Source organism: Dyella sp., from assembly GCF_035503745.1.
Taxonomy (GTDB): Bacteria; Pseudomonadota; Gammaproteobacteria; order Xanthomonadales; family Rhodanobacteraceae; genus Dyella_B.
Window position 1 is genome coordinate 1 of sequence record NZ_DATJTC010000009.1, and the last position, 57671, is coordinate 57671.

A 57671-nucleotide genomic window follows, 5' to 3' on the forward strand; every position below is an offset into this window, starting at 1 on the left:
GCCCAGCGAGCTGCTGGATAGCCTGCTGGCCAATTACAGCAAGCCGGAAGACCTGATTGGCGAGAACGGCCTGCTCAAGCAGCTGACCAAACTGCTAGTCGAGAAGGCCCTCGATGCTGAGATGACTGAGCATCTTGGTCAGAGAGTTGCTCTCGCGGACTTCTTAGTGGAACGCTTGCAATGAAAAAGATCAAACACAAAAACCTAATTTTACTATCATTTTTGGCTAATTTTTTTACCTGGATAGCTTGGTTAGTTGTTTTGGAATACTTCAAGCCGCTGCAATTGACAACATTTCTAAACTACTCATCTATTGCATTCTTAGTCGGCACCGCATTCAGATGGGCAAAATACTACGTCTATCCCCTGCCGCAGGGCCTTCATGAAATCCAGTGGCCAATAATTTCAATTCTCCTCCATCTCATTCCGCTACTTAATCTCGTAGCATATGCGCTCTACTTCGTTTTGGGAGGCCGAAGCGATGTGGCATGGACGCTAATGTTTCTCGCGCCATTTGTCGCAGGAACGGGAATTGTCTACGGCGCGGAGCTTATAAAAGCTAAATTAAGGAAATAGGCTTATTTGATTTAGAAAAGGCCTGAGCGCTGAAAAATTGATCAGCCCGATAGACTGATTTCCTACTCAATGAGGCGACGATAATCGCCGTAGTAGCGGCGAACCAATGCACGCAGTAACACTCATATCAAATGCCGTAGTCAGGAAGACGGATCCCCGGCAAATGATGGAGTAAGCAACATGCGTAACTTGGAAACAAGTTGAAGTCGAATCCGTGAGCGGTGGCATGCCGAAACCCGGCGAATGTTCGGCCGCCACGCTGTTAGGCGCGGGGGCAGGTGGTGCGATCGCAGGTGCACTTTTTGGTGCTTTCAGCGGCCCGCTTTCGACTGCCGGCGGATTTGACCTGGGCGGTGCCTGCGGCATGGCTGGTGCGGCGATTGGTTGCGCCATGGCCATCGACGTTGAGAATAACTGAGGCTGTACGTCCGTAATTTTAATGTCGTCCTTCCATTAGTGAAGGACGACATCATCATCAGGCGTCGACGGGTGTTTATGGTACAGGCTCTTATTCAAAAGGATTTCATTTTCTACGTTACCACTAGCGGTCTAGGATTTTTCTGTCCGTCAATGTTCGCCGTCTACTGTTTTGTATACGCTCATCAAGGCGTTGAGTTGAGCGCTAGCAAGCTGTCAAGAGTATTGTTGATGTCGGTTATCGCAAGTTTGTTTTGGGGTTGCGCAAGCTGGCTCCAGTTTTCGCTTCAGACGCCGCGCAACACCTGAATTGCGCGCAAAATCATTCATTTTTGAAGAGATAGATGTTAGTCACCGCGACGTCTACGCAATCGGTTGCCATTGTGAATACGCATGAAGCACCTAGAAGGTGTGTGCTTTATTCATAATGTCTGTTGCCGTTACTCGGCTGCGTTAGATTCGAGCCTTTACACACTCATGGAGCGCGTGCGGCGAGCTTGCGCGCGGCGGCAACCACTTCCGCATCGCCCGGCAGCACCAGGAATGCCGCGCCTGCAAGCGGGGTGTAGGTATCGGCGCCCACCACGCGTTCCAGTGGCGTGCTGCCCAGGCCCGCTTCGACAATGGCGGTGATGATGCCCTCGCCCACGCCGGCGCTTTTGCGTCCTTCGTCCAGCACGATGATGCGCTTGGCGTTTTTCGCCTGCGCGGCGATGAAGGCATCGTTGAGCGGCGCGAGCCAGCGCAGGTCGACCACGCGCGTCCTCCAGCCCAGTTCTTGCTCGATGCTGCGCGCGGAGCGCAGCGCCATCGGCACGCCGTTGCCGAAGGTGAAGATCACCAGATCCTCGGCCTCGGCTTCGTAGACGCGACCTTCGCCCAGTGTCATCGCTTCGCCTGGTGCGGGATAGGCGAACTGCCATTGACCGTCACCGGCTTCGTGGAGATCCTTGGTCATGTACAGCGCGATCGGTTCCAGATACGCGCAAACGCGGCCATCCACGTGGGCCAGCGCCAGCAACGTGCGCAACATGGTGGCGGCATCGTCGCCGCGGCTGGGGCAACCCACGACGAGACCCGGAATGTCGCGCAGCGCGGCAATGGAGTTGTCGTTATGGAAATGGCCGCCGAAACCGCGCTGGTAGCCCAGCGACGCCACGCGCATCACCATCGGATTGCGGTACTGGTTGTTGGAGAAGAATTGCAGCGATGCCGCCTCGCCGCGAATCTGGTCGCAGGCGTTGTGGAAATACGCCAGGTACTGGATCTCCGGCAGCGGCAGCATGCCCATGTTGGCGTAGCCCTGCGCCAGGCCCAGGATCACCGTTTCATCCAGCAGCGTATTGAATACGCGGGTGCTCTTGAAGGTTTTGAACAGGCCCTTGGTGACGGTATACACGCCGCCTTTCTGCGCCACGTCCTCGCCGAACAGCAGCGTTTGAGGGTACTTGGCCATGACATCGTGCAGGGCCTGGTTGATCTGGATCGCCAGATGGCGCGGGGGTTGTTTCTCCGGCAGCTTGTCTTCGCCGCCGAACACCGCCACGCGCTTGTCGTGGTAATCGGTGCGCTCGGCTTCGGCCTTTACTTTTTCCGGCGTGTAGGGCGCCAGCGGCGCCATCACGTCGTCCAGGCGCTCAAGCCGGGGGCGGCGATCGGCTTCTTCGGCCGCGGCGAAGCAGCGCTTGCGCGTGGTCTGGTTGAGTTCCAGCAGCGCGTCCTTGGTGAGCAGCCCTGACTCCAGCGCAATGGCGGCCGAACGCAGCAAGGGATCGGAAGCTTCGACGGCAACCAGTTCCTCGATGCTGCGCCACTCGATTTCGAAATCGGTGCCCGCGTGACCCATGATGCGGGTGGTCTTCAGATGCAGGAAGGTGGGGCGGCGCGTGTTGCGGCAATGATCGACCGCGCGCTGCACTTGCGCGTAGCCGTGGGCCAGGTCCAGGCCATCGGCAAAGAAGTAATCCAGGTCGGGGCGATGCTGGAAGTTGTTGGCGACCCAGCCGCCGGGGGTCTTCACCGAAATGCCGATGCCGTTGTCTTCGCACACGAACAGTACCGGCGCCGGCAGTTTCTGGTACGCGGTCCAGGCAGCCGCGTTGAACGCGGTTTGCGCGGTGGCGTGATTGCTGGAAGCATCGCCGAACGAACAGATGGCGATGGAATCGTCCGGAATCGGCAGCGTGTGGCCGATACGGCGCGCCTGCTCGATCGCGACGGCGGTGCCGAACGCCTTGGGCAGATGCGAGGCGATGGTGGAGGTTTGCGGCAACACCCATAGCGGCTTGCTGCCCCACACTTTGTGGCGGCCGCCGGATGCGGGATCTTCTTTGCTGGCGGCGAAGGACAGCGCCGAATCCATGACCGGATCCATGCCCGGCAGCTTGCGGAAACGCTCGGCCATGAAGCCGCCGGAGCGGTAATGCAGGAACGCCGGATCGGTGTGGCGCGTAAGGCGCGCCACCATCGCGTTGCCTTCGTGGCCGGAACTGCCGATGGTGTAGAACACCTTGTTCTGCACGCGCAGCACGCGTGCCATCAGGTCCAGATGGCGCGAAATCAGCTGCGACTGGAACAGCTCGCGAAAACCCTGCGCATCGAGCGCGCTGCCCGGCAGGATCGGATCGTGCTCGCGCGGCCTGGCGCGCACCTCGCCCTGCCATTGCTGCACGAACTCGACGAAATTCTGATCGACGATTTCGGCGCGGTTGAAGCCTTTGTGGCGGGCGGCGATGGGAGTGGCGGACATGGCGATGAGGTTTCTCGTGAGTGCCGTCATGCGGCAAGAAAGGGAGAGAATCGGTGCGCGTTCGACAGGGTCATAACGCGCGCAACAATTGGGCGCGCAGCAAGTCCTTGGGCCGCGCGAAGTTTTCCAGCATGCGTATCTGTTCGGCGATAGCGGGAATCGGCGCCGATACACCCGCGCAGTAGACCTGTACGATCTCAGTCACCTGCACCGGCTGCCACCCTTCGAAGCCATGCAGCTCCAGGTCACCCATCACTTCCAACGGCATGCCGTCTGCGAAGCGAAAACGAGCGAAGCGCGAACGGAAGCGATCGTCGCCTTCGGGGCAGTACGCAGTGTCCAGCCAGTCGTTCCACATATCGATCAGACGGGTGGCATCGTCGGTCGAGGTCAGCACGTCGAGGTCGGCGACCGTGACATCCGCCCCGGCCAACGCGGCGGCGGTGCTGCCAATCACCACCCACGGATCGCGGCAATGCTGGCGCAGCAGCGTAATGTTTACCGCGACGGCCTCGCGCCATGGCGAATGCGTCCGAGTCATGAGCGCCGCAACCATTCTTCCCGCGACTGGCCCCAGATCTGGGCGACGGTGCTCTGGTACGGCGGCGGCATGCTGCGGATGTCGCGCAGCCGCGAACCCAGGCGCCGGGCCAGTGCGATGGAGGCGAGGTTGTCGGCATCGATGGAGTGGATGATCTCGCGCCAGCCGAGCTTCTCGAACGCCCAGTCGATGGCGGCGACCGAACCCTCGTAGGCATAGCCCTTGCCCCACGCTTCGCGCGCCAGGCCCCAGCCGACTTCGGTGCCGGGCCAGCCTTCCGGATGCCAGGGCCCAAGACGGCCGACCCAGCGGCCGCTGGCCTTCTCGATCACCGAAAACATCGCAAAGCCCTGGATCGCCCACGCGCCGGCCAGCGTAAGAAAGCCGCGCCACGCCAGTTCGCGCGGCTGCTGGCCGCCGATGAAGCGCGCAGCCTCCACGTCGGCCATGTTTTGCGCATAGGCGTCGAAGTCCTCCGCCAACGGCGGACGCAGGACAAGGCGCTCGGTTTCAATGCGGATATCGGGAATCGACAAGGCCCGGCTCCTTCAGTTGCCGCGCGATGGGGATCAGAACGCGTTGATACCCGTCAATTCGCGCCCCACCACCAGCTGATGCACGGTCTCGGTGCCTTCGTAGGTGATGACCGATTCCAGGTTCAGCGCATGGCGGATCGCCGAATGCTCGACGGTGATGCCGGCGCCGCCGAGGATGTCGCGGCATTCGCGCGCGATATCGATGGCCATGCGGCAGTTGTTCCACTTGGCCAGCGACACCTGCGTGGGTTCCATCTTGCCGGCGTCCTTCAGGCGGCCCAGCTGCAGCGACAACAGCTGCGCGGTGGTGATGCGGCGGGCCATGTCGGCCATCTTCAGCTGGATGGCCTGGTTGGAGGCGAGCGGACGACCGAACAGGATGCGCTCCTGCGTGTAATCCATCACTTCCTTCAGGCACGCCTGCGCAGCGCCGATCGGGCCCCAGGTGATGCCGTAGCGCGCCTGCGTGAGACAACCCAGCGGCCCCTTCAAGCCCTTTACGTTCGGCAGGCGGTTGGCTTCCGGCACGCGCACGTTGTCGAAGAACAGCGCGGAGGTGACCGACGCGCGCAGGCTCATCTTCTTGTGCACTTCCTGCGCGGTGAAGCCCTTGCTGTCGGTGGGCACGATGAAGCCCTGGATGCCGTCTTCGGTCTGCGCCCAGACGATGGCGATGTGCGCGATGTTGCCGTTGGTGATCCACATCTTGGCGCCGTTGATGACCCAGTCGCCGCCGTCCTTTTTGGCGTTGGTCTTCATGTTGGCAGGATCCGAGCCGCCGTGCGGTTCGGTCAGGCCGAAGCAGCCGATGACCTCGCCCGCCGCCATTTTCGGCAGGTAATGCATTTTTTGCTCTTCATTGCCGTAGGCGTAGATCGGGTACATGCACAGCGAACTCTGCACGGAGGCAAAGCTGCGCAGGCCCGAATCGCCGCGCTCAAGCTCCTGGCAGATCAGGCCGTAGCTGACGCCGTTCATGCCGGCACAGCCGTATTTCTCGGGAATGGTGGCGCCCAGCAGCCCCAGACCGGCGATATCCGGAATCAGTTCCTTCGGAAAACGGCCCTGGTCGAAGCAATCGCCGATGATCGGGATAACCTTCTCGTCAACGAAACGGCCGACGGTGTCCTGCACCATGCGCTCTTCGTCGCTGAGCAGGGAACGGACGTCGTACAGGTCCAGGGGATTCAAGCGGGCTGCCATAAAGGTTCCGGAAGCGGTCGGGGAAGCCCTACATTGTAGCCGGGGCCCGCCTCGGCGGTCATGCCGGGGTGCAGCAGCCGTCAGGCTGGCGCCAGCCTCGCCTCCCTGGGCGGCGTGCGGGTGAAGGCTTCCTGCGGCCCCCCACCCCATGGGATCGAGGAGGCGTCCGGGCGCCCCAGTGCCTTAGAAATACCAGCCGATGTTCACGGACAGCTGTCCCCGCCACCGGTCGATGCCTCCGGCCGCGAGGCTCTGGGCGTAGCTGCTGCCGCCGATATAAGGATCATTGCGTCCTTGCGCCCATTCCATGTAGACCGAAAGAAATTTGAGCGAAAACGAAGTACCCGCGATCCACCGCTGCGTGTTGTGGAAGTGTGGATCGGCTTTGTCGTAAAGGCTGTAACTGAAATAGGGCTTCACATCGGTGACCCATCCCCCCAGATAGCTGCCGGGAACGGCATAACTGACGTTGGCCAGATAAAGATTGCCCCGCGTGGCCATGTTGTAGGTGCCGTCGTAGCCGCCGATGGTGATCGTACGGTTGGCGCCATCGGGGTTTTGGGGTGACATGACTTGGCGGGTGTACTGCAGCTTTACGCCCCACGGGCCGCGCTGCCCCATGTAGTGCACCGCAAATGCGTTGCGCCGGCCGTCACGGCGGGTATCGCGGTTGTATAGCGTGGCGGTGAGCAGCGAAACGCCCGCTTCGCCCTTCCAGCCGGCAGCCTCGACCTTTTTGGCCAGGCGCCCGACGAACAGGTTTCGCTCGACATTGTCGCTGCCCCCCGCGACAGAAGGATCGGCCGGCGTGACCACGCTTGAATAAGTGCTGCCGCGGCTGGTGCCATGGCCTGGCCAGGCGGGGCGCGTGTAATAGCCAGCCTGGATATTCCAACTGCCGATGTCCTTGATGTACTTCGCACCGAGTTCGTCGAGATCTTCCACGCCCATGGTAAAGGCCAGAGTTTCCATGAACGTGTCGCTGTAAAGGCGCAACAATCCGAACGGCACCTGGTTCAAGCCGACCTGCAGTTGCTGCGAGGGGTCCAAGCGGTAGCCGATCCAGGCGTATTCGGCGAAGTTGATGTCGCCGAAATGACGCGTGTATTGATACGGGTAATCCTTGCCGTAGAAGCGATAGCGCGCGGCGCCTATCCAGCTGTCGGAGTCATAGTTGGCACCCAGCATCAGCGTGTCGATGCCGACCTTGTGGATGCCGCGGGAGGGGTCTTGATCCACGCGGGCGCGCAACGCGCCGCCAAGGTCCAGGTTGTCGGCCACCTTTACCGCCAAAGCCGGCGTGCTGCACACCATCAGCACACCCCATAACACACCGGCAAAGCGCGCCGGAAAATACTTGCAAGCTTGCACCGCCGCGTCCTTGCATCGACTCAGTCATGGCGGCCGTCGATCCGCTGCGCGGCCGCCTCCGTGGCTGCGCATTTGCGCCGACGGCAGGGAATCGCAGGAAGCGCGCCGCGGAGAAATGTGCATGGATAAGAACACTACCGCGTCGAACACCCCACTCATATAAGACATCCCCCAAAATGACACGCGACAAACACCTTCAATTTGGTCATCCTGATAGCTAGTACTTGCTTTGGCTCGTACTCCTCGCTAATCGTTAGTCCGTTGCAGAACTATTTCTTTGCAGAGCATGGTGGCCATCACGCACGGATGGCGCCGCCGTGCCCAAGACGCTCATTGCCCCCGGAACCCGCATGATCAAAGGTGTACTTCTCGGCTTCGCCAGCTTTGCGGCCTATGCGATCAGCGATGCCTTCGTAAAATCCCTGCACGGCACCGTGCCGCCGTACGAGTCGGTGTTTTTCGGCGCGGTATTCGGGCTGGCCGCACTACCTTTCATGATGTCGCGCGGCGATCGCTGGCAGGATGCGCTGACCGCGCGCCGTCCATGGTTATGGTGGGTCAGGTCCGTGGCCGGCGCGGTGGGCAATATCACTTCGGTGACGGCCTTTACCTTGTTGCCGATGGCCGAGGTGTTCACGCTTATTTTTCTGATGCCGATCTTCGTCACGCTGCTGTCGGTGCTCTTTTTGAAGGAGCACGTCGGCTGGCGTCGATGGTCTGCGGTTTTCGTCGGCTTCGCCGGGGTCCTGGTGGTATTGCGGCCGGGCTTTCGTGCGCTGGGCGTGGGTCATCTGGCGGCGCTGATCTGCGGCCTGTTTGCGGCGTGCTCGGTGATCGCATTGCGCATGGCAGGCCCCCATGAGAAACGCATCAGCCTCTACGGCGCAGGCGTGGTGGGGCCGCTGGTGGCCGGCGGCGTGCTGATGATCCCCCGCTTCATCTGGCCGGATCTGCACCAGTGGCTGCTGCTGGCCGGTTATGGCCTGCTGGCTGCGCTGGCCGGCGTGCTGCTGATGTACGCCACGCTGATCGCCCATGCCAATCGTGTGGCGCCTACGCAGTACAGCCAGATGCTGTGGGCCATCGGCTTTGGTTACTGGCTGTTCGGCGACCGCCTGGATTGGCCGATGCTGGTGGGTATTGTGCTGATTCTAGGTGCGGGCCTGTTCACGCTGGTGCGCGAGGAGAAGGTCACCCCGTGGTGGCGACGGGCCAAGATGCTGTGAATACCCGACATAATCGCCGTTTCGTCACCCGGTATAGGCGATGCCCCGGCGCGTCAACGTATTAATATGAAATGCGTTTACATGACTCCTGCACCACGCCTCCCCCTGGCGAGAGACCTAACATGCAGTGTCCATGGACCAAGACATCCCCTTTAAGGCATCGAAAAGCGTGACGCGGCAAGATCGACGCTGCGGGTCGCCAAGGGCCTGATATTCCCCGGGTTCATATCGCACCTCCCCCGGTGCTCCCGAATCCACTGACCGCTCGCCCGCGCATGGCCTGGCCGTGCACCAGCGAGCGGTGCCATGTGAATGCAAAACGTGAGTCATTCCTCCACGAAAAATCGAACGATGGCCCGGCCTGCGCCTGGCGCGCGAAAACCACTTTACGGACAGCGGTTTGTGCCGGGTCATCAATGCTTTTTCGAGATGAAATCGCTCTTGATAAACTGTAGGACGAGCAACCGGAGATGGTTATGAGTGCCAATACCCCGCGAGCAACTGGACATGTTCGCAACAAGCGCGGCAAGTGGATTGCCGCGGCGGTCATCGTGGCGGTCATCGTCCTCATCGTGGTTCACCTTTTCAATGCCAAACCCGCCAAGATGGGCAACCCGCCGCAAGTGGTGAGCGCCCAGGCCGCCACGCTGGGCAGCATGCCGGTGATCTTGAACGAACTGGGCACGGTTACGCCCATCGCCACCGTCACGGTACTGCCGCAGTTGAGCGGCTATCTCACGGAGGTGGGCTATCAGGAAGGCCAGGATGTGAAGAAGGGTCAGTTCCTGGCCCAGATCGATCCGCGCCAGTACGAGATCAACAAGCAACAGGCCCAGGCCCAGTTGGCCAAGGACCAGGCCAGCCTGGACCAGGCGCGCGCCGACCTCGCCCGCTACACCCAGTTGCACCAGCAAAAGTCGATCGCCGAGCAGACCTACGCCGACCAGCAATTCACCGTGGCGCAAGACGCGGCCGCCGTGCAGGCGGACAAGGCTGCCATCGCGCAGGACGAACTGGACCTGGTCTATTGCCACATCACCGCGCCGGTGGACGGGCGCGTGGGCCTGCGCCTGGTCGATCCGGGCAATTACGTCACGCAGTCCAGTTCGCCCGGCATCGTGGTGATTACCAGCATGAAACCGACCACGGTGCAGTTCACCGTGCCGCAGAATTCGCTCAGCCAGGTCCTGGAGCGCGTCAACGCCGGCGCCAAGCTGCCCGTGACGGCCTACAACAGCGACAACACCAAGCAGATCGCCACCGGTACGCTCTACGCGATAAGCAACCAGATGGCCACCAGCACCGGCACCGTCACGCTGCGCGCCACCTTCCCCAACGATGACGAAGCGCTGTACCCGAACGAGTTCGTCAATGTGCGCCTGCTGGTGAACACGCTGCAGAACGCGGTGCTGGTGCCCACGCCCGCCGTGCAGACGGGTGCGCCGGGCGATTATGTGTATCTGGTCAATGCCGACGACACCGTCTCGGTGCACAAGGTGACGCCCGGTCCGAGCGATGGCAAGAACACCGTCATCCTCGCGGGCCTTTCCGCAGGCCAGACGGTGGTGACCGACGGCATGGATCGCTTGAGCGATGGTGCAAAGATCAAGATCGCGCACGCCATGCCGGCCACGGCGAGCAGCGCGTCGGCGCCGGCCTCGTCGTCTTCGTCCTCCGCGCCGCATAAACGCGGAAAGCGCAGTTCGGGCGCCTCCACCTCGCAGTCGTGACCGGCGGACATACGATCCGATGAATATTTCCCGCCTGTTCGTACTCAGGCCGGTGGCCACATCGCTGCTGATGATCGCCCTTGTGCTGGTGGGCCTGGTCGCGATGCGCTTCCTGCCGGTGTCCTCGCTGCCCGACGTGGATTATCCGACGATCCAGATTCGCACCTTCTATCCGGGTGCCAGTCCATCGGTGATGGCCACCACCGTCACCGCACCGCTGGAAGTGCAGTTGGGTGAAATTCCCGGCCTGCAGCAGATGACGTCCAACAGTTCCGCGGGCGCGTCGATCATCACGCTGCAGTTCGATCTGTCGCTCAATCTGGACGTGGCCGAGCAGAACGTGCAGGAGGCGATCAACGCGGCCAACAGTCTGCTGCCCAGCGGCCTGCCCGCGCCGCCCACCTATGCCAAGGTCAATCCGGCCGACCAGCCGATCCTGACCCTCGCCGTGACGTCCAAGTCGATGTCGCTGCCGCAGCTGCAGGACGTGGCCAACAACCGCCTCGGCACCAAGATTTCCGAAGTGCCGGGCGTAGGCCTGGTGACGCCCGCGGGCGGCAACGTACCGGCGGTGCGCATAGAAGCCGATCCGCAGAAGCTCGCCTCCTACGGGCTGAACATCGACGACCTGCGCTCGCTGATCAACAACGTCAACGTCAGCCAGCCCAAGGGCAACTTCGACGGTCCGGACCTGGACTACACCATCAACGGCAACGACCAGATCCAGGATCCGAAGGATTACCTCAACACGGTGATCTCCTACCAGAACGGCGCGCCGGTGTTCCTGCGCGATGTCGCGCGCGTGACGCAGGCGGCCGAGGATACCGAACAGGGCGCGTGGTACGACAAGACGCCCTCGATCGTACTTAACGTGCAGCGCCAGCCGGGCGCGAACGTGATCGCCACCGTTGACCAGATCAAGCGCGAACTGCCGCAGCTGGAATCGACGCTGCCGGCCGGCATGCACGTGGCGGTGGTCTCCGACAGCACCGGCGTGATCCGCTCATCCGTCTCCGACGCCGCGTTCGAGCTGGTGCTGGCGGTGGTGCTGGTGGTGCTGGTGATCTTCGTGTTTCTGCGCAACTTGCCTGCCACGATCATTCCCAGCATTTCCGTGCCGGTGTCGCTGATCGGTACGCTGGCGATGATGTACGAGCTCAACTACTCGATCGACAACCTGTCGCTGATGGCTTTGATCATCGCCACCGGCTTCGTGGTCGACGACTCGATCGTGATGATCGAGAACATCGTGCGTTATCTGGAGGAAGGCGAAACGCCTTTGAATGCCGCGCTGATCGGCGCCGGCCAGATCGGCTTCACCATTCTGTCGCTGACCGTGTCGCTGATCGCGGTGCTGATCCCGCTGTTGTTCATGGGCGGCGTGATCGGCCGGCTGTTCAGCGAATTCGCGGTCACGCTGGCCGTGACGATCGTGATTTCCGGCGTGGTCTCGCTGACCCTGGTGCCGATGCTGTGCGCACGCATCCTGCGCGCGCAGTCCGAGCGCCACCCGAGCCGCTTCGAGCAAATCAGCGAGGGCCTGTTCGACAAGACGCTGGCCGCCTACGAGCGCGGCCTGCGTTTCATCATGGATCACCAGCTGGCGACGCTGGTCACGTTCTTCGTGACGCTGGTCATTACCATCCTGCTCTACATCACCATACCCAAGGGCCTGTTCCCGGTGCAGGACGTGGGCGTGATCGAAGGTATCAGTATCGCCGACAATTCGGTGTCCTACAGCACCATGGTGAACCGGCAGTCGGCGCTGGCCGATGCGATTCTCAAGGACAAGGACGTGGTCAACCTCACGTCCTACGTCGGCATCGACGGCACCAACACCACGCTCAACAACGGCCGCTTCCTGATCGACCTGAAAGCGCGCGACGACCGCTCGGAAACGGCGGCGGAAATCGCCCGCCGCATCCAGGGCGAAGTGGCCGGCGTACCCGGCATCAAGCTATACCTGCAGCCGGAGCAGGATCTCACCCTCGACACCACCGTATCGCCGAACCAGTACCAGTTCGTCCTGCGCGGACCGAGTCAGCAGGAGTTCCAGAAGTACGTGCCGGCGCTGCTGGACCGGATGAAGCAGATCAAGTCGATCACCGATGTGACCAGCGATCTGAACAACGATGGCCTGAGCGTCAACGTCGAGGTCAATCGCCAGCTGGCCGCGCGCTTTGGCATCACCGCGGCGACTATCGACAACGCGCTTTACGACGCGCTGGGACAGCGCATCGTCTCGACCATCTTCGACCAGTCCAGCCAGTACCGCGTGATCCTGGTGGCCAAGCCGGAAAAGCTGCCCACCCTGCAATCGCTGGGCGAGCTGTACCTGCCCAGCCAGACCAGCAGCAGCGGCCAGGTGCCGTTGAGCGCCATCGCCAAGATCCAGGTGACCAAGTCGCCGCTGGTGATCAGCCATCTGGCTCAGTTCCCGTCGGTGACGATCTCCTTCAACCTGGCCAAGGATGCATCGCTGAGCAAGGCGGTGGAGGAGATCAACCGGGCCGAGCAGGCGGTGAAGCTGCCCTCCTCGATCACCTCCTCGTTCCAGGGTGCGGCGCAGGCGTTCCAGGATTCGCTATCGAGCGAGGTGTATTTGCTGATCGCCGCGCTGGTGGCCGTCTATATCGTGTTGGGCGTGCTGTATGAAAGTTTCATCCATCCGGTGACCATTCTCTCGACCCTGCCTTCGGCCGGCATCGGTGCGCTGCTTGCGTTGATGATCGCCGGCAGCGACCTGGACGTGATCGGCATCATCGGCATCGTGCTCCTGATCGGCATCGTAAAGAAAAACGCGATCATGATCGTGGACTTCGCGCTGGAAGCCGAACGCGACCACGGCAAGCCGCCGGCGGAAGCGATCTTCGAAGCCTCGCTGTTGCGTTTCCGCCCGATCCTGATGACGACGCTGGCGGCAATGCTCGGCGCACTGCCGATGCTGCTGGGCACCGGCACCGGTTCGGAACTGCGCCGTCCGCTGGGCCTGGCGATCATCGGCGGCCTCACCTTGAGCCAGCTGCTGACGCTGTTCACCACGCCGGTGATCTATCTGTACTTCGACCGGCTGGCGCAGCGCTTCCAACGCAAGCCCTCGCTCGCGGCGGGAGATAGTGCGCCGTGATCAGCATGTTGACGATCTCGCCGCATCGCCCTTCCCCCTGCTTGCAGGGGCGGGCTGGGAGGGGGTCGCTGTTGCCGGCTTTGCCGCAAGGTTGTTTTGTCCCGCTCCAACTCTCCCCTGCACGCAGGGGAGACAGCCAGGTCATCGCAACGGGTGAAGCACGATGAACATCTCGGCGCTCTTCATCCGCCGACCGGTGGCGACCACCCTGCTGGCGATCGCCATCCTGCTTTCTGGTGCGCTGGCGTATTTCCGTCTACCGGTCGCGCCGCTGCCGAACGTCACCTATCCGGTGATCGTGGTGCAGGCAAACATGGCCGGCGCCAGCCCCAGCATCATGGCGTCCACCGTCGCCGAACCGTTGGAAAAGCGCCTGGGCGCCATCGCCAACGTCATCGAACTGACCTCCACCAGCTATGTCGGTTCGGCGCAAATCGTGGTCCAGTTCGGCCTCAACCGCGATATCAACGGCGCCGCGCGCGACGTGCAGGCTGCGATCCAGGCCGCGCGCGCGGATCTTCCGACCACGTTGCGCAACAACCCGACCTACCGCGAATACAACCCGGCCGATTCGCCGATCATGGTGCTTGCACTGACCTCGCACACGCTCACGCGCGCGCAGCTTTACGACTCGGCCGATTCGGTGATCCAGCAGCAGCTGTCGCAGGTCGATGGCGTGGGCCAAATCACGCTGGGCGGCAGCGCGCTGCCGTCGGTGCGCGTGGAGCTGGAGCCGGATCAGCTCAACAGCTACGGCATCGGGCTGGAAGACGTGCGCGCAGCGATCAGCGCCGCCAACGCCGACAGCGCCAAGGGCCATATCGATCAGAACGGACAGCGCTACGAAGTGACGTCCAACGACCAGATCAGCAAGGCCGCGCCCTACCGCGACCTTGTCGTCGCCTACCGCAACGGCGCGCCGGTGCTGCTGCGCGATGTGGCCAGCGTGCAGGATTCGGCGGAAAACATCCGCAACATGGGCCTGTACAACAACCAGCCGGCGGTGCTGGTAATCGTGTATCCGCTGCCCGGCGGAAATATCGTCAAGACCGTTGCGCAAATCCGCAAGGTACTGCCGTCGATCGAGGCCACCTTGCCGCGCAATGTACACATCGGCATCGCACTGGACCGTTCGCAGTCGGTGAATGCCGCAGTGGGCGATACCGAGCGTTCGCTGTTCCTGGCCGTGCTGCTGGTGATCGGCGTGGTCTATATCTTCCTGCAGTCGCCGCGCGCGATCCTGGTGCCGGCGGTGGCGTTGCCGCTGTCGATCGTCGGCACGTTCGGGCCGATGTACCTGCTCGGCTACAGCCTGGACAACCTCTCGCTGATGGCGCTGACCATCGGCACCGGCTTCGTCGTCGATGACGCGGTGGTGGTGCTGGAAAACATCGTGCGCCACGTCGAAGCCGGCATGGATCCGCGCGAGGCGGCGTTGCGCGGCAGCGGCGAAGTCTGCTTTACGGTGATCTCGATGAGCCTGTCGCTGATCGCCGTGTTCCTGCCGATCCTGCTGATGCCGGGCATCATCGGATTGTTGTTCCACGAATTTGCGGTGACGCTATCGATCGCGATCCTGCTTTCGCTGGTGATTTCGCTCACCGTCACGCCAACCATGGCGGCCTATGTGCTCAGCCGCGGCAAGGCGCTGCATTCGAAGGCGCGCTGGGCGGTGTGGTACGAGCAGCAGTTCGATCGCTTCAAGAACGCCTATTCCCACTCGCTTGCCGCCGTGCTCGACCACGCGCTGCTGGTGGGGCTGATGCTGGTGGGGCTGATCGTGCTCAACGTGTTCCTGATCAAGCTGGTGCCCTCCACCTTCTTTCCCGAACAGGACAACGGCATCCTGATCGGCCAGATCATCGCCGACCAGAGCATCTCGTTCCAGGCGATGGAAAAGAAGCTCGCACAGCTGCAATCGATCGTGCAGAAAGACCCGGCGGTGGATTCGGTCGCGGGGTTTACCGGCGGCCGTGCGCTCAACACCGCCAACGTGTTCATCGAACTCAAACCGCTGTCCCAGCGCAAAATTTCGGCGGCACAAGTGGTGGATCGCCTGCGACCGAAACTCAATGCGGTGTCGGGCGCCAAGCTGTTCTTGCAGGCCGCGCAGGATCTGCATATCGGCGGTAGATCCTCGGCCGCCGAATACCAGTACACGCTCACTAGCGATGATCCCGATGCGCTGTATACCTGGGTGCCCAAGCTGGTCCAGGCGCTGGGCAAATACAGAAACCAGCTGCAGGACGTCAATTCCGACCTGCAGCAAAACGGTCTGCAGGTCTACGTCAATTTCGATCGCGCCACCGAAGCGCGCTACGGCTTCGCGCCCAACCAGCTCGACAATGTGCTGTACGACGCCTTCGGGCAACGCACCGTGTCCACCGTGTACAACCAGCTCAACCAGTACTACGTGGTGATGGAAGTGGCGCCGCAATACTGGCAGTACCCGCAGATGCTCGAACGCATGCGCTTTAGCACGGCCGCCGGCAACGCCTCCGGCACCCAGCAGACGCAGATGCCGGGCGGCACGGTGAGCGGCGTAACGGCGGCGGCGGTGACGGCCTCGCGCGGTTCCGCCTCAAGCACCAATGCGTTGAATTCGAATGCCGAAGCCAACCAGCTCACCAATGCCATCTCCAACTCCAAGGGCGGCAGTTCCAGCGGCAGCGCGGACAGCACCTCGGCCGAAACCCTGGTGCCGTTTCCGGCGATGACCTCCTTCATCACCAACCACACCGCCACCCAGGTCAGCCACCAGGGCGGATTGGTGGCCGCCACCATTTCCTTCAACCTGCCTCCGGGCGGCTCCCTGAGCAAGGCACTGGCGGCCATCGGCCAGGCGGAGCAGCAACTGGGCGTGCCCGCGTCCATCCACGGCGCCACGGCAGGCGCGGCGCAGGTCTATTCGCAATCGATGTCAACCATGCCGCTGCTGATCCTGGCGGCGCTGGCGGCGGTGTACATCGTGCTCGGCGTTCTCTACGAGAACACCGTGCATCCATTGACCATTCTCTCCACGCTGCCCTCGGCCGGCATCGGCGCCACGCTGGCGCTGCTGATCTTCGGCACGCCGTTCTCGGTGATCGCGATGATCGGCATCATCCTGCTGATCGGTATCGTGAAGAAGAACGCGATCATGATGATCGACGTTGCCATCCGCCTGCAGCGCGATGAAGGCTACCAACCGCAGAAAGCCATCCACGATGCGGCGGTGATTCGCCTGCGGCCGATCATGATGACCACCGCGGCGGCCGTGCTTGGCGCGGTGCCGCTGGCCATCGGCCTGGGCCAGGGCTCCTCGCTGCGCCAGCCGCTGGGCATTACCGTGATGGGCGGCCTCATCCTGAGCCAGGTGTTTACGCTATACACCACGCCGGTGATCTACCTCTACCTCGACCGCCTGCGCGCCAAGCTCGCCGGGTGGTCCGCCACGTTGCCGTGGAACCGATCGGACGCAAGCGCATGAACATGAACATTCCTCATACCGCATTGGCCGCGACGCTGGCACTGCTGCTTGGCGGCTGCATGGTCGGCCCCGATTACCATCGGCCGCAGGTGCCTGTGCCCGCGCAATTCAAGCCGCTGCCGGGCTGGAGCGAAGCCGCGCCCGCGGCGCAAGCGCCCAAGGGCGACTGGTGGCTGGTGTTCAACGATCCGCTGCTCAACCAGCTTGAACCGATGGTGGCCATTTCCAACCAGACCGTGCGCGCGGACTACGCCAACTATCAACAGGCCCTGGCTGAAGTACAGGTGGCACGCAGCGCGCTGTTTCCCACCATCGGCGTCGAAGGCGCGGCTACCAAGCAGCGCTCGGCAAAAAGCGCCATCACTGGCACCGGTACCGGCTTTCGCCCCATCAGCACCAGCGGTTCGCTGGAAGGCAACGTGAGCTGGGCACCCGACTTGTGGGGCAAGGTTCGCCGCACGCTCGAGGAAAACAAGGCCAACGCGCAGGCCAGCCAGGCGACGCTTGCCAATGCCACCTTGTCCGAACAGGTAGCCCTGGCCACTGCCGTGATCGAACTGCGCGTCACCGATGCCGACACTGACCTGCTGCAGAAAACGGTCGATCAGGACCAGCAATACCTGCGCGTGGTCGCCAACCAGGGCAGCGCCGGCACCACGCCGCCTTCGACGGTCATCACCGCGCGCACGCAGTTGGAAAGCGCGCAATCGAGCCTGATTGCGTTAGGCGTGGCGCGTGCGCAGTACGCCCACGCGATAGCGGTGCTGGTGGGCAAGAATCCGCAAGACCTGGATATCCCGCACAGCACGGGCCTGCCGGAGCTGCCGACGGTACCGGTCGGCGTGCCTTCCAGCCTGTTGCAGCGCCGTCCCGATATCGCCGTTGCCGAGCGCCAGATGGCCGCGCAAAACGCGGCGGTGGGCGTCGCCATCGCCGCTTACTATCCCAACATCACGCTTTCGGGCACCGATGGCTTCTCACAATCGCCGCTGGCCGGCCTGCTGCATGTGGCCAACCATGTCTGGTCGCTGGGTGCGGATGTCAATGAAACCGTATTCGACTTCGGCCAGCGCCACGGCGAAGTCGCTGCGGCAAAAGCGTCCTACGAAGCCTCGGTGGCCAACTATCGCGGCACGGTGCTGACCGCGTTCCAGAACGTGGAGGACGATCTTTCCGGCATCGACATCCTGGCCAAGCAGGCACAGATGCAGGATGCCCTGGTGCGCGACGCCACGCAGGGCGCGCAAATCGCCTTCAACGAGTATCAGGCCGGCACCGTCGACTACACCACCGCCGCCAGCGCGCAAACCACGCAATTGAGTGCACAGCAGACGGCGCTGGGCGTGCAGCAGCAGCGTTTGCTGGACACGGTCTCGCTGATCGGCGATCTGGGCGGCGGCTGGTCCGCCGACCGGCTCGACGACACCAAGAAGACCGCCACCACGCAGTAAGCGCAAACACACACCATGGCAAATACAACGGCCGTCCACGGCTTCGAACTTTCGCCCATCGTCGCGGGCCTCTGGCGCATCGCCGACTGGAACCTCGACGTGCGGCAGCGCGTGCGCTGGATCGAGCAGGCGCTTGAACTTGGCATTACCAGCTTCGACCACGCCGATATCTATGGCGGCTACCGCGCCGAAGCGCTGTTCGGCGAGGCGCTGAAAGCCGCGCCGGGCCTGCGCGATCGCATGCAGCTGGTGACCAAGTGCGGCATCCGCCTGCGCGCGGCGGAAAAACCGTATCGCATCAATCACTACGACAGCAGCGCGGCGTACGTACGCGCACAGGTCGAACAATCGCTGCGAAACCTGCACGCCGAGCAGTTGGACCTGGTGTTGATCCACCGCCCCGATTACCTGATGGACGCCGCCGCCCTGGCCGATACCTTCACCACTTTGACGCGCGAAGGGAAAGTCGCGCATTGGGGCGTGTCCAACCACAGCAGCAGCCAGTTCGCCCTGCTCCACCAGCACCACCCGTTAGTCACCAACCAGCTGGAACTGTCACCCTTGCAGATGAGCGCACTGGACGACGGCACGCTGGATCAGGCGCAACAGCTTCGTGCGCGCCCGATGATCTGGTCGCCGTTGGCCGGCGGCCGTCTATTTACCAGCGACGACGCGCAGGCGCTGCGCGTGCGGGCGGAAATGTCCGCCGTGGCCTCGCGCCTGGGCATCAGCCTTACCACGCTCGCTTTCGCCTGGGTGCTGCGCCACCCTTCGCGCCCGCACCCGATCACCGGAAGCGGCCGCATCGAAAGCCTGCGCGAAGCGATGGCCGCGCTGGAGGTTCAACTCGATGCGCAAGATTGGTACGCGATCTGGGTGGCCAGCAAAGGGCACGGCGTGCCCTGAGCCCTAAAGGTTCAGCCGTTGCTGACACCGTGCGGCACGTGTCCGGTTGCCACGTGCTTGCGGGCCGATTCCACGTTGGCCGGCGAGTCGTCGAAAAAGATATCCGCGCCAAAAGCATCCAGAAATGGGCCCTTGTCGCGCCCGCCCAGAAACAAGGCCTCGTCGATACGCACGCCCCAGCGCCGCAAGGTGAGGATCACGCGCTTGTGCGCGGGTGCGGAACGCGCGGTGACCAGTGCAGTGCGAATCGGCGAATTCTCTGCCGGAAACGCCGCTTGCAACCGATGCACCGCCGAAAGAAAACCACGGAACGGACCGACCGACAAAGGCTCGTCGGCAAGCTCGGTCTCGCTGCGATGAAAGGCTTCCAGGCCCTCCTCGCGCGAAACGCGCTCGCCTTCGTCGCCAAAGATCACCGCATCGCCGTCGAAGGCGATGCGCAACTGTTCGCTCGCGCGCGGCGGCGCATTGGACGGAAGAATGGTCGCTGCGGCCACGCCGGCCTTCAGCGCACGGCCCACGTCCTGGGCATTGGCCGACAGGAACAGATCCGCCTTGAACGGCCCGACATAATCGGAGGTGGGCGCACCGCTGGTGAATGCCGCCCGGCTGATTTCCAGGCCGTAGTGCTGGATGGCGTTGAAGATGCGCAATCCGGTGTCGCCGGAGTTGCGCGACAGCAGGATCACCTCGACCGGCGGCACATCGCCGGCAAGCTTGTTCAGGCTCAGCAGCTTCTGCACCAGCGGAAAGGCCACCCCCGGCTTCAGGATGTCCTCCTCGTGCTCGATCTGGAACGCACGATAGGCGTCCAAGCCCTGCTGCTCGAACAAGTCATGGCTGTCGCCCAGATCGAACAGGGCCCGCGACGAGATGGCGACCACCAACTGGTTGTCGGCGGCGGCGCGTGGATCGTGGACGGTTTTGCTCGGACGGGTCATGGCGTGGCGATGCGGGCACTTGATTCAATCTAGCAAAGGGCGGCCGCGAATGCTTGCAAGCGAGGCGGCAACGCGCGGTCGCCCCAGGGTCTGCTTGCCCTATTGGCGCGGGCCACGCCAAGAGTGTAAACAGGCCCCAGGTTCAATCGGCGGCGAACTGTTCGTCCAGAATCCGCTGTTCCAAATTGTGCTCCGGATCGAACAGAAGGTGCACGCCTTGCTCGCGCTGCTGGCGAATATCGACCGTGCGCACATTGCGCACTTCCAGGAAATCGGCGGTGGCGCTGATCGGCCGCTTGCCGGGGTCGAGCACGCGCAGGCTGACCCGCGTGCGGTGCGGAAGAATCGCACCGCGCCAGCGACGGGGACGGAACGGGCTGATCGGCGTCAGCGCCAGCACGTTGGCATCGAGCGGCAGGATCGGCCCGTGCGCCGAGAGGTTGTAAGCGGTGGAGCCGGCCGGCGTGGATACCAGGATGCCGTCGCAGACCAGCGTGGCAAGCTTCACGATGTCGTTGAGCTGCACTTCCAGGTGTGCGGCCTGGTTGGTTTGGCGCAGCAGCGATACTTCGTTGAAGGCGAGTGCGCAGCGCGACTGGCCGTCGGCGTCGGTGGTGCGCATTTCCAGCGGAAACAGCTCCGAAGTGTGCGCGCGTTCGATGCGCTCGGGCAGTTCCTCGAGCCGGTGCTTGTTCATCAGGAAACCCACGCGGCCAAGCTTCATGCCATACACGGGAGCCGCCAGATCGCGGTGTGCGTGCAGCGTGCGCAGCATGAAACCGTCGCCGCCCAGCGCCACGATCACTTCCGCATCTTTGGGAGGCACGTCGCCGTAACGCTCCACGAGCTTGCGGCGCGCTTGCTGGGCGACATGGGTTTCGCTGGCGACGAAGGCGAGGCGCATGAGATCCGTTTGGGGTGGGTCTTGTCCCTTTGAGCTTACGACACGATGAGGGGCAAGGCCATGATGCCCCTGCACTTTCATCAACAAACGATGCTCATCGCGTTCACCTCTCTCCCCCGAAGGGGAGAGGGAAACGACAGGACGTCAGCCCACCGGCACCTGTGCGAGCTGCGCCAGGCGGCGGACGGCGACCGAGGCGATCGGGTAGTCCGCGTTCTGGGTGAGGATTTCCGCCAACATGCTGCGCGTGTACTTGAGCGTGGCATCGTCGCGATCGAGCCACGCCTGCACCGGGGAGACATCTGTGCGGGTGCCCGACAACGCCAGCACCTGCGTGGCCAGCGCGCGGTGCTGGTGATTGAGCTCATCCAGCAGCGAGCCGCGGGCCTGCGCATGCCAGTGACCATCGACCGGCAACGCCTCGATCTGCCCGCGCAGCCATTCCAGATCCAGCGCCTGGCCCAGTTCGTAGAACACGTTGGCGACCTTGGCGATCGGCTCGCCAGTCTGTTGCGCCACTTCGACCATGTCGAGCATGGCGCGCAGCTCGGGCAGCCGGGCCAGGCTGAAGGCGAGCTCGGCGGGCAACTCAAGGCCTTCCCATTTCTCCTGGCTGGTGCCGAAATCGGCCTTGCCGGCAGGCGTGAGCGCATCCGGCAAGGTGGCGCTGAGTTCGGCTACCGCCGCCTGGTAGCGCTCCACGTTGGCGGCGATTTCAAGCGTGCCGCCGGGACGGTTGAGCAGCCAGCGCGTGATGTGCCGCAGCAGCGACCAGATCTGCATGATCGCATCGACCTGCGTGGCCTCGGCTACCTTGCTGTCCTGGGCCTCGATCTGCGCCCACAGGTCGCGGGCGCCGAGGATTTCGCGCGCGGCGGTGTACGCCTTGGCGATGGCGGCCGGCCCCTGCCCGGTATCTTCCTGCATGCGCATCATGAAGGTGGCGCCCATGCGGTTGATGGTGGAGTTGGTGACCGCGGTGGCGATGATTTCACGCTTCAGGCGATGGCGCTGCATGTGCGCGGCGTACTTGTCGTGCAGCGGCGCGGGGAAGTAGCGCACCAGTTCCTTGGACAGGTAGGGATCTTCCGGCACGTCCGAGTCCAGCAACTGCTGGTACAGGCGGATCTTGTCGTACGAGAGCAGCACCGACAGTTCCGGACGGGTCAGGCCCTGGCCGCGCGTCTTGCGCTCGGTCAATTCGGCCTCGCTGGGCAGGTTTTCGACCTGGCGGTCGAGCAGGCCCTCGCCTTCGAGCGTGCGGATGAAGTGCGCCATCGAGCCGATACGCTTGGCCGACTGCTGTTCCATCAGCGTGATGGCCTGGTTCTGGCGATAGTTGTCCCACAGCACCAGCTGGCCGACTTCGTCGGTCATCGCGGCCAGCTGCTGGTTGCGGCCGTCGACGCTGATCTCGCTGCGTTGCACGGCATCGTCGAGCAGGATCTTGATGTTCACTTCGTGGTCGGACGTATCCACGCCGGCGGAGTTGTCGATGAAGTCGGTGTTGAGCAGCACGCCGTGCTGGGCCGCTTCGATGCGGCCCTTCTGCGTGAAGCCCAGGTTGCCGCCTTCGCCCACCACCTTGCAGCGCAGCTCCGCGCCGTTGATGCGCAGCGCATTGTTGGCGCGGTCGCCCACGTCGCCATGCGTTTCGCTGGCCGCCTTCACGTAGGTGCCGATGCCGCCGTTCCACAACAGGTCGACCGGCGCCTTGAGGATGGCGTTGAGCAGATCCGTCGGCGACAGATGCTGCACATCGGCCTTCAGGCCCAGCACCGCGCGCACTTCCGGCGAGATCGGAATGGACTTCAGGCTACGCGGCCACACGCCGCCGCCGGCGGAGATCAGCGACTTGTCGTAGTCCTCCCAGCTCGAACGCGGCAGCTTGAACATGCGCTCGCGCTCGACGAAGGAGCGCGCGATATCCGGATGCGGATCGAGGAACACGTGGCGGTGATCAAACGCGGCCACCAGGCGGATATGGCGCGACAACAGCATGCCGTTGCCGAACACGTCGCCGGACATGTCGCCGATGCCCACGCAGGTGAAATCCTCGCTCTGCGTGTCGCGGCCCAGCGCGCGGAAGTGGCGCTTGACCGATTCCCACGCGCCCTTGGCGGTGATGCCCATGCCCTTGTGGTCGTAGCCGTTGGAGCCGCCGGACGCGAACGCGTCGCCCAGCCAGAAACCATGTTCGATCGAAATCGCGTTGGCAATGTCGGAGAAAGTGGCCGTGCCCTTGTCGGCGGCGACCACCAGGTACGGATCGTCGCTGTCGTGGCGTACCACGTCGTGCGGCGGCACCACCTTGCCTTCGACCAGGTTGTCGGTGATGTCCAGGAGGCCGTTGATGAACAGGCGGTAGCAGGCGATGCCCTCGGCCAGCTGCGCATCGCGGTCGCCGCCTGCCGGCGGATGCTTGACGAAGAAGCCGCCCTTCGAACCGACCGGCACGATGACGGTGTTCTTCACCATCTGCGCCTTCACCAGACCCAGCACTTCGGTGCGGAAGTCCTCGCGGCGATCGGACCAGCGCAAACCGCCGCGGGCCACCGGACCGAAGCGCAGGTGGATGCCTTCCACGCGGGGCGCATACACGAAGATTTCACGGTACGGCACCGGCTTGGGCGCGTCGGGCACCTGCTTGGAGTCGAACTTGAAGCTTACGTAGTGCCGCGGCTTGCCGTCCCACAGCTGGAAGAAGCTGGTGCGCAGCGTGGCCTTGATGGTGTTCATGAAGCCGAGCAGGATGCGCTCGTCGTCCAGGCTGGCGACGTCGTCGAGCAGGGACTTGAGCGCTTCCCACAGCACGTGTACCTGCTGCTCGCGCGATGCCTTGAGTACATCGACGATGCCGTCGATCAGCTCGGGCTTCGCCTTCTGCGTTTCGGCGGAAATCAGCGCCTGCATTTCGCGGCGCAGATCTTCCCGGGCCTTTTCCAGCTCGGCCTCGGAAAGCTGTTCGCGGCGCGGATCGAACTTGGCGTTGAACAGCTCGATCATCAGACCCGCGATAGCCGGATAGCGGTTGAGCGTCTCCTCCATGTAGCTCTGGGAAAAGGCGATACCCACCTGCTGCAGGTATTTGCAGTAGCCGCGCAGCACCGCCACCTGCCGCCAGTCGGCCTGCGCGGAGAGCACGAGGTTGTTGAAGCCGTCGCTTTCGGCCTCGCCGCGCCACAGCGCTTCGAAGCTGCGCTCGAAGCGCTCGCGCAGGTGCGACAGCTCGAACGCCAACGGCCGCTTGGTCTTCAGCTCGAAGTCGTGGATGGTCAGCAGGCGCCCATCGCTTTCCAGCGTGTAGACGTGCTCAGCCAGCATGCGCACGCCCATGTTTTCCAGCATCGGCAGCGCTTCGGAGAGCGAGATCGGCGCGCCTACGTGGATGACCTTGAAGCGCAGGCTCTGGTCGCGTGGATCGCTGTACAGATTGAGGTGGATCGAATCGTCGCTCTTGAGCGTGGACAGCGCCACCACGTCGTGCGCGGCCACCTCCGGCGAAACATCCTCGACGTAACCGGCGGGCAGCACCTTGCCGAAACGGTTGAGCAGGGTTACGCCCTGCGCGTCGCCCACGTGCGCGATCAGGCTGTCGCGCAGCCCGTCCTGCCAGTTGCGCACGATGTGCGCCAGGCGCGTTTCCAGTTCCTGCGGATCGAACTTGGGGTGATCGCCCGGGTGCGGACGCACCGTGACGTGCAGGCGTGCCAGCGCCGACTCGCCCATCAACACGTTCGAATCCACGCTTTCGCCGTGGAAGACTTCGCGCAGCATGTTTTCGATGCGCTCGCGTACCGTGGTGCTGAAACGGTCGCGCGGCACGAATACCAGGCAGGTGAAGAAGCGGCCGTAACGGTCGCGGCGTACGAACAGGCGCGCGTTGGCGCGCTGCTGCAGCTCCAGGATGCCGGTGGCGGTGGTGAAGAGTTCTTCTTCGGTGCTCTGGAACAGCTCTTCCTGCGGCAGCGTTTCCAGAATGTGGCGCAGCGACTTGCCCGAATAGGAATCGCGCTTGAGCCCCGAGCGGGCCAGCACCGCCTCCACGCGCTGGCGCACCAGCGGCACGTCTTGCGGGCGCGTCATGTAGGCGTTGGAGGTGAACAGGCCCAGGAAACGCTGCTCGGAAACCGGCTTGCCGTTCGCGTCGAAACGCAGAATGCCTACGTAATCCATATTGCCCGCGCGATGCACGTGCGAACGGGCGTTAGTCTTGGTGAGAATGATCGCGTCGGTCGAGCCGGACTGCGGCAGCTCGCTGGCCACCAGCGTGCGCAGCGAGCGCGGCGCCACCGAGCGTTCGCTCTTGTGCAGGATGCCCAGGCCCGAGCCCTCCAGCGAACGCAGCACCTCATCGCCATCGGCCTGCGCCACTTCGTATTCGCGGTAGCCGAGGAAGGTGAAATTGTCGTCCGCCAGCCAGCGCATGAACTCGCAGGCTTCCTGCACGGCAGCGGCATCGATCGGCATCTTGCGGGCGGGCAGATCCTGCGCCACCGCCAGCGCCTTGTCGCGCATCGCGGCCCAGTCGCGCACCGCGGCGCGCACGTCGTCCAGCGCCGACTCGATCTGCGCCACCAGCGCGGTCCTGATCGCCTCGTCCTGCACGTTGTCCAGCTCGAAATGCATCACCGACTCGGCCGTGCCGCTGTCATCGCCGACACGCTGCAGCTGACCGCCGGCGTCGCGGCCAACCTTCACCACCGGGTGGATCACCGCGTGAATGGGCGAATAGCCCGAAAGCACCATGCTGACCGTGTCGACCAGGAACGGCATGTCGTCGGTGACGATCTCCACCGCGCTGCGCGCGGCGTGGCCGGCATCGGTGACGCGCACCGTGGCGCGGCCGGGCGCGCGCTGCTGCATGAAATCGATCAGGCCGGCGATCACCCGCGCCCATTCGGCCGGCGTGTGCAGATCCACGTCCGTGCTCGCGATGCGCGAGAAAAAGGCGCTGATAAAAAATTGCGCCTCATCAAGGCGCTTGTTCGGAAAACCGCTTTTCTTCAACTCTTCGAGCACGACAGACACGAGAGGGATGTCGTTGGCCGCACGGATCGCATTCATAGCATCAACTTGAGAAGTGGAGACGGGTGGGAATGGAGCGGAAAGCTTTAAAAGCATACGCTTTGGCATGGGGCGAATCCATCGGCAGCGCAGCAACCGTCGTCTTTTGCATGCACTGCGATCAGCGCATGGTCATGCAAGGTGTGCATGCGGCCGATTCGATACGTAGGCGTACGCCGCATGCACAGCATGGACCGCATTTATGACCCCGGTTTGATGCCGCCTGCAAACCGGCCGCCCCCTCTTGCATGCATGCCCACCGGCTTGGCCCCATGCCGTCGGTCATGATCGCGGGGGCTAGATTCCCCACCCGGATAAATTGTAAACTGGACGGTATAGTCTTACCTGCGTCGCGCCACTGGGGACTGACGACACAGGACAAAATGCCCGCAATCCGATAAACGTAAGATTTTCCGCCCAGCTGGAGCCGGCCGTAGAACCGCTGCGGCTCACCCTACCCCGATCACGCAAGTCATGGAGTTCTCATGAAGTCGACGTCAATGCGCACACCGGTGTTGTGCCTGAGTCTGCTGGCGCTTGCCGCCTGCAGCGGCAAGGAGCAAGGCCCTCCCCAGATGCCTACGCCGACCGTGGGCGTAGTGGATGCGCAGCCGCAGAATGTGCCGCTGACCAAGGACCTGGTAGGCCGCCTGTCCGCCTTCCGCAGCGGCGACGTGCGCGCCCGTGTTTCCGGCGTGCTGCTCAAGCGCGTCTACACCGAAGGCACGGACGTCAAGCAGGGGCAGTTGCTGTTCCAGATCGACCCGGCGCCCTACCAGGCCGCCCTGGCCAATGCGCAAGCGGCGCTGGCGTCGGCCCAGGCCAACTACACCAATGCTCATGTGATCGCCGATCGCGATCGCCAGCTGGTACCCAATGGTTATATCTCCAAGCAGCAGCTCGATACCGATGAGGCCACCGAGCGCTCCTCGCTGGCGGCCGTGAAGCAGGCCCAGGCGAACGTGCAGACTGCCCGCGTCAATCTCAGCTACACCAACGTCACCTCGCCCATCGACGGACGCGCCGGCGAGCAGCAGGTGACCGAAGGCGCGGTAGTGGGCAACAGCACCGCCGATACCGGCGCCAGCGCCACCTTGCTGACGACCGTCGACCAGCTCGATCCGCTATATGTCAACTTCACCCTCAGCGCCGCGGACCTGGACACGCTGCAGCACGCGCAGTCCGCCGGCAAGGTGCAACTGGCCACGCAAAACAAAACCACCGTGCAGATCACCATGCCCAACGGCGCGAAATACGACCACTTGGGTACGCTGGATTTCTCCGACACCACGGTCGATCCGAACACCGGCGCGATCAACTTGCGCGCAGTGGTGCCCAACGGCGAACGGCGCCTGCTGCCGGGCATGTATGTGCCCCTCACCATCGACATGGGCGAGCTCAACAAGGTGTTCCTGATTCCGCAGCCCGCGATCCAGCGCGACCCCCTGGGCGCCTATGCCCTGGTGGTGGGCAAGGACGGCAAGGTCGTGCAGAAGCGCGTATCGGCCGACACCATGCGCGGCAATGACTGGGTGGTCACCAGCGGCCTCAACGCGGGCGACCAGGTCATCGTGTCCGGCGTCCAGGTGGTCAAGCCCGGTGCACCGGCCAACGCCAGCCCATGGAAGCCCGACCAGGCGCCGGCCGGTGCCGCCCCTGCCGCTGGCCATCAGTAAAGGAGAACACTGATGCCGAGTTTCTTTATCGACCGTCCCATCTTTGCGTGGGTGGTCGCCATTCTGATCACCCTGGTCGGCACCATCTCGGTGCTGGGCATGGGTGTGGAGTCCTATCCCAACATCGCGCCGCCGCAGGTCACGGTAACGGCCACCTTCCCGGGCGCCAGCGCCCAGACCATGGAAGACACCGTCACCAAGGTGATCGAGCAGCAGCTTACGGGCGTGGATAACCTGCTGTACTTCAGTTCGGCTTCCAACTCCAACGGCACCTCCACCATAACCCTGAGCTTTGCCACCGGCACCGACCCCGACATCGCCCAGGTGCAGGTGCAGAACAAGGTCTCGCTGGCCGAACCGCAGCTGCCTTCGGAGGTGAACCTGCAGGGCGTAGTGGTGGCCAAGGCCAACCCGGACTTCCTGATGTTCGTGGGCCTGATCTCCAATAACCCGGAGATCGACTCCAACCGTCTCAGCGACATCGTCGGTTCGCAGGTGATCAACCAGATCGGCCGTATTCCCGGCGTGGGCAGCACCTTCCAGGTGGGCTCCGAATACGCCATGCGCGTGTGGCTCAATCCCGACAAGATGCAGGGTTATGGGCTTTCCGCGACCCAGGTGGAAAACGCCATCTCCGCCCAGAACGTGCAGTTCGCGGCCGGCTCGCTGGGTTCGGATCCGGCCGTCAACGGGCAAAGCTTCACCGCCACGGTGTCCGCCGAAGGCCTGTTCTCCACGCCCGAGCAGTTCGGCGACATCATCCTGCGCGCCAACGCCAACGGCACGGTGGTGCGCCTCAAGGACATCGCGCGCATCCAATTGGGCCCGCAGACCTACGGCTTCACCTCCACCTGGAGCGGACAGCCGGTGGGCGGCTTCGGCGTGCAGTTGCTGCCGGGCGCCAACGCGCTGAACGTGGCCGAATCCGTACGCGCCAAGATGGACGAGCTGGCGAAGGACTTCCCGCAGGGCGTCACCTGGTTCGCGCCCTACGACAGCACGCCGTTCGTGCGCGTGTCGATCGAGGAAGTGGTGCACACGCTCATTGAAGCCATCGCCCTGGTGTTCGTGGTGATGCTGATCTTCCTGCAGAACTTCCGCGCCACGATCATTCCCACGCTGGTGATTCCGGTGGCCCTGCTGGGCACCTTCATCGGCCTGGCGCCGATGGGCTTCACCATCAACCAGCTCACCCTGTTCGGCATGGTGCTGGCCATCGGTATCGTGGTGGACGACGCGATCGTGGTGATCGAGAACGTCGAACGCATCATGACCGAGGAAAACCTCTCGCCCAAGGAAGCCACGCGCAAGGCGATGAGCCAGATCACCGGCGCGGTGGTGGCGATCACGGTGGTGCTGGCGGCGGTGTTCGTGCCTTCCGCGCTGCAGCCCGGCGCCACCGGCGTGATCTACAAGCAGTTCGCGCTGACCATCGCCGTATCGATGGGCTTCTCGGCGTTCCTTGCGCTGTCGTTCACCCCTGCCCTGTGCGCCACCATCCTCAAGCCCGCGCATGAGGAAAAGAAAAACTTCTTCTACCGCTGGTTCAACAAGGCTTTCGAACGCGTCACACACACCTACCAGGGTCACATCAGGGGCGCCATCCGCCACTCGCCACGCTGGATGATCGTGTTTGCGCTGGTGGCGGTGTTGGCCGTGTTCCTGTTCAACAAGCTGCCGACCAGCTTCGTGCCCAGCGAGGACCAAGGCTTTGCGCTGGCCATCGTCAGCCTGCCTCCCGGCGCCAGTTTGGAGCGCTCCCAGCAGGTGATGCGTGAGATCCAGCACACGCTTGATACCAGTCCGTTGAAAGACGACTACGTGGGCATGTACCAGATCAGCGGCTTCAGCTTCGTCGGTCGCAGCGAAAACGCCGGCATGGTGTTCATCAAGCTCAAGGACTGGAGCGTGCGTTCGATCACCGCGGACGACTTCATCCGCCAGGCCAATGGCGTGCTGCACCACATCCGCGATGCGCAAATCTTTGTGGTGAACCTGCCCACCATCCGTGGCCTCAGCCAGTTCGGCGGCCTGGACATGTACCTGCAGGCGCGCAGCGGCCAATCGCGGGCGCAACTTGCGCAGGCCATGGGCATGTTGCTGGGCAAGGCGTCCAAGAGCCCCACGCTGTTCGGCACCCGTCCGAACCTGCTGCCGGATGCGCCTCAGTACAACCTCACCGTCGATCGCGTGCAGGCGGCGGCACTGGGCCTGTCGGTGAGCGATGTGTACACCGCGATCCAGCTGATGCTGGCGCCGGTCTACATCAACAACTTCATCTACGAAGACCGCGTCAAGCGCGTGATGGTGCAGGCCGACGCGCCTTACCGCATGGGCACCGATTCGCTCAGCCACATCTTCACGCCCAGCACGCTGACTGGCAGCGCTTCTTCGTCAACCACCTCGACCACGACCACCTCCAGCAACAGCTCGCCCTACGGCCCGTTCGACATGATCCCGCTGTCGAGCGTGGTGCACACCAGCTGGAGCATGGCTTCGCCCTCGCTGACGCGCTACAACGGCTACCCGGCGATCGAAATCGTCGGCGATGCCAACAAGGGCTACTCCACCGGCCAGGCGATGGGCACGTTGCAGGACATCGTGAACAACGACCTGCCCAAGGGCTTCGGCGCGGACTGGACCGGCCAGTCGTATCAAGAGGTGCTGGCAGGTAACTCCGCCACGCTGCTGATGATCCTGTCGATCGTCATCGTGTTCCTGTGCTTGTCGGCGCTGTATGAAAGCTGGTCGATACCAGTGGCCGTGCTGCTGGTGGTGCCGCTGGGCCTGCTCGGCATGACGGTGCTGTGCATGCTGCGGGGCTTCCCCAACGACATGTACTTCAAGATCGGCATGGTGACGGTGATCGGCCTGGCGGCGAAAAACGCCATCCTGATCGTGGAGTTTGCGGTGGAGCAGCAAGCGGAAGGCAAGACGCTGTTCGAGGCCGTAATCACTGCGGCTCGCCTGCGACTGCGTCCGATCCTGATGACCTCGATGGCGTTCATTCTCGGCGTGCTGCCGCTGGTCACCTCCACCGGCGCCGGCTCCAATTCGCGTCATGAGATCGGCACGGGCGTCATCGGCGGCATGCTGTTCGCCACCTTCCTGGGCCTGCTGATGATCCCGGTGTTCTACGTCAGCGTGCGCCGCATGCTGGGTGACAAGCTCGATGAGGAAACCCACAAGCTGGCTCGCCACGATCATCACTAACCGTTCGATTCCGGCCCGCATCGCGGGCCGGATGCTCGTACCCATCTCTGCGCGCACTCAAACAGGGTGTGGCGTTGCAAAAAACAAAGGCCCCGCGGGGCCTTTGCTGTATCGGCAACATCATCCTCCCCCTTCCGCGCTCATGTACGGCTCCAGCACCAGGGATTCGCTCTGCTGGGCACCAACATCACCGTGACCTGCCGGAACGGAAATGTTCGCGTTCACCACGGCATGGTCACCCGATCCAAAAATATCCGTGGGCCCCTCTGAAACAGCCGAGTTTAAAATGACGACTGATCCCGAACGAGTCGTGTCATCGCATACATAGCCCGTGAACTGAGTCCCTCCTGTAGCGCCACCGACGTAGTCGTAAACAGCAATCTCAAAATCAGCTATTCCCCCTCCCCGCGGATTGCCGTTTAGACTCGGGCTGCAGTTGTAGCGAAAATCCACCGATACGGTGTTCGCGTCTATCCAGAACGCACCGTCGATCCTAAGTAGGTTTACCCCTGATGCATGGGCAGGCGCTATCGCGCCCATGCCCACTCCCCACGCAACAACTAGCGCAGCGCTCGATCGCATTGACCATGCGCGATGTGATATCCGAGTACCAGCATTTTGCCGTTTGCTCAGCATGATGCTCACCTCTTCAATGGATACACACCCCCTGCGGCGGGGGATGTATCACCGAAGCGGCAAGCCAACAAGGACAATCGCGGCCATTTTAATTTTTCACGCGCGCCTCACGCGGCGCGCGCGTTGTCACGCTCAACGCAAGCCTGTTTCCGCGCGCGCAATCACCATGCGCTGGATCTCGCTGGTGCCTTCGTAGATCTCGGTGATCTTGGCATCGCGGAAATAACGCTCCAGCGGCATTTCCTTGGAGTAACCCATACCGCCGTGAATCTGCACGGCCTGGTGCGCAATCCACATCGCCGCTTCCGAGGCGACCAGCTTGGCCACCGATGCCTCGGTGCCGAAACGGCCGCCGTTTTTTTCCGCCTGGCCCTTGGCCCATGCTGCGCGCAGCGTCAGCAACGTGGCGGCGTCGAGCTTGCACTTCATGTCGGCGATCTTGGCCTGCGTCATCTGGAACGTACCGATCGGCTGGCCGAAGGCCTTACGATCGCGCGACCATTGCAGCGTCGCCTCATATGCGGCGCGTGCAATGCCGACCGCCTGCGAAGCGATGCCGATGCGGCCGGCGTCGAGTACACCCATCGCGATGGAGAAGCCCTTGCCTTCCTCGCCCAGCAAGTCTTCCTTGGCGCATACGTAATCGTTGAACTCGATCTCACAGGTGGCCGATGCGCGGATGCCAAGCTTGGGTTCGGTCTTGCCCGCGTGGAAGCCGGGCTTGTGCGTATCGATGATGAAAGCCGAAACGCCCTTGGCCCCGATGCCCGGCGTGGTAATGGCGAACAGCACGATGTAACGCGCCACCGGGCCGGAGGTGATCCAGCTCTTCTTGCCGTTGATCACCCAGTCGCCGTCGGCGTTCTTCGATGCGCGCGTGTGCATCGCCGAGGCATCGGAACCGGACTGCGGCTCGGTCAGCGCGTATGCGCCGATGCCTTCGCCTTGCGCGATGGCGCGCACGTATTTCTGCTTCTGCGCTTCGCTGCCGTGCTTGAGGATGCCGTTGCAGAACAGCGAATTGTTCACCGACATGATGGTGGAGGTAGCCGCATCCGCCGCCGCGATCTCGATCATCGCCAGCACGTAGCCGATCGGATCCAAGCCCGCGCCGCCATACTCGTGCGGCACCTCGATCCCCATCAGGCCGAGCTGGCCCATCTCACGGATGTTGTCCAGCGGAAACTCGCCCTTGGCGTCGAGTTCCGCCGCCACCGGCACGATACGCTTCTGCGCAAAGTCGCGGGCGATGGCCTGGATGGACAGCTGGTCTTCGGTAAAACTGAAATCCATGGGGGACTCCGGAGGAAAGGAAGCGGGGAAGCCGACCATTTTAGCCGGCGCGCGCCAAACGCTTTGTGCGGACGCAGCAAGCGGCCTTTCCCGCCCTTGAGGCCGTTTCCCCCTTGACGCCCTGACCGCCCGCGCCTACCCTTAACATCTCTATATCGCGATATAAGGATGCACGATGGATCTGGCCACCGCCTCCAGCGTGTTGCGCCTGTTGGCGGACCCTACGCGGGTGCGCCTGCTGGCCCTGCTCGAACGCGAGGAACTGACCGTGGCCGAACTGGCCGCGGTGCTGCACCTGGCCCAGCCGCGCGTCTCCACCCACCTGGCCAAGCTCAAAGAAGCCGAACTGGTGCGCGACCGCCGCGCCGGCGTCTCGGCCTACTACCGCGCCAACAGCGAAGGCGATGAACACCAGCACGCGCTGATCCGCTCGCTGCGCGAAAGCATCGACGATGCGCTGCTGCGCGAAGACGCCGCCCGCCTGCCCGGCGTATTGGCCGAGCGCGCGCGCGACGAAGGCTGGGCCGACACGGTGGCGGGCGACATGGAGCGTCATTACTCCCCCGGCCGCACCTGGGAAACGCTGAGCCGTTCGCTGCTGCAGTTGCTCGAAACTGGCGACGTGCTGGACATCGCTTCCGGCGACGGCGTTACCGCCGAACTGCTGGCCCCGCACGCGCGCTCCATCGTCTGCGTGGACGCCAGCGAACGCGTGGCCGAGGCGGCGGCCAAGCGCCTGGCCAGTTTCGACAACGTCCAAGTGCTGCACGGCGACATGCACGCCTTGACGCTCGAAGCGGGCCGCTTCGACCTGGTGCTGATGCTGCATGCGCTTACCTATGCCGAGCAGCCGTCCAAGGCGATTGCCGAAGCCGCGCGCGTGCTTCGTCCGGGCGGTCGCCTGCTGGCGGTGACGCTGGGCAAGCACGATCACCGTGCCGTCGTCGAACCCTTCGATCACCGCAACCTGGGCTTCACTCAGCAGGAACTCAACGAGCTGGCCACGCGTGCGGGCCTGGACGTGATCAGCTGCAACCGCCTCAGCCGCGAGCGCAAGGCGCCGCATTTCGAAGTCATCAGCGTGCTCGCGCGCAAGCCGTAAAGATCCAAGGAGATCGTCATGAGCACCCTTCCCTGGCTGCATCCCCAGCGCGTCGCCTTAATCGAGGCGGCGCTGCGCGAACGTATCCTGATCCTCGACGGCGGCATGGGCACGATGCTGCAAGGACACCAGCTGGACGAAACCGCCTTTCGCGGCGACCGCTTCGTCGAGGGGCACGACAGCCAGCACCAGCATGTGCACGATCATCCCGGCAGTTGCGACCTCAAAGGCAACAACGACCTGCTTACGCTGACCAAACCGGACATCATCCGCGGTGTGCACGAAGCCTATCTGGAAGCCGGCGCGGACCTGATCGAAACCAACACCTTCAATGCCACGCGCATCAGCCAGGCCGACTACCATCTGCAACACCTGGCCTACGAACTTAACCGCGAAGGCGCCCGCCTGGCACGCGCGGCATGCGATGCGTATACGGCGAAGAATCCGGCCAAACCGCGTTTCACAATCGGCGTACTCGGCCCGACCAGCCGCACCGCGTCGCTGTCGCCGGACGTCAACGATCCGGGCTTGCGCAACGTCACCTTCCAGGAACTGTGCGACAACTACACCGAATCGGCCAGCGGCCTGATCGATGGCGGCGCGGACCTGATCATGGTGGAAACCATCTTCGACACGCTCAACGCGAAAGCCGCCCTGTTCGCGCTGAGCGAGCTGTTCCGCGCTCGCGGCGCGCGCCTGCCGGTAATGATCTCCGGCACCATCACCGACCGCTCCGGCCGCACGCTGTCGGGCCAGACGGCCGAGGCCTTCTACTATTCGGTCAAGCACATCCGCCCGCTGTCGGTCGGCTTCAATTGCGCGCTCGGCGCGGCGGATCTGCGCCCGCACGTGCAAACGCTGTCCAGCATTGCCGAGAGTTTCGTCAGCACGCATCCCAATGCCGGCCTGCCCAACGCCTTCGGCGAGTACGACGAGACGCCTGCGCAAATGGCCGCCGTGATCGGTGGCTTTGCCCGCGAGGGCCTGTTGAACATGGTCGGCGGCTGCTGCGGGACCACCCCGGCGCACATCAAGGCCATCGCCGAAGCGGTGCGCGACTGCGCGCCACGCACCATTCTCTCTGAATCCGCCCAGGCCGCATGAGCGACACGATGTCCCGTTACACCCGCCTTTCCGGCCTCGAACCACTGGTCATCACACCGGACCTTCTGTTCGTCAATGTAGGCGAACGCACCAACGTCACCGGCTCGGCGCAGTTCAAGAAACTCATCAAGGAAGAACGCTACGAGGAAGCGGTCGATGTCGCGCGCCAGCAGGTGGCCAACGGCGCGCAGATCATCGACGTGAACATGGACGAAGGCCTGATCGATTCCGAAGCGGCGATGACGCGCTTCCTCAACCTGATCGCCGCCGAACCGGACATCGCGCGCGTTCCGGTGATGGTCGACTCCTCAAAATGGACGGTGATCGAAGCCGGCCTGCGCTGCCTGCAGGGCAAGGGCGTGGTCAATTCGATTTCGATGAAGGAAGGCGAAGAACTTTTCCTTGAGCATGCACGCAAAGTGCAACAGTACGGCGCCGCCGTGGTGGTGATGGCATTCGACGAACAAGGCCAGGCCGACACCTGCGAACGCAAGGTCGAGATCTGCTCGCGCGCCTACCAGCTGCTCACCGAAGAACTGGATTTCCCGCCCGAAGACATCATCTTCGACCCCAATATCTTCGCCATCGCCACCGGCATCGAGGAGCACAACAACTACGCGGTGGACTTCATCCAGGCCACGCGCGAACTGAAAAGACGCTTTCCGTCGAGCCACATATCCGGCGGCGTGTCCAATGTGTCGTTCTCATTTCGCGGCAACAACACCGTGCGCGAGGCGATCCATTCGGTGTTCCTGTACCACGCCATCAAGGCGGGCATGGACATGGGCATCGTCAATGCCGGCGCACTGATGATCTACGACGACGTGCCGCAGGAGCTGCGCGAACGCGTGGAGGACGTCGTACTCAACCGCCGGCCCGATGCCACCGAACGTTTGCTGGAAATTGCCGATCGCTACAAGGCGAAGAAAGGCGAAGCGGTCGCCGACAATCTCGGCTGGCGCGAAAAGTCCGTGCAGGACCGCCTCGCCCACGCATTGGTGCACGGCATCGATCAATTCGTCGAGCAGGACACCGAAGAGGCGCGGCAGTTGTCGACCCGTCCTCTCGACGTGATCGAAGGCCCGCTGATGGCCGGCATGAACGTCGTCGGAGACTTGTTCGGCGCCGGCAAGATGTTCCTGCCCCAGGTGGTGAAATCGGCGCGCGTGATGAAAAAGGCGGTCGCCTACCTGCTGCCCTATATCGAGGAAGAAAAACTGCGCACCGGCGACGCGGGCAAGAACAACGGCACCATTGTCATGGCCACGGTCAAGGGCGACGTGCATGACATCGGCAAAAACATCGTCGGCGTGGTGCTTCGCTGCAATAACTTTGAAGTGATCGACCTCGGCGTGATGGTGCCCGCGCAAAAAATCCTCGATACCGCGCGCGAGCACAAGGCCGATCTGATCGGTCTGTCCGGCCTGATCACGCCTTCGCTGGAAGAAATGAGCCACGTCGCGCGCGAAATGCAGCGCCAGGACTTCCAGATTCCGTTGCTGATCGGCGGTGCCACCACCTCGCGCGCGCATACGGCGCTGAAAATCGAACCGCATTACAACTCGCCGACCGTGTGGGTGAAGGATGCCTCACGCGCGGTCGGCGTGGCGCAATCCCTGGTCAGCAAGGAGCTGGTCGACAACTTCATGGAAAAAATCCGCGCCGAGTACGCGGATATCCGTGAGCGCCACAAAAACCGCGGCGCGGCCAAGACGCTGGTGCCGCTGGCGCATGCCCGCGCGCAACGTTTCAGCTGCGACTGGGCCAGCTACACGCCGCCCGTGCCGAACAAGCCGGGCATCACCGTATTCGACAACTACGATCTGGCCGAACTTCGCCCGTACATCGACTGGACGCCGTTTTTTCAGGCATGGGAACTGGCCGGCCGTTATCCGGCCATCCTGCAAGACGATATCGTCGGCCGACAGGCTACCGAGCTGTTCGCCGATGCGCAGGCGATGCTGGACCAGATCATCCACGAACGCTGGCTCACCGCCCGCGCCGTAATCGGTTTCTGGCCCGCCCACAGCGTGGGCGACGACATTTTGTTGCTTCCGCTCGCCCCCGACGCATGCGGGGACAGCGTCGGGGCGCAAAGCCACGCCGGTCACGTCCTCCATCACCTGCGCCAGCAGGCCGAAAAACCCGCCGAGCGCCCAGACTTTTGCCTCGCCGACTTCATCGCCCCCAAGGAAGCGAACAAGCAGGACTGGCTGGGCGGCTTCGCCGTCACTGCCGGCATTGGCATCGAGGAGCACGTGGCGCGGTTCGAGGCCGCGCATGACGATTACTCCTCGATCCTGCTCAAGGCGCTGGCCGATCGCCTCGCCGAGGCTTTCGCCGAACGCATGCACGAGCGCGTGCGCCGCCAATTCTGGGGCTACCAGGCGGACGAAGCGCTGGATAACCAAGCCCTGATCGACGAGCAATACTCCGGCATCCGCCCCGCCCCCGGCTACCCGGCCTGCCCCGATCACACGGAAAAAACCACGCTGTTCGCCCTGCTCGACGCGACCGGCAACGCCGGCATCGAACTCACCGAAGGTTTCGCGATGTACCCCACGGCCGCCGTCTCAGGATGGTATTTCTCCCATCCCGGCAGTCAGTATTTCGTGGTCGGCCGCGTGACCCGCGAGCAAGTGGACGACTACGCCAAACGCAAGGGCTGGACGCGCCAGGAGGCCGAGCGCTGGCTTGCGCCGAACCTCGACTACGATCCGGAATAAGCCATGGGCGGGTTCAGGCTTCGGCGTCGCCGGTGATGTTGTTCTTCTGGTGCCGCATGTGCACCACCAGGTTGTAGATCGACACAAACACCGGGAAAAAATTGGAAAGAATGCCCACCGAATCGTTCTTGCCGAAGATAAAGTAGGCAAGCAGCAAGCCGCTGCCCGTCACCGACATCCACCAAAACGCCAGCGGCATTACCACCCGCTTGTATTTGCGCGTGTAGTAAAGCTGCACAAACCAGCGGCCGGTGAACATCAACGTACCCATGTAGCCGACAACCTTCCAGGGCGTCACATGGAACTGTTGCAGCGAATGCAGGATATGCGAGAGATCGAAATGCATGGGGAAGGATTGCTCGGCGGGGTGAACAGGCCATTGTACCCACCCCTTGCGCAGGGGTTACCTAGCGAACGCCGGAGACCAAGGTAGGTTGACCTACCCCCCGTCACCCCGTATAGTTGCCCGTTCCCGGCGGGCGGTTAGCTCAGCGGTAGAGCACTGCCTTCACACGGCAGGTGTCACAAGTTCGATCCTTGTACCGCCCACCATTAAAATCAAATACATACGCTTTCGCCAGGTGTACGGGAAAGCGATAGTACGGAAGAAATAAGGAAAACCGCCCTCTCAGGGGCGGTTTTTTTGTTCTGAATTCAGCTCGTTTGGCTGCTCGCCATCCTTTGGCCGCAATGACCAGTCGGATCGATGCGACGCCCATGCCAACTAATTCGGATGCCAGTTCAAACCTCATATCTACAGAGCTAGCTCTCAAAGGACTTTAAACGAGCTTTAAGTCTAGCAATCTCGGCCAGTAGTATCGGGATATCTTGTCTAGCGTTGGCGATGAAATCCTGATCCTCCTTCGTAGCACCAGAAAGCTCAATGTCATTTCCACGAGCACGCTCTGCCCCGGTCATAATGAAGCTAGATCCACAGGAGTGATCACGCCCCTCAATGTACGACCGCCAAGAACCAGCGGTTGCCTTCTCACATCTAAGAGCAATAGCTTTTAACTTTATGTCGTCAACCTCTTCATGCATATGACGGCTCCTTCATTCAGTGACCCGCATCTGGATGGGCGTCTAGCCTGCCCGCCATCCCGGCAACGAAATGGCGCCGCTTATCCTCAATGCCCCGGGCTTGGACTGCTATGGGAATCGCGAGCACTTCCAACTTATGATCGATAAACTACGTGCGAGCAAAGCGCCGCGTGCGCGAGGTGCACGAAGAAGTCCGCTGCCACCATCCAATTCAATCACCTTACCATTTGCAGCAGAACCTGCCCCCATGCACGGGGCCATGCAGGCGTAGACGTGACTGGGTTGAATCGGTAAAGCAAAACGTGGGGATACCTCAGCACCAGATTGAGTTACCCTGGACTACGTGTTCTCTGGTGAATATCAATACGTCGGACACGATCCCTTAATAACCATCTGCGGCGCACCGCCACCTCTGTAAAGCAAGATGACGGGCTGCCCACCCGAGCTCATGCCACGGTAAATGCCATACAGACCGGCAGGCGATACAGACACTGCGGTGGATGTGGTGCGCATCACGTAGTGATATCCGATGCGAGTCGTATAGACATTGGTTACGACCCTTGGGCCCGTGTCGCGACTTAGGCCTTCGGTTATATGTATATGGAGCCCATCACTTATGGCCTGCAACTCCTCACTGGTCGTTGCTCTAAGCGTGACGCCCGCCGCCAGCGGGTTGTGTTCGTCGATCAATTGATACGTGCCGGCGCCGTTGGCGCGGACTTCGACGGAAAGGCCGCGGCCATTAAAGCCGTCGCTGAAGCAGCCGACAAAATTGCTTGAGCCAGGGGCATCCACGTGGGTGGCTTGCACGTTCGCGCCCTCGCAGGGCGTGTCCTGATACGTAACGGCACCAGCCTTGATGCATTTATAGATATCCGCCCGGGCACTAACGGGTAGCAAGGCGGCCAGCAGCAAAAGTATGGCGAAACACATCTGGCTCCAGCCAGATCGAGTCGTTGAACCCACGACGTGCCCCCTGTGGCAACGGATGGCGCAGCTGTCTGGCTGCGTCGCCTGGATGTCCAGACTGATGTTTAAGCTATCAAGCAAAGGTTGTTGATCGCAATAGTGGGAAGCGCTCGATTGCAAAGAACATGGCCCATGGGTTACCACCCATATTGACCAAGTGTAGGCTTTACTCGATCTTGCACCTGGGTCGTTAAGCACTCGTCGGGGATTGGCCTTTTGAGCCTTCGTTGCAGTCGCTTCGGCGATTATGCCTCTTGCCACCCGATGTACTTGATGATGTATCGGCGCAAAAGGGATGGTGATCTGACCTGAAAAAACTGGTCCAGATCAGTTGTTCATCAACGATGACCAGGGAGATTTGGACCATACCGGCGAGTCTCCGTATGCCTTGATGCCATAGTTGATCCGTGGCGCTACTCTAAGAAGTATCCAATGGCCATTAAGGCCGGCACGACACCAGCATGCGGGCAGCAACCGAGCACGGCCAATCCATCGCCCATCGCGATGTCTTTTTAGAGAGTGAAACGCAAAGCGCCCTTCTGGACGAAGGGACACCGAACTGCCCGCCGCGTGCCGGTCAAGCGTAACCGGTGATCGCCGCGAGCAGCGCTTTTTTATCGAATGGCTTGGCCAGATAGGTCATCCACGAGGCCATCCCATCTGCGGGTGGTTCGGCGCTGCCGGACATCACGACCATCGGGCATTCGAGGCCGTCCTGGTGCAAGGCGACGCCCATCTCGATGCCGTTCATCCGGTCGTTCAAATCCAGGTCGGTCAAGACCACCCCGATATCCGCGCGCACCGACGCCACTTGCATGGCTTGCTCGGTGCTATTGGCGGCGACGACCTCGTAACCGGCGTCCTCAAGTATGTACGCGGTGGATTCGAGGACATCTCGGTTGTCCTCAACGAGCAGAACAGTCTTCATGCCATCCTCACTCGAAACTGGCCAGTCCCGGCCATTTGCGCAAAGTTATTGAGCCATGGCCCAATGGAATATGAACGCAGGCCGATGGCACGATTCGCAAGAACGCACCATGCCCAGGCATGTGTGAAGCCCAGGTCAACGGTGTAACGGGCCCAGCCACCTTATTTTGATGTGACCGTCCGCGGCAGGCCTTGCTTCCTCTTGGCTAGGCAAAGAGAAAGCAAGGAACTGGCCATGACGTCGCTGCGAAATCAGTGCCCTGCAGCTGTCGAGGACGATGCCGGCGCGGTGCTCGGCTTAGCCGGCGAGGCCGCCGTATTCGCCGGAGCCGGCGCCGTCGCGGCAGGAGCCGCTGCGGTATGCGCGGCGGGGGGAGTTGCCGTGCTGGACGACGGCGGGTTGCCCCCGCTTTCCGACGAATTCTGGCAACCACCAAGGGCCAGCCCGACGCACGCGATTGCAATACCAAGGGTTGTGCGATTCATGAAATTCCTCCTGACGTGAGAACCGAATCTTTCGCGTCATGCCAACCGGGTTTGCGGTCATCCGACCAGACGCCGCACGAGCATGAACGACCGCATGTCTTCAACAGCTCAATACCCCATTGCCATTCACTTGTATGCAAGGCTTTGTGCAATGCTTGTCAATGTTTTGTTCTTCTGAGCTAACAAAACCGCACAGCTCCTGCCGCCATCATTGAACAAGCAGCTAACTGAACGCCACCCGTCGGCAGTATGGCTTTTTAATGGCCCGTACTTTATGACAGCGCTAGTCCCGTGCCTGGATGCGCATGCCACGCGGTGTCAGCCACCATTCCACCCCTTCGAACACCCCCTGCACGATCAGCGCCAGCACCGCGGCGGGGATGGCGCCCTCAAGAATCAGGCCGATGTCGTCCAGGCGGATACCTGTCACGATCGGCTGGCCATACCCGCCGGCACCGATCAGCGCCCCCAGGGTGGCCGTGCCCACATTGATGACCGCGGCCGTTTTGACCCCCGCTAGGATGGAGCGCATGGCCATTGGCAGTTCCACCCGGCGCAGCCGTACCCCGCGGGGCAAGCCCAGCGCCGCCGCCGACTCGCGTAGATCTGGAGGGATGCCGGTGAGGCCGGCATAGGTGTTACGCACGATCGGCAACAAGCTGTACAGAAACAGCGCGGCAATCGCCGGCCAGCTGCCGATGCCGAACAGGGGGATCATGAAAACGAACATGGCCAGCGACGGAATGGTCTGCAGCACTCCGCTGGCGGCGATGATTGCCTGCCCCAGCCGCCTGGACCTCGCCGACAGCACGCCCAATGGAACGGCCAGCAGCAGCGCGGCGGTCAGCGAGATCAGTACCAGCCGCACATGCTCCAGCGTGCGCTGCAGCAGCCGCGATACCAGGCCCGCCCCATCTGCATCCGCGGGTACGCCAAGAAAATTCGCCGCGACCACGGTTTCTTTTTCGCCATGCAACTTGACCTGCGCATTCATCTGCCGCATCGCCTCTTCGTCGATACGGCCGGACAGTTTGTTTAGCACATCCACGAATGCGGGAGCGCTCTTGTCCAAGGCAAGCCGGTACAGAAACACCGCCTCGTAATGGGGAAAGTAATGCCGGTCATCGGCAAGTACGCGCAAGTGATAGTAGGGAATGTCGGCATCGGTACTGTAAAGGTCAACCGCATCGACGACGTTGCTTTCCAATGCACGATAGGCAAGCGCGTGGTCCAGTCCGCGCACCTGTGTCTGCGTTAACGCATAACGCTGACGCAATCCGGGCCAGCCGTCCGTGCGATCCATGAATTCGTTGGAAAAACCAAAGCGTAGATCGGGGTGCCCAACCAGATCGGATATCCGCGCAATGCCCAGTTGCGCGGCGCGATCCTCGCGCATGCCGATCGCATAGGTGTCGTTGAAGCCCAGCGAATCGGTGATGCCGATGCCTAGCGGCCTGAGGGCGGCGCGCAAGGTGGGAATGTCCGCATCGGGCGATACATTCTTCAGCAACTCGTGCGTGATCGTGCCGGTGTATTCGGGGTATGCGTCGATATCGCCATGTTCGAGCGCACTCCACAGGATGCTGGTGCCGCCCAATTCGCGCTTGTGCGTCGCGGGGATGTTTGCCTGCCGCGCGGCCAGGCGCGCCATTTCCCCCAGGATCACCGACTCGGTGAACACCTTGGAGCCGATCCGCACGGGCGTGGCCGACAGGCTGGGCGGCAACAGCAGGCATATAAACAACAGAGTCCAGCAACGCTTCATCGCGGCGCATCCTGCAAGGTTCGCTGTGCCTGGACGAATTGCGTCACGAAGGGTTCGGCAGGATGCCTGCGCAAATCCTCCAGGCGGCCATCTTGCACCACCTTGCCGTTGCGCAGCAGCACCATGCGTTGGGCAAGCCATGCCGCTTCGGCCAGATCGTGCGTCACTACGATCACGGTTTTGCCCAGTTGTTCGAAGATGTACTTGAGTTCGTCCTGCAGCTCGTGGCGAACGATCGGATCGAGCGCCCCCAGCGGCTCGTCCAGCAGCAAGGCATCGGGGTTGAGCATCAGGCCGCGCATCAAGGCTACGCGCTGACGCTGGCCGCCGGAGAGTTCGGCCGGATAGCGCTGCAACAGGCCCGGCGACAGATGCGTCAGCGCCGCAAGCTCCTCGGCGCGCTGTCGGATACGCTCGCGACTCCATCCCAGATGGTGCGGCAGCAGCGCCAGATTACCCAGCGCGGTCAGATGCGGAAATAAACCGCCGTCCTGGATCACATAGCCAACGCGCCGTCGCAGCGCCAGCACCTGGTCGCGCCGCAGGGCGCACCCATCTGCTTTCACCTCGCCCCGGTCGGGCCACTCAAGCCCCAGCAGCAAGCGCAGCAGGGTGGATTTGCCCGAACCACTGCTGCCGATCAGGGCCGTCGTGCTGCCGGCGGGAAAGCCTAGCGAGACCTCATCCACCACCGTCACGTTGCCGTAGCGCTTGCACACGCGGTCGAGCGTAAAGGCTTCGGGCGAGCCGGGGCTGGAGATGGACATTCCGGGTTCGCAGCGAAAGGGATGGAAGTGAATCTATCTCATACCGAAGTCCCAACGCGGCAAACGGCACGAAAAAGTGGCATCATTGTGCAACGCACCATAAGCCCACCCCATGCCTTCCCGCCCTGCCATCGACCATTACTGGCGCCGCCTGCGCGGCTCGGACCGGTTCGCCGAATGCCTGCGCGTGCTGCTGGCACTGAGCGGAGTGATCGGCTACTGCATGCTGACACAGCGGGAGCCGGCGATGATTTCGGCGATGCTGGGCGTCATCGCCTGCGCGTTGGCGGAAACGGAAGATCACTGGCGCAGCCGCTTGGCCACCCTGCTCGTCACCCTGATCTGCTTTGCGGCCGTTGCATTCGTCGTGGAATGGCTACAGCCCTATCCACCGGCCTTCGCTGTGGCGTTGCCGTGCATGACGTTTGTGCTGGTGATGCTGGGCGCCATCAGCGCCCGTTACGCGACCATTGCCGGCGGCACATTGATCCTTGCCGTCTACACCATGATCGGCGCCGACCAGCCGCAAGCCATCCATGCCGATACATGGAACGCCACGATGCAGATGCTCGCGGGCGCGGCATGGTACGGCGCGCTGTCGCTGCTATGGAGCGCCCTGTCGCCACAGCTTGCCGTACGGCATGCGCTGGCCCGCGTATTCGATACGCTCGCCCACTACATGGAAAGCAAGGCCGCGCTGTTTACGCCTGTGCATGGCGTGGATCGCGAAGCGCTGTCGCTCGCACTGGCAATGCGCAACGAAAGCGTGGTGGAAGCGCTCAACGACACGCGCGCCATGCTGATCGACCGCATCGGCATGCGCCGGCCGCGTGGCGCGACCGCGGCGCACCTGCAGCTTTATTTCCTGGCGCAGGACATCCACGAGCGCATCAGCTCCTCGCACTATCCGTACGCCGCGCTGGCCGAAGCGTTCTATCACAGCGACGTATTGTTCCGTTGCGAACACCTGTTGCGACTGCAGGCGCAGCAATGCCGTTCTCACGCGCAGGCCCTGCGCCTACACACCGCGCCCGCCGGCGAAACCGACATGCGCGCGGCGCAACGGGATTTGCGCGCCTCGATCGAAGCACTCCGCCACGATTGTCCACCGCCGTCGGACATGTTGCTTCGCTCGCTGGATGCGCTGCTGCGCAATATCGCGGCCATCCAGGCGCTGCTGGAAAACCAGGCGCCGCCCATGACGCCCGTGGAAAGCGAGGATCAGGCGCTACAAGACCCCGGGCCGCAGTCGTTGCGCCAGGCATGGGAACGCATCGCCATTCAGTTGACGCCGCGCTCATCGCGATTCCGGCATGCCCTTCGCCTCGCCCTGGCACTGACGTTCGGCTACGGCCTGCTGCATCTGGCACCGATGCAGCACGGCTACTGGATTCTGCTGACTACCTTGCTGGTCTGCCAACCCAGTTACGGGGCCACGCGGCTGCGCATGCTGCAACGGATCGGCGGCACGCTGGCGGGCGTGGTCCTGGGCTGGGCGACGTTGCGCCTGCTACCGACCGCGCCCTGGCAATGGGGGTTGATCGTGCTGTCGGCCGTGCTGTTCTTCGGCGCACGCCTGCGCCGTTACACGATCGCCACGGCGGCAATCACCCTGTTCGTGGTGTTGTGCTTCAACCAGGCCGGCAACGGCTACGAGGTGATGTGGCCGCGCCTGCTCGATACGCTGATCGGCGCCGCCATCGCCGCGCTGTCGATCTACCTGGTCATGCCCGACTGGCAGGGCCGTCGGCTGGACCATGTATTGGCCAACACCATGCACACCGACGCGCGCTATCTGCAGCAGATCATCGCGCAATACATGCAAGGCAAACGCGATGACCTGACCTATCGCATCGCGCGCCGCGACGCGCACAACGCCGATGCTGCGCTGAGCGGGCTGCTCGCCAACATGCTGCGCGAGCCGGGACGACAACGCCGGGGCAACGAGGATCTTCTTCGTTTCCTGACCATCGCGCACACGATGCTGGGACATATTTCCGCACTGGGCGCGCATCGGCAGACGATCGGCGACTTGCACGCTCGCGACGCCGTCACGCTGGCCGGCAACCTCACGGTGACCAAGCTCCAGCAGTTGGCCGACGCGCTGGCGGCCAACAGCGCCGCTTCGCCCACCGACAATGACGCGGAACAAAGCATGGCACCGGCAGCCAACGGCGTCGAAAGCGAAACGGCACGACTGATCCTGGGCCAGCTGGCGCTGATCCTGGCCCATCGCGACCGGCTGGTTGCCGTGGTGCACGACATCCGCGCCGGCTGACCGCGGCCGTCGGCGTACGCGTCGCTCACGACGACGCGCAGCCCTCCCACCCCGCGCTGGCGCGTCATCTCAAAACAAGGCGGCTGCCTTGCTGAGGGCAATCCACACGCCAATCAGGAACGGGATGCCCACCAGCGCCCAAGCAAGGACACCCACCATGCCCAACCCTCCACGCGCCGCCTCGCCGACCATGGCCGTGGCACCGGTCGCCTCGTGTTGCAGCGAGCGTTCGCGCGCCAGTTCCTCGGCCGTCATATGTCGGCTTTCTTTGACCGGCTTGATCAACACGTTGGCAATCAGGCCCACCAGCAGCAATCCCGCCAGGATGTACAGGGTCCGGTCGTAAACCAGACTCTTGGCAACACCCGCATCCAACTGCGCCTGACGTATCGCCGCGATCAGAAATGGCCCTACCACGCCGGCCACGGACCATGCGGTAAGCAGACGTCCGTGTATGGCGCCGACCATCTGCGTGCCAAAAATATCGGCCAGATAAGCCGGCACCGTGGCAAAGCCGCCGCCATACATGGAGATGATCACGCACACCGCCATCACAAACAGCCCGGCATCGCCGGCGTGGCCCAGCGTGGGCAGGCTGCAGTACAGCGCAATGCCCAGCACGAAGAACGCCACGTAGGTGAGCTTGCGTCCGATGAAGTCGGAGGTGGATGCCCAGAAGATACGGCCAAGGCTGTTGAACAGGCTGATCAATCCCACCAGGCCGGCAGCGGACGCGGCGATGGCGGCCTTTTGCGCAACGGTCAGCGTCGTGGCGGCATCCAGTCCAAGCAGGCGGCCGCCGAACACTTCCTGGAACATGGGGCTTGCCATCGAGATCACGCCGATGCCTGCCGTGACGTTCAAGCACAGCACGATCCAGATCAGCCAGAACTGCGGCGTTTTCCATGCCTGGTTCAAGTGCACATGATGCTGCGTGATGAGCTTGTTGGACGACGCCGTGGGCGCAGTCCAGCCGGCTGGCGCCCAGCCATGGGGCGGCACGCGAAAGCCGAATGCACCGGCCGACATCGCGATGACATAGAGCACTCCCATCACGATCAAGGTGTTGGCCACACCCGGTACGCCGCCATGAGCGAAATGCGCCATCAACGCCACCGCGATCGGCGCGCCGATCAACGCGCCGCCGCCGTAGCCCATGATGGCGAAGCCGGTGGCCAGGCCTCGGCGATCGGGAAACCATTTGATCAGCGTCGATACCGGCGAAATATAGCCAAGCCCTTGCCCCACGCCGCCCAGTACGCCGCAGCCCAAAAAAGTAAGCCACAGCTGATGCATTGACACGCCGATACCGCCGAGCACCAATCCGCCGCCCCAGCACAATGCCGCGATGAACCCGGCTTTACGAGGGCCCGCACGCTCCAGCCAGCCACCCCAGATCGCCGCTGAAATACCCAGCATCGCGATAAATGTTTCGAAGATGTGCGTGACGGCCGGCACCGTCCAGTTGCACGATGTGGCCGACAGCTGGCCGAAGAACCCCAGGCTTTCGCAACTCGGTGCGCCGGGTATCAACTTGCTCATCGGCAACCAGAATACGGAAAACCCGTAAGCCATGCCGATGCACAAATGGATGGCCAACGCCGCGGGAGGAACCAGCCAGCGATTGAAGCGCGGTCCGGCGATGGTGCGTTCCCTCGCCCACAATCCCGGCGCCGCTCCCCTGGACGCCGGTACAGCCTCGTGCACGACAGTCATGTTCGTCTCCATTCAGAGGTCGAAACTACTGATGCATCGCATAGGCGACGCGCACGACTCTAGCCTAAACCGCAGCGCGACGGTTGCCGCCGAGACTCCAGGCATAGTGCTTCGCAACATGTCATATTCGGCAGGGCACGCTGTAACATGCCAAGCATATGTATGCGGCCGAAATTTTGAACGAGCCGTCTATTCGCACGGCAGTTTGCACGGTCTTGCACCGCAATATCGGCGATCGTGCAGGCAGCTCTCGCAGCCGTCTGGACGGCCGCTCAACGCGACGCCAGGCGCGCCTGCACTTCGGCGTAGATCCGCGCGCGTTTGGCGGAAAACCACCCCATTACACCCGTGACCGGTACAGGCAGCAGCGCCAGCATGCGCGAGGCATCGGCCACGCGTTGCAGGTGCGCACTATGGAAATCGGCAAAGGCCTTGGCCAGTTCCGGCGTGCGGAACGGCGTTTGAATGTATTCGTCCAGCAGCGCGCCCAGCATGGCCGCGGCGCGGCGGGCGATCTCCACGTTGGCGCGCGTCACGTTAGCGTCGCCGTGGGGAACGTTGTAAGCCGCTTCAATCGCCTTGACCAGTTGCCGGAATTCGGTAGCGTGCAGGGGACGGCAGTAAATGGGCGCTTTTGCGCGCGCCAGCAGCCAGGTCTGATCCTCGCGCGCCAGCGCGCCGGAATTGTTGGTCGCCACGTTGAGCGCCTGGTTGTAGCTGTAGGCGTACTCGCCCATCAGCTCGATCGCCAGCTCCTCGCGCACCATCGGCACGTCGCGGCGGATACCGTCGCGGCCGTACCAGCGAATGTATTCGGGCGTGACGTCGTAGAAGCTGCCGCGCGGCGGCCGTACGAACAAGCGGTCTTCCGCATCGCCCGACAGCGTAGGATTCAAAGCGCGCATGCCCGAGGCGCGCGCTGCAAGTGCGCGATCGAGCAACACCTCGGCGGTGACCAGCTCGTGATGGTATTCGCCGAACAGGCTGTCATCGTCGACGTGGGCGAAGTACACGAAACGGATGTGGCGAATCGCGCGCGCGGCGCGGCGCGCCCGCTTCGCCGGATCGTTTAAGCGACGCTTCCAGGCACGCAGACGGCCGCCAAGGCCAGACGCGTCGGCAGGCGCCGATGCCTTCGATGCGCCATGCGCCGACGGCAGATCGTTTAGCAATTGGCCTACTTCGCGATCAGACACGTTGGTCGCATCGCATAATGGGTCGTCATTGCTTGACCACCCTGACATCTCTGACTCGCACACACCGACACCCTCAAACTACAAGCGCGCACAGCAATATCCATCGCCAGACGCAACGCGTTGAAGAATCGCCTATCGATTCCGTGGCAAAGAGAGCGCCTCGGCAGCGCGGTGGTACCTGTCCGGCCTCATGGCCGCACGCGCCCGTGCGCAGGGAGCCAAGCGCTCCACCGCGTTGCGGGCAACGTCGCGAATACATTCGCCGTGAATGGGCGCCGTGCAGCGTGGCGTCCTCAAACTCCTTGCATGCGCCAGGAACGGTTCGGATCGGCCCGGCGCACGCACCTTCGTGCACGCGCGGTCCGCATGAACATCAACGCTGTCGTAAAGCCCGCACGAACGCCGAGGGGGACATCGTTCCGTGGGACTTCACACGCTTGTTTATCGAGTCCGTCAACACGACGTATCGAACGCAAGCGCCCTGGGGAACGCCCATTATAGCAACTTGCACGGTCCAAACGTTAAATCCATGACCAATGACACATGCTTTTTTGTCGCAGTCACGATCAAACCATGCTCACGCGTATGGCATTACGTCTCGGGCGGCCCTTTCAGTTCCACCATGTTGCCTTGTGGATCAAAGAGATAGATCGATGAGCTGACACCCTGGGCACCAAAGCGACGCCCCGTCTCCCCGACATGGACGCCGTGCGACCTCAAATGCGCCACGATCGCGGCCTCCTCGTAGCCATCCACGCTCAGGCACAGGTGATCCATGTTGTGCCCGCCGGTGCCCGGGCCTGCGCCACCTTGCCGGCCAAGCTTGCCTTCGATGCTGACCAGGTCGATCAGCGATGCGCCGGCACGAAGTTGCACCAGGCCAATCTCATCCTGTCGCCGCTCGAGGGTGCAGCCGAGCACGTCGCAATAAAAAGCCTGCATGAGCGCAACGTCGTAAACGCGCAGTACCACGTGGTCCAATTGCTGAATGCGAAAGGGCGGCTTGTTCATAGCGCATCGCTTTTCCATTCGTCAGCGACCCGTTCGCCGCGATGACGTCGGCCAGGGGACGCAACGAGGATGTTGGGAGGCCAAGGCTACTCCGGCCAAGCTGAATACGGCAGTGCGCCGAGCCCTGCACAAGGTATAATTGGGGTCTTGATGTACATGGTGGGAGAAGCGGGCCTACACCCGCTGCCGAAGGCGCAACGCCCGTAATCGCTCAGGCTCCATACCGCCATATACCCAAGACTCTGGAGAGACCGGTTCGATCCGGCGCCGAAGGGGCACGAAGCGCAGACCCTGCCGCTTCCAAACTCTCAGGCAAAAGGACAGAGGGGCGCCCCGCGTGCGGCCTGCACGTTTTTCTTCGGACGCCTTTGCCATGAGCCAGAAAACCTCTCCTTCGCTGCGCGAACTCGAGCACCATCACGCCTTCATCGAGCGCCACATCGGCCCGAACGACGCCGAGATCGCGCAGATGCTGCACGTGATCGGCCATGCTTCGCTCGAAGCCATGACCGATGCCATCGTGCCAGGCCAGATCAAGTCCACGCAGCCGCTGGCGCTGCCCGCCAGCATCACCGAAGAAGAAGCGCTGGCGAAGATCCGCCTGATCGCGCGCAAAAACAAGGTGTTCAAGAACTTCATCGGCCAGGGTTATTACGGCACGCTCACGCCCAACGTCATCCTGCGCAACATTCTGGAGAACCCGGCGTGGTACACGGCGTATACGCCCTACCAGGCGGAAATTTCGCAAGGCCGCATGGAAGCGCTGATCAACTTCCAGACCATGGTCGCCGACCTCACCGGCATGGACATCTCCAACGCCTCGCTGCTTGACGAAGCCACCGCCGCGGGCGAAGCGATGACGCTGGCCAAGCGTTCGGCCAAATCCAAGTCCAACGTGTTCTTCGTCGCCAACGACGTGCATCCGCAGACGCTGGAAGTGCTGCACACCCGCGCCGACGGCGTGGGCATCGAATTGCAGGTGGGCGAGCCCTCGCAAGCGGCCAGTGTGGATAGCTTCGGCGTGCTGCTGCAGTACCCCAACACCTACGGCCAGATCCACGACTACCGCGCCGTGGCCGAGGCCGTGCATGCGCGCGGCGGCATCGTCGCCGTGGCCACCGACCTGCTTGCGCTGACCCTGATCGCTTCGCCCGGTTCGTGGGGCGCGGACATCGTGATCGGCAACAGCCAGCGTTTCGGCGTGCCGTTCGGCTTCGGCGGCCCGCACGCCGCGTATCTCGCTTGCCGTGACGCGTACAAGCGCTCGATGCCGGGCCGCCTGATCGGCGTGTCCGTGGACGCCGAGGGCAAGCCCGCCTACCGCCTGACACTGCAGACGCGCGAGCAGCACATCCGCCGCGAAAAGGCCACGTCCAACATCTGCACCGCGCAGGTGCTGTTGGCCGTGATGGCCAGCATGTACGCCGTGTATCACGGTCCGGAAGGTTTGCAGCGCATCGCACGGCGCACGCATCGCCTTGCCGCCATCCTCGCTGCCGCGCTGCGCGGCGCGGGCATGACGGTGCACAACGATTTCTTCGACACCCTGCACGTCACCAACGTCGATGCCGATGCGATCCACGCCATGGCGGTGAGCAAGGGCATCAACCTGCGCCAGATCCACGGCCAGAGCGTGGGCATCAGCCTGGACGAAACCACCACGCGCGCCGACGTGCAGGCACTGGCCGACCTGTTCGGCGCGGACCTGGGCGACATCGACGAGCTTGACGCCGGCACCGCCGACGCCCTGCCCGCCGCGCTGCTGCGCAAGGATGCCTTCCTGCAGCACCCGGTGTTCAACACCCATCACAGCGAACACGAATTGCTGCGCTACATGCGTTCGCTGGCCGACAAGGACCTGGCGATGGATCGCACCATGATCCCGCTGGGCAGCTGCACCATGAAGCTCAACGCCACCGCCGAAATGATCCCGGTGACGTGGCCGGAATTCGGCGCGATCCATCCGCTGGCGCCGGCCGACCAGACGCAGGGCTACAAGCAGCTAATCGACGAACTGGAAGCGATGCTGGTCGAATGCACCGGCTACGATGCCGTCAGCCTGCAGCCGAACTCCGGCGCGCAGGGCGAATACGCGGGCCTGCTCGCCATCCGCGAATATCACCGCTCGCGCGGCGATGACAAGCGCGACATCTGCCTGATTCCCGAATCGGCGCATGGCACTAATCCGGCCTCTGCGCAGATGTGCGGGATGACGGTGGTGGTGACCAAGTGCGACAGCAACGGCAACGTCGATGTGGAAGACATCCGCGCCAAGGCCGAGAAATATTCCGACCGCCTCGCCGCGCTGATGATTACCTACCCGTCCACCCATGGCGTATTCGAGGAAGACGTGGTGCGCATCTGCGAGATCGTGCACCAGCACGGCGGCCAGGTGTACACCGACGGCGCCAACATGAACGCACTGGTCGGCCTGGCCAAGCCCGGCAAGTGGGGCTCGGACGTCTCGCACCTGAACCTGCACAAGACCTTCTGCATTCCCCACGGCGGTGGCGGCCCGGGCGTAGGCCCGTGCGCGGTGAAGTCGCACCTCGCGCCGTTCCTGCCGCGCACGCTCGGCGGCGAAGGCAAGGTCGGCATGGTCAGCGCGGCGAGCTTCGGCAGCGCCAGCATCCTGCCGATCAGCTGGATGTACATCACGCTGATGGGCCAGCAGGGCCTGCGCAAGGCCACCCAGGTGGCGCTGCTCAACGCCAACTACATTGCCAAGCGCCTGGCGTCCCATTACGAAACGCTCTACACCGGCCGTAACGGCCTGGTGGCGCACGAGTGCATCCTTGATCTTCGTCCGATCAAGGACGCCACCGGCATCAGCGCCGAGGACGTGGCCAAGCGCCTGATCGACTTCGGCTTCCATGCACCGACGTTGAGCTTCCCGGTGGCCGGCACGCTGATGGTGGAGCCCACCGAAAGCGAATCGATGCACGAGCTGGATCGCTTCATCGACGCGATGATCCAGATCCGCGACGAAGTCCGCGCCATCGAAGACGGCCGCCTGGACCGCGAAGACAATCCGCTGAAAAACGCGCCGCACACCGCCACCATGGTGACCGGCACTGAATGGACCCACGCCTACCCGCGCGAACTGGCCGCCTTCCCGCTGCCGAGCCTGAAGCTGCAGAAGTACTGGTCGCCGGTGGCGCGCGTGGACAACGTCTACGGCGACAAGAACGTGATGTGCGCGTGCATTCCGGTGGATGCGTACAAGGAAGAAGCCGAGGCGTAAGCAGGCGGTGACATCGATACGAAAAAAGAACCCCGCTCATTCGGCGGGGTTCTTTTTGACGCTCGCTTAGCCGCTCCGCTCAGCCGTTCTTCTTCAGCCACGCATCGATGGCGGGCAGGCGGTCCTTGTGCACGCCAATGCGGTACTGCATGTTCGCCACCGCCGAATCGGCGACCCGGCGCGAGGTGGGCGCGATGTAGGATTGTTCGAACGCACGCATCTTTTCGATCGACGCCGGATCCAGCGACGACCAAATCAGCCTCGGGTAGTACTCGCTACGCGAAGTCGCGTCGATCAACTGGTTCATGGGCTCGCGGTGCGCGATGGCAAAGTCGAATGCCAGCTCCGGATGCTGGCGCGACACCATCGACACCATGTTCGCACTGTTGGTAGCGCCCGGTTCGTTCGTCAAAGCCAGATCGAGCGCGCGTTTGGCCAGGTCCTTGTCCTTGGCGCTGGCGAGCAGCGCGTACAAGGTGTCCTTGACCAGCGGCGTCTTCTCCGATTGCGCCCGCTTATGCAGCTCTTCCCACATCGCCGCGTCCGCATGGTAGGCCACTACGGCAGTGATGATCTTGCGCAGCGCCGGCGGCACTGCCGAAGGATCGCTCGCCTGCGCGTCAAAGCGATGGCGTGCCTGGGCGATCACGTTCTGGTCGCCCAGATCGCTCAAGGTATAAATGAGCTGCTCGCGCAGGATCGCCACCGTCGCCGGTTCGCCGGGTTTGGCCTCCCAGCCCACCCGCGTGAATACCGGCTCCAGCTTGGCGATGGCAAACGCCTGGAACGCCGCCTGCCCCGCATCGCCATCGCGGTAATAGCGGTTCAGGCTGCCGAGCATCTGCGTGATGTTGCCCCACACCACCGGGTTGGCGTCCACCGGCGTGGCCTTGATCAGATCGAGCACGCCCGATGCGGGCTGCAGCCCGGCCAGGCCCAGCGCGGCGGTGTCGTCCATCAGGCCCAGCTGGTCGATCGGCGCGAGCTTGCCGTAGTCGGCGCTGAGCGCGGCAAAGGCCTGCGGGTTGTAAAGCGTGCGGAAATAACCGGTCTGCCCCGCATTGACCACCACCGGCCCGCATCCGGGCACCACCAGCGAAGCCTGACCATCCACCAGTACGCTTGCCGACGCGCCGCCGACTGTTTGCGCATTCACCGGCACGTGCCAGTGCCGTGCCACCTTAGTGGCGGGACCCTTGGTGAATTGTCCCTGCGTAAGCTTGAGCGTGGTGTTTCCATCCTTGCAGGTTTCCGAAGCCACACGGATCAGCGGTACGCCCGGCTGCAATGTGAAGTCGTGCGCCACGGTGGTCACCGGCTTGTGGGTAACCGTTTCCATGGCATGCCACAGATCGTCGGACACCGTGTTGCCGTAGGCATGATCCTTGATGTAACGGCGCACGCCGTCGCGCCAGGTATCGGCGCCGACGTAGTTTTCCAGCATGCGGATCACCGCCTCGCCCTTGGAATAGGTGATGACGTCGAAAGCCTGGTTGGCCTGCTCCACGGTCTCTATGTGTTGCACGATCGGGTGCGTGGTCGGGGAGGCATCGAAACTCATTGCGCCTTCGCGAATGCCCACCGTATCCAGTTGCACGTTCCATTCCGGATGCAGTTTCTCGGTGGTGCGCGTGGCCATCCACGAGGCGAAGCCTTCGTTGAGCCACAGGTCGTCCCACCAGCGCATGGTGACCAGGTCGCCGAACCACTGGTGCGCCATCTCATGCGCCGCGTCGTTGAATACCTGCTCCTTGTCGGCCTGCGTGGAGATCGAGGGATCCAGCAGCATGGCGTATTCAAAGGTGAAGATCGCACCCCAGTTTTCCATCGCGGCAAAGAACTGGCTGCTGCCCGGCGAGGCGATGTTGTCCAGTTTGGGTAGCGGGTACGGCGTACCGAAATAGTCGTTGTATTCGTGCAGGATGGCCTTGGCCGACTCCAGCTCGAAGCTGGCCTGCGAGGAAATGCCCTTCTGCGTGACCACGCCGATTTCGGTGCCATCGGAGTGGGTGGTTACGCGATCGAATTGGCCGGTACCGAAGAACAACAGATACGTGGACATCTTCGGCGAAGGCTCAAAGCGCACGCGCGTAAGGCCGTGGCCGATGTCGGTTTTTTCCGCCGCAGGCATGTTGCTCACCGCCATCTGGCCGGTGGGTACGATGGCGGTCAGGTCGAACGTCGCCTTGTACGCCGGTTCGTCCCACGAGGGAATGAAGCGGCGCGCGTCGGAATTTTCGAACTGCGTGTACAGCGCGTGCTTGCGGCCTTGCTTGGTGTCATAGTCGATCACGAACAGACCGTTGGCCTGCGTGTCGATCTTGCCGGTGTAGTCCATGCTCAGGCGATAGCTGCCGACCGGGATCGGCTTGGCGAACGTGAACGTGGCGGTCTGTGCGTTGTTGTCCACGGTAATTTTCGGCGCGGCGAACGTCGCGCTGCCCGATACCGGCGACAGGCTAGCCGACGCGAACTTCATCTCCAGCGCATTGAGCGTGATGCTGGTGCTGGGCTTGAGCACGTCGATCGTCACCGTCACCTTGCCGTCGAAGTTCAAGGCATCGACGTGCGGCGTCACCGTCACGTCGTAATGCGTGGGACGCACGTTGCGTGGCAGCTGGGTGGTGCCGATGACCTCGGCCGAAGCCGTCTGCGCCATCGCGGCGCCGCTGGCCGCAACACCGGCGAATGCCAAGACCATGGCGGAAAAAAGCATCGTGCGCATAACGTCCCCTAAATCTGTGAATGATCGCCCCGGCCGGTGAACCGGACGCCGGTGTCTTGGGAATCTTCCGGCCGGGCCCCTTGCCCAAAGCCGAACGGTCGAATAGTGCGGCGAGCGCCAGTACGCAAGATACGGCCGGAAGTCATGGCCGTGCGTCACACCCAGCGTCTTTGTCCCCGGGATAGACGAGGCCGTGTATTACGGGCCTTGCAAGAACGGATGGCCGCAAAAACTCAGCGCGTGTCGCCGGACGACGCGGGTACGGGCGGTACTTGCTGCAGATCGCCAACGGTGACATGCCCTGCCCATCCCTCGAACACGTTCACCGATGCGCGATCCACCGTCTTCACCATCTGCTGCACGGGCAGGCACTGCGAGGGATCGGAGTTGGCGTTGGCCAAGGTTGCCATGCCTTCCATGCAATACAGGCTGCCGCCGTTATTGAGCCGGTTGAGTACCGCCATGCCGTCCGCGTAGCGCTTTTGCGCGCGTACTGCGGCGGTGGCATCGCCATAGACCGGGCGCATCTTTTCCAGCAAGGCGTCGGCGGCACTGCGCTCAGCCGGCGAAGAGGCTGTGTACACCTCTTCGTAGGGTTTCTTGAAACGCGAATCGGGACGCTCTGCGGCCAAGGCCAACCATGCCAGCGCCAGCGCGCGGTTCTTCGGCTGGTGATCGCCGTTCAACGCCATCACACCCAATACGTATTGCGCCGGCTTGCTGGCCCAGCTGGCGGCAGTGGTAAAAAAGCGATTGGACTGGGCGTAGTTGTGCTGCCCGTAGGTCATGCCGCCCAGGCAATAGTAGTAATCGCCTGGCAGAAAACGTTCTTCGCCGATGATGCAGTTGGCGGCGGCCAGCTCCTTGTCGCTTGGCACGTAGGTGCTGCTGGTGGAGGCAGGTTGCTGCGCGGTTGCGGTACCTGCCAGCCATGCCGTTGCAAACGCTGCGGCGCACACGCATGAGGCAAGCATCTTTCGCGTCATCTTGGCCATGCAACACTCCCTATAGCCAATTGCTGGTGACATCCGGCTAAACGACCCACTGCCGAACGCGATGACACGGGTATCGGCCTGACCCCAAGTATCCCCTCGCAGCCATCGCACGGCATCCCTCGGAAGTCAGGGTGAGGTACCGCTTGCGGTTTGTAGGCCGCCCTTTCAATGGCGACACCTACCCCAGCTCTCGGCACGATGAGCAAGACAGAGCATATCCATGCGCACAGAACGAGGCGAAAAGCCTGACGAGAAAGGGCCCTGCAAAGAGGGCCCTTTCGGTGCAATCGCGCTTAACGGCAATGCTTAGGCAAACGGATCGTCCAGCACAATGGTGTCATCGCGATCCGCACCGGTCGCCACGATCGCCAGGCGGCAGCCGGAAAGCTCTTCCACCGCGCGCAGGTAGGCGCGGGCGGCGGGGGGCAGCTTGTTCCAGTCGCGGATACCGGCGGTGGATTCGGCCCAACCGGGGAACTCCAGGTACACCGGCTTGCATTCGGCCCAGCCGTCGGCGTCCAGCGGCGCCAGCTCGCGGCGCTTGCCGCGGTATTCGTAGGCGATGCAAACCTTGATGGTTTCCAGGC

At 62.9% G+C, this 57671-nt stretch carries 37 protein-coding genes, 1 tRNA gene, 1 pseudogene and 1 riboswitch (1 of these 40 running past the window's edge); of the genes and pseudogenes, 18 read left to right on the forward strand and 21 right to left on the reverse strand.

What is annotated here, in order from left to right; translation table 11 throughout:
- The 3 genes and pseudogenes from VME63_RS03325 to VME63_RS03335 form a co-directional block, all read left to right on the forward strand.
- Positions 1-184, forward strand: a pseudogene (locus tag VME63_RS03325) (hypothetical protein); the annotation flags it as partial.
- Complete coding sequence (locus VME63_RS03330; protein ID WP_325430223.1) at positions 181-576, forward strand: hypothetical protein; 396 nt, start codon at positions 181-183, stop codon at positions 574-576. The pseudogene VME63_RS03325 and the gene VME63_RS03330, both read left to right, overlap by 4 nt.
- Positions 577-802: 226 nt before the next feature.
- The gene (locus tag VME63_RS03335) at positions 803-994 is read left to right on the forward strand and encodes a hypothetical protein (protein ID WP_325430225.1); all 192 of its coding nucleotides are present in this window, start codon (positions 803-805) and stop codon (positions 992-994) included.
- Positions 995-1468: 474 nt separating this feature from the next.
- Here VME63_RS03335 and VME63_RS03340 read toward each other — a convergent pair whose 3' ends face one another.
- From VME63_RS03340 to VME63_RS03360, 5 genes are all read right to left on the reverse strand, one after another.
- Positions 1469-3742 carry a thiamine pyrophosphate-dependent enzyme gene (locus VME63_RS03340; protein WP_325430227.1) on the reverse strand — a complete coding sequence of 758 codons (2274 nt, stop codon included), beginning with the start codon at positions 3740-3742 and terminating at the stop codon, positions 1469-1471.
- Positions 3743-3812: 70 nt separating this feature from the next.
- Positions 3813-4283, reverse strand: a complete 471-nt coding sequence (locus tag VME63_RS03345; protein WP_325430229.1) for a hypothetical protein — start codon at positions 4281-4283, stop codon at positions 3813-3815.
- Positions 4280-4819, reverse strand: a complete 540-nt coding sequence (locus VME63_RS03350) for a GNAT family N-acetyltransferase (RefSeq protein WP_325430231.1) — start codon at positions 4817-4819, stop codon at positions 4280-4282. The genes VME63_RS03345 and VME63_RS03350 overlap by 4 nt, the downstream gene beginning before the upstream one ends.
- Positions 4820-4852: 33 nt before the next feature.
- Positions 4853-6022 carry an acyl-CoA dehydrogenase family protein gene (locus tag VME63_RS03355; protein WP_325430233.1) on the reverse strand — a complete coding sequence of 390 codons (1170 nt, stop codon included), beginning with the start codon at positions 6020-6022 and terminating at the stop codon, positions 4853-4855.
- Between the two features lie 183 nt (positions 6023-6205).
- Positions 6206-7393, reverse strand: a complete 1188-nt coding sequence (locus tag VME63_RS03360) for a hypothetical protein (RefSeq protein WP_325430235.1) — start codon at positions 7391-7393, stop codon at positions 6206-6208.
- Positions 7394-7743: 350 nt separating this feature from the next.
- On the opposite strand from VME63_RS03360, the gene VME63_RS03365 reads away from it, so the two are divergent.
- The 6 genes from VME63_RS03365 (at position 7744) to VME63_RS03390 (ending at position 19302) form a co-directional block, all read left to right on the forward strand.
- Positions 7744-8619, forward strand: a complete 876-nt coding sequence (locus VME63_RS03365; protein WP_325430237.1) for a DMT family transporter — start codon at positions 7744-7746, stop codon at positions 8617-8619.
- Positions 8620-9095: 476 nt separating this feature from the next.
- On the forward strand, positions 9096-10349 hold the full coding sequence (locus tag VME63_RS03370) for an efflux RND transporter periplasmic adaptor subunit (protein ID WP_325430239.1): 1254 nt from the start codon (positions 9096-9098) through the stop codon (positions 10347-10349).
- A 19-nt stretch (positions 10350-10368) separates the two neighbouring features.
- On the forward strand, positions 10369-13476 hold the full coding sequence (locus VME63_RS03375) for an efflux RND transporter permease subunit (protein ID WP_325430241.1): 3108 nt from the start codon (positions 10369-10371) through the stop codon (positions 13474-13476).
- Between the two features lie 163 nt (positions 13477-13639).
- Positions 13640-16945 (forward strand): efflux RND transporter permease subunit, encoded by a 3306-nt coding sequence (locus tag VME63_RS03380; protein ID WP_325430243.1) that lies wholly within the window; start codon positions 13640-13642, stop codon positions 16943-16945.
- 2 nt (positions 16946-16947) lie between these two features.
- Complete coding sequence (locus tag VME63_RS03385) at positions 16948-18396, forward strand: efflux transporter outer membrane subunit (RefSeq protein WP_325430245.1); 1449 nt, start codon at positions 16948-16950, stop codon at positions 18394-18396.
- 15 nt (positions 18397-18411) lie between these two features.
- Complete coding sequence (locus VME63_RS03390; protein ID WP_325430247.1) at positions 18412-19302, forward strand: aldo/keto reductase; 891 nt, start codon at positions 18412-18414, stop codon at positions 19300-19302.
- Between the two features lie 11 nt (positions 19303-19313).
- Here VME63_RS03390 and VME63_RS03395 read toward each other — a convergent pair whose 3' ends face one another.
- The 3 genes from VME63_RS03395 to VME63_RS03405 form a co-directional block, all read right to left on the reverse strand.
- Positions 19314-20243 (reverse strand): 5'-nucleotidase, encoded by a 930-nt coding sequence (locus VME63_RS03395; RefSeq protein WP_325430249.1) that lies wholly within the window; start codon positions 20241-20243, stop codon positions 19314-19316.
- A gap of 142 nt (positions 20244-20385) precedes the next feature.
- On the reverse strand, positions 20386-21147 hold the full coding sequence (locus tag VME63_RS03400) for an NAD kinase (protein ID WP_325430251.1): 762 nt from the start codon (positions 21145-21147) through the stop codon (positions 20386-20388).
- Between the two features lie 144 nt (positions 21148-21291).
- On the reverse strand, positions 21292-26214 hold the full coding sequence (locus VME63_RS03405; protein WP_325430253.1) for an NAD-glutamate dehydrogenase: 4923 nt from the start codon (positions 26212-26214) through the stop codon (positions 21292-21294).
- A gap of 485 nt (positions 26215-26699) precedes the next feature.
- On the opposite strand from VME63_RS03405, the gene VME63_RS03410 reads away from it, so the two are divergent.
- Together VME63_RS03410 and VME63_RS03415 are read left to right on the forward strand one after the other, a co-directional pair.
- The gene (locus tag VME63_RS03410; RefSeq protein ID WP_325430255.1) at positions 26700-27890 is read left to right on the forward strand and encodes an efflux RND transporter periplasmic adaptor subunit; all 1191 of its coding nucleotides are present in this window, start codon (positions 26700-26702) and stop codon (positions 27888-27890) included.
- A gap of 12 nt (positions 27891-27902) precedes the next feature.
- Positions 27903-31103 (forward strand): multidrug efflux RND transporter permease subunit, encoded by a 3201-nt coding sequence (locus VME63_RS03415; RefSeq protein WP_325430257.1) that lies wholly within the window; start codon positions 27903-27905, stop codon positions 31101-31103.
- Between the two features lie 120 nt (positions 31104-31223).
- Here VME63_RS03415 and VME63_RS03420 read toward each other — a convergent pair whose 3' ends face one another.
- Positions 31224-31643, reverse strand: coding sequence for a hypothetical protein (locus tag VME63_RS03420; protein ID WP_325430259.1), 420 nt, complete (start codon positions 31641-31643; stop codon positions 31224-31226).
- A 228-nt stretch (positions 31644-31871) separates the two neighbouring features.
- Positions 31872-33032, reverse strand: coding sequence for an acyl-CoA dehydrogenase family protein (locus VME63_RS03425; RefSeq protein ID WP_325430261.1), 1161 nt, complete (start codon positions 33030-33032; stop codon positions 31872-31874).
- 175 nt (positions 33033-33207) lie between these two features.
- Here VME63_RS03425 and VME63_RS03430 point away from each other — a divergent pair, with 175 nt between their 5' ends.
- From VME63_RS03430 to metH, 3 genes are read left to right on the forward strand one after another with little or no spacing between them, the layout of a single operon-like run.
- Positions 33208-34134 carry a metalloregulator ArsR/SmtB family transcription factor gene (locus VME63_RS03430; RefSeq protein WP_325430263.1) on the forward strand — a complete coding sequence of 309 codons (927 nt, stop codon included), beginning with the start codon at positions 33208-33210 and terminating at the stop codon, positions 34132-34134.
- 18 nt (positions 34135-34152) lie between these two features.
- Positions 34153-35238 carry a homocysteine S-methyltransferase family protein gene (locus VME63_RS03435; protein ID WP_325430265.1) on the forward strand — a complete coding sequence of 362 codons (1086 nt, stop codon included), beginning with the start codon at positions 34153-34155 and terminating at the stop codon, positions 35236-35238.
- Between the two features lie 8 nt (positions 35239-35246).
- Positions 35247-37964, forward strand: coding sequence for a methionine synthase (metH, locus tag VME63_RS03440; protein WP_325430267.1), 2718 nt, complete (start codon positions 35247-35249; stop codon positions 37962-37964).
- A gap of 13 nt (positions 37965-37977) precedes the next feature.
- On the opposite strand, the gene VME63_RS03445 is transcribed toward metH, so the two are convergent.
- On the reverse strand, positions 37978-38310 hold the full coding sequence (locus tag VME63_RS03445; RefSeq protein WP_325430269.1) for a lipid-A-disaccharide synthase N-terminal domain-containing protein: 333 nt from the start codon (positions 38308-38310) through the stop codon (positions 37978-37980).
- 131 nt (positions 38311-38441) lie between these two features.
- On the opposite strand from VME63_RS03445, the gene VME63_RS03450 reads away from it, so the two are divergent.
- Positions 38442-38516 (forward strand) — tRNA-Val (locus tag VME63_RS03450).
- A gap of 849 nt (positions 38517-39365) precedes the next feature.
- Here VME63_RS03450 and VME63_RS03455 read toward each other — a convergent pair.
- Together VME63_RS03455 and VME63_RS03460 are read right to left on the reverse strand one after the other, a co-directional pair.
- The gene (locus tag VME63_RS03455; protein WP_325430271.1) at positions 39366-39938 is read right to left on the reverse strand and encodes a DUF4124 domain-containing protein; all 573 of its coding nucleotides are present in this window, start codon (positions 39936-39938) and stop codon (positions 39366-39368) included.
- Positions 39939-40551: 613 nt separating this feature from the next.
- Positions 40552-40902, reverse strand: a complete 351-nt coding sequence (locus VME63_RS03460; protein ID WP_325430273.1) for a response regulator — start codon at positions 40900-40902, stop codon at positions 40552-40554.
- A 234-nt stretch (positions 40903-41136) separates the two neighbouring features.
- Here VME63_RS03460 and VME63_RS03465 point away from each other — a divergent pair, with 234 nt between their 5' ends.
- Positions 41137-41406 carry a hypothetical protein gene (locus VME63_RS03465; RefSeq protein ID WP_325430275.1) on the forward strand — a complete coding sequence of 90 codons (270 nt, stop codon included), beginning with the start codon at positions 41137-41139 and terminating at the stop codon, positions 41404-41406.
- Positions 41407-41670: 264 nt separating this feature from the next.
- Here the strand turns inward: VME63_RS03465 and VME63_RS03470 are convergent, their stop codons facing one another.
- Both VME63_RS03470 and VME63_RS03475 read right to left on the reverse strand, forming a co-directional pair.
- A complete protein-coding gene (locus tag VME63_RS03470; RefSeq protein WP_325430277.1) occupies positions 41671-43152 on the reverse strand; it encodes a glycine betaine ABC transporter substrate-binding protein in 1482 nt (493 codons plus the stop codon).
- Entirely contained in the window at positions 43149-43919 is a 771-nt protein-coding gene (locus tag VME63_RS03475) for an ATP-binding cassette domain-containing protein (protein ID WP_325430279.1), read from the reverse strand. Before VME63_RS03475 ends, VME63_RS03470 begins: the two co-directional genes overlap by 4 nt.
- Before the next feature lie 112 nt (positions 43920-44031).
- Between VME63_RS03475 and yccS the strand changes: the two genes are divergently transcribed.
- The gene (gene yccS / locus VME63_RS03480; RefSeq protein WP_325430281.1) at positions 44032-46197 is read left to right on the forward strand and encodes a YccS family putative transporter; all 2166 of its coding nucleotides are present in this window, start codon (positions 44032-44034) and stop codon (positions 46195-46197) included.
- A gap of 69 nt (positions 46198-46266) precedes the next feature.
- Here yccS and VME63_RS03485 read toward each other — a convergent pair whose 3' ends face one another.
- The 3 genes from VME63_RS03485 to VME63_RS03495 form a co-directional block, all read right to left on the reverse strand.
- On the reverse strand, positions 46267-47913 hold the full coding sequence (locus VME63_RS03485; protein ID WP_325430283.1) for an OFA family MFS transporter: 1647 nt from the start codon (positions 47911-47913) through the stop codon (positions 46267-46269).
- 272 nt (positions 47914-48185) lie between these two features.
- Positions 48186-49109 carry a hypothetical protein gene (locus tag VME63_RS03490; RefSeq protein WP_325430285.1) on the reverse strand — a complete coding sequence of 308 codons (924 nt, stop codon included), beginning with the start codon at positions 49107-49109 and terminating at the stop codon, positions 48186-48188.
- Between the two features lie 591 nt (positions 49110-49700).
- A complete protein-coding gene (locus tag VME63_RS03495) occupies positions 49701-50120 on the reverse strand; it encodes a VOC family protein (RefSeq protein WP_325430287.1) in 420 nt (139 codons plus the stop codon).
- Between the two features lie 232 nt (positions 50121-50352).
- Positions 50353-50454: riboswitch (glycine riboswitch) on the forward strand.
- A 39-nt stretch (positions 50455-50493) separates the two neighbouring features.
- Between VME63_RS03495 and gcvP the strand changes: the two genes are divergently transcribed.
- Positions 50494-53364 carry an aminomethyl-transferring glycine dehydrogenase gene (gcvP, locus tag VME63_RS03500; protein ID WP_325430289.1) on the forward strand — a complete coding sequence of 957 codons (2871 nt, stop codon included), beginning with the start codon at positions 50494-50496 and terminating at the stop codon, positions 53362-53364.
- Between the two features lie 79 nt (positions 53365-53443).
- On the opposite strand, the gene VME63_RS03505 is transcribed toward gcvP, so the two are convergent.
- The 3 genes from VME63_RS03505 to VME63_RS03515 form a co-directional block, all read right to left on the reverse strand.
- A complete protein-coding gene (locus VME63_RS03505; RefSeq protein ID WP_325430291.1) occupies positions 53444-56089 on the reverse strand; it encodes a M1 family metallopeptidase in 2646 nt (881 codons plus the stop codon).
- A gap of 233 nt (positions 56090-56322) precedes the next feature.
- A complete protein-coding gene (locus VME63_RS03510) occupies positions 56323-57084 on the reverse strand; it encodes a hypothetical protein (protein WP_325430293.1) in 762 nt (253 codons plus the stop codon).
- 306 nt (positions 57085-57390) lie between these two features.
- On the reverse strand, positions 57391-57671 hold the 3' end of the coding sequence (locus tag VME63_RS03515; RefSeq protein ID WP_325430295.1) for an adenylosuccinate synthase. 1012 nt of this gene lie beyond the right edge of the window; only the last 281 of its 1293 coding nucleotides appear in the window; its start codon lies beyond the right edge, outside the window — the gene reads right to left on this strand; it ends in the stop codon at positions 57391-57393.

What these genes read in the sequence shown, in the direction of transcription:
- VME63_RS03345 (WP_325430229.1), bottom strand. Translation starts at nt 4,283, where the DNA reads ATGACTCGGACGCATTCGCCATGGCGCGAGGCCGTCGCGGTAAACATT.
- VME63_RS03460 (WP_325430273.1), bottom strand. Translation starts at nt 40,902, where the DNA reads ATGAAGACTGTTCTGCTCGTTGAGGACAACCGAGATGTCCTCGAATCC.
- VME63_RS03455 (WP_325430271.1), bottom strand. Translation starts at nt 39,938, where the DNA reads ATGTGTTTCGCCATACTTTTGCTGCTGGCCGCCTTGCTACCCGTTAGT.
- VME63_RS03415 (WP_325430257.1), top strand. Translation starts at nt 27,903, where the DNA reads ATGCCGAGTTTCTTTATCGACCGTCCCATCTTTGCGTGGGTGGTCGCC.
- VME63_RS03385 (WP_325430245.1), top strand. Translation starts at nt 16,948, where the DNA reads ATGAACATTCCTCATACCGCATTGGCCGCGACGCTGGCACTGCTGCTT.
- VME63_RS03495 (WP_325430287.1), bottom strand. Translation starts at nt 50,120, where the DNA reads ATGAACAAGCCGCCCTTTCGCATTCAGCAATTGGACCACGTGGTACTG.
- VME63_RS03435 (WP_325430265.1), top strand. Translation starts at nt 34,153, where the DNA reads ATGAGCACCCTTCCCTGGCTGCATCCCCAGCGCGTCGCCTTAATCGAG.
- VME63_RS03485 (WP_325430283.1), bottom strand. Translation starts at nt 47,913, where the DNA reads ATGACTGTCGTGCACGAGGCTGTACCGGCGTCCAGGGGAGCGGCGCCG.
- VME63_RS03390 (WP_325430247.1), top strand. Translation starts at nt 18,412, where the DNA reads ATGGCAAATACAACGGCCGTCCACGGCTTCGAACTTTCGCCCATCGTC.
- VME63_RS03425 (WP_325430261.1), bottom strand. Translation starts at nt 33,032, where the DNA reads ATGGATTTCAGTTTTACCGAAGACCAGCTGTCCATCCAGGCCATCGCC.
- VME63_RS03340 (WP_325430227.1), bottom strand. Translation starts at nt 3,742, where the DNA reads ATGTCCGCCACTCCCATCGCCGCCCGCCACAAAGGCTTCAACCGCGCC.
- VME63_RS03335 (WP_325430225.1), top strand. Translation starts at nt 803, where the DNA reads ATGCCGAAACCCGGCGAATGTTCGGCCGCCACGCTGTTAGGCGCGGGG.
- VME63_RS03370 (WP_325430239.1), top strand. Translation starts at nt 9,096, where the DNA reads ATGAGTGCCAATACCCCGCGAGCAACTGGACATGTTCGCAACAAGCGC.
- VME63_RS03470 (WP_325430277.1), bottom strand. Translation starts at nt 43,152, where the DNA reads ATGAAGCGTTGCTGGACTCTGTTGTTTATATGCCTGCTGTTGCCGCCC.
- VME63_RS03430 (WP_325430263.1), top strand. Translation starts at nt 33,208, where the DNA reads ATGGATCTGGCCACCGCCTCCAGCGTGTTGCGCCTGTTGGCGGACCCT.
- VME63_RS03475 (WP_325430279.1), bottom strand. Translation starts at nt 43,919, where the DNA reads ATGTCCATCTCCAGCCCCGGCTCGCCCGAAGCCTTTACGCTCGACCGC.
- VME63_RS03510 (WP_325430293.1), bottom strand. Translation starts at nt 57,084, where the DNA reads ATGGCCAAGATGACGCGAAAGATGCTTGCCTCATGCGTGTGCGCCGCA.
- VME63_RS03330 (WP_325430223.1), top strand. Translation starts at nt 181, where the DNA reads ATGAAAAAGATCAAACACAAAAACCTAATTTTACTATCATTTTTGGCT.
- VME63_RS03400 (WP_325430251.1), bottom strand. Translation starts at nt 21,147, where the DNA reads ATGCGCCTCGCCTTCGTCGCCAGCGAAACCCATGTCGCCCAGCAAGCG.
- gcvP (WP_325430289.1), top strand. Translation starts at nt 50,494, where the DNA reads ATGAGCCAGAAAACCTCTCCTTCGCTGCGCGAACTCGAGCACCATCAC.
- VME63_RS03405 (WP_325430253.1), bottom strand. Translation starts at nt 26,214, where the DNA reads ATGAATGCGATCCGTGCGGCCAACGACATCCCTCTCGTGTCTGTCGTG.
- yccS (WP_325430281.1), top strand. Translation starts at nt 44,032, where the DNA reads ATGCCTTCCCGCCCTGCCATCGACCATTACTGGCGCCGCCTGCGCGGC.
- VME63_RS03505 (WP_325430291.1), bottom strand. Translation starts at nt 56,089, where the DNA reads ATGCGCACGATGCTTTTTTCCGCCATGGTCTTGGCATTCGCCGGTGTT.
- VME63_RS03420 (WP_325430259.1), bottom strand. Translation starts at nt 31,643, where the DNA reads ATGGGCGCGATAGCGCCTGCCCATGCATCAGGGGTAAACCTACTTAGG.
- VME63_RS03410 (WP_325430255.1), top strand. Translation starts at nt 26,700, where the DNA reads ATGAAGTCGACGTCAATGCGCACACCGGTGTTGTGCCTGAGTCTGCTG.
- VME63_RS03375 (WP_325430241.1), top strand. Translation starts at nt 10,369, where the DNA reads ATGAATATTTCCCGCCTGTTCGTACTCAGGCCGGTGGCCACATCGCTG.
- VME63_RS03445 (WP_325430269.1), bottom strand. Translation starts at nt 38,310, where the DNA reads ATGCATTTCGATCTCTCGCATATCCTGCATTCGCTGCAACAGTTCCAT.
- metH (WP_325430267.1), top strand. Translation starts at nt 35,247, where the DNA reads ATGTCCCGTTACACCCGCCTTTCCGGCCTCGAACCACTGGTCATCACA.
- VME63_RS03395 (WP_325430249.1), bottom strand. Translation starts at nt 20,243, where the DNA reads ATGACCCGTCCGAGCAAAACCGTCCACGATCCACGCGCCGCCGCCGAC.
- VME63_RS03465 (WP_325430275.1), top strand. Translation starts at nt 41,137, where the DNA reads ATGACGTCGCTGCGAAATCAGTGCCCTGCAGCTGTCGAGGACGATGCC.
- VME63_RS03355 (WP_325430233.1), bottom strand. Translation starts at nt 6,022, where the DNA reads ATGGCAGCCCGCTTGAATCCCCTGGACCTGTACGACGTCCGTTCCCTG.
- VME63_RS03380 (WP_325430243.1), top strand. Translation starts at nt 13,640, where the DNA reads ATGAACATCTCGGCGCTCTTCATCCGCCGACCGGTGGCGACCACCCTG.
- VME63_RS03365 (WP_325430237.1), top strand. Translation starts at nt 7,744, where the DNA reads ATGATCAAAGGTGTACTTCTCGGCTTCGCCAGCTTTGCGGCCTATGCG.